44 protein-coding genes and 1 tRNA gene (1 of these 45 running past the window's edge) are annotated in these 57,671 nt (G+C 72.7%); 38 read left to right on the top strand and 7 right to left on the bottom strand.

All coding sequences use genetic code 11. The features are described from left to right. The 4 genes from ACFYM2_RS32975 to ACFYM2_RS32960 form a co-directional block, all read left to right on the top strand. Nucleotides 1-489 carry the 3' portion of a sigma-70 family RNA polymerase sigma factor gene (locus tag ACFYM2_RS32975; protein ID WP_388841303.1) on the top strand. 990 nt of this gene lie to the left of the window's left edge, so the window shows 489 of its 1,479 coding nt (coding positions 991-1,479); the start codon falls outside the window, past its left edge; the stop codon is at nt 487-489. Nucleotides 490-669: 180 nt separating this feature from the next. After that, the gene (locus ACFYM2_RS32970; protein WP_388841300.1) at nt 670-3,048 is read left to right on the top strand and encodes a non-reducing end alpha-L-arabinofuranosidase family hydrolase; all 2,379 of its coding nucleotides are present in this window, start codon (nt 670-672) and stop codon (nt 3,046-3,048) included. Between the two features lie 63 nt (nt 3,049-3,111). Further along, nucleotides 3,112-5,301: a WD40/YVTN/BNR-like repeat-containing protein gene (locus ACFYM2_RS32965; RefSeq protein WP_388841297.1), complete on the top strand. Its 2,190-nt coding sequence runs from the start codon at nt 3,112-3,114 to the stop codon at nt 5,299-5,301. Between the two features lie 201 nt (nt 5,302-5,502). Beyond that, nucleotides 5,503-5,576 (top strand) — tRNA-Met (locus ACFYM2_RS32960). Here the strand turns inward: ACFYM2_RS32960 and ACFYM2_RS32955 are convergent. After that, the gene (locus ACFYM2_RS32955; RefSeq protein ID WP_388841294.1) at nt 5,558-6,589 is read right to left on the bottom strand and encodes a helix-turn-helix domain-containing protein; all 1,032 of its coding nucleotides are present in this window, start codon (nt 6,587-6,589) and stop codon (nt 5,558-5,560) included. The genes ACFYM2_RS32960 and ACFYM2_RS32955 overlap by 19 nt on opposite strands. 151 nt (nt 6,590-6,740) lie before the next feature. On the opposite strand from ACFYM2_RS32955, the gene ACFYM2_RS32950 reads away from it, so the two are divergent. The 5 genes from ACFYM2_RS32950 (at nt 6,741) to ACFYM2_RS32930 (ending at nt 18,103) form a co-directional block, all read left to right on the top strand. Further along, nucleotides 6,741-7,574, top strand: a complete 834-nt coding sequence (locus tag ACFYM2_RS32950; RefSeq protein ID WP_388841309.1) for an alpha/beta fold hydrolase — start codon at nt 6,741-6,743, stop codon at nt 7,572-7,574. Between the two features lie 156 nt (nt 7,575-7,730). Next, entirely contained in the window at nt 7,731-8,264 is a 534-nt protein-coding gene (locus ACFYM2_RS32945) for a hypothetical protein (protein ID WP_388841291.1), read from the top strand. Between the two features lie 202 nt (nt 8,265-8,466). Further along, the gene (locus ACFYM2_RS32940; protein ID WP_388841288.1) at nt 8,467-10,830 is read left to right on the top strand and encodes a hypothetical protein; all 2,364 of its coding nucleotides are present in this window, start codon (nt 8,467-8,469) and stop codon (nt 10,828-10,830) included. An 86-nt stretch (nt 10,831-10,916) separates the two neighbouring features. After that, complete coding sequence (locus tag ACFYM2_RS32935) at nt 10,917-17,102, top strand: hypothetical protein (RefSeq protein ID WP_388841285.1); 6,186 nt, start codon at nt 10,917-10,919, stop codon at nt 17,100-17,102. Nucleotides 17,103-17,254: 152 nt separating this feature from the next. Beyond that, entirely contained in the window at nt 17,255-18,103 is an 849-nt protein-coding gene (locus tag ACFYM2_RS32930) for an SDR family NAD(P)-dependent oxidoreductase (RefSeq protein ID WP_388841283.1), read from the top strand. 55 nt (nt 18,104-18,158) lie between these two features. On the opposite strand, the gene ACFYM2_RS32925 is transcribed toward ACFYM2_RS32930, so the two are convergent. From ACFYM2_RS32925 to katG, 3 genes are all read right to left on the bottom strand, one after another. Continuing rightward, nucleotides 18,159-19,316 carry an MAB_1171c family putative transporter gene (locus tag ACFYM2_RS32925; RefSeq protein WP_388841280.1) on the bottom strand — a complete coding sequence of 386 codons (1,158 nt, stop codon included), beginning with the start codon at nt 19,314-19,316 and terminating at the stop codon, nt 18,159-18,161. Further along, complete coding sequence (locus ACFYM2_RS32920) at nt 19,306-19,827, bottom strand: regulator component (protein WP_359002882.1); 522 nt, start codon at nt 19,825-19,827, stop codon at nt 19,306-19,308. Before ACFYM2_RS32920 ends, ACFYM2_RS32925 begins: the two co-directional genes overlap by 11 nt. A gap of 424 nt (nt 19,828-20,251) precedes the next feature. Next, entirely contained in the window at nt 20,252-22,480 is a 2,229-nt protein-coding gene (katG, locus tag ACFYM2_RS32915) for a catalase/peroxidase HPI (protein ID WP_388841277.1), read from the bottom strand. Between the two features lie 497 nt (nt 22,481-22,977). Between katG and ACFYM2_RS32910 the strand changes: the two genes are divergently transcribed. The 5 genes from ACFYM2_RS32910 to ACFYM2_RS32890 all read left to right on the top strand — a co-directional run bounded on the left by ACFYM2_RS32910 (nt 22,978) and on the right by ACFYM2_RS32890 (nt 26,191). Next, nucleotides 22,978-23,388 carry a transcriptional repressor gene (locus tag ACFYM2_RS32910; protein ID WP_359002878.1) on the top strand — a complete coding sequence of 137 codons (411 nt, stop codon included), beginning with the start codon at nt 22,978-22,980 and terminating at the stop codon, nt 23,386-23,388. Between the two features lie 147 nt (nt 23,389-23,535). Beyond that, nucleotides 23,536-23,919 carry a cell division protein SepF gene (locus ACFYM2_RS32905; protein WP_350233166.1) on the top strand — a complete coding sequence of 128 codons (384 nt, stop codon included), beginning with the start codon at nt 23,536-23,538 and terminating at the stop codon, nt 23,917-23,919. A 126-nt stretch (nt 23,920-24,045) separates the two neighbouring features. Beyond that, complete coding sequence (locus ACFYM2_RS32900) at nt 24,046-25,200, top strand: AAA family ATPase (protein ID WP_388841275.1); 1,155 nt, start codon at nt 24,046-24,048, stop codon at nt 25,198-25,200. Continuing rightward, nucleotides 25,197-25,577, top strand: a complete 381-nt coding sequence (locus ACFYM2_RS32895) for a nucleotide pyrophosphohydrolase (RefSeq protein ID WP_359002874.1) — start codon at nt 25,197-25,199, stop codon at nt 25,575-25,577. Before ACFYM2_RS32900 ends, ACFYM2_RS32895 begins: the two co-directional genes overlap by 4 nt. Nucleotides 25,578-25,702: 125 nt before the next feature. Continuing rightward, nucleotides 25,703-26,191, top strand: a complete 489-nt coding sequence (locus ACFYM2_RS32890) for a DUF6099 family protein (protein ID WP_388841272.1) — start codon at nt 25,703-25,705, stop codon at nt 26,189-26,191. Nucleotides 26,192-26,262: 71 nt separating this feature from the next. On the opposite strand, the gene ACFYM2_RS32885 is transcribed toward ACFYM2_RS32890, so the two are convergent. After that, nucleotides 26,263-26,505 (bottom strand): hypothetical protein, encoded by a 243-nt coding sequence (locus tag ACFYM2_RS32885; protein WP_388460336.1) that lies wholly within the window; start codon nt 26,503-26,505, stop codon nt 26,263-26,265. A 250-nt stretch (nt 26,506-26,755) separates the two neighbouring features. Between ACFYM2_RS32885 and ACFYM2_RS32880 the strand changes: the two genes are divergently transcribed. The 10 genes from ACFYM2_RS32880 (at nt 26,756) to ACFYM2_RS32835 (ending at nt 41,143) form a co-directional block, all read left to right on the top strand. Further along, on the top strand, nt 26,756-27,685 hold the full coding sequence (locus ACFYM2_RS32880; RefSeq protein ID WP_350233171.1) for an LLM class F420-dependent oxidoreductase: 930 nt from the start codon (nt 26,756-26,758) through the stop codon (nt 27,683-27,685). 5 nt (nt 27,686-27,690) lie between these two features. Beyond that, nucleotides 27,691-28,746: a homocysteine S-methyltransferase gene (mmuM, locus tag ACFYM2_RS32875; protein WP_388841269.1), complete on the top strand. Its 1,056-nt coding sequence runs from the start codon at nt 27,691-27,693 to the stop codon at nt 28,744-28,746. 47 nt (nt 28,747-28,793) lie between these two features. Further along, nucleotides 28,794-30,326: a 3' terminal RNA ribose 2'-O-methyltransferase Hen1 gene (locus ACFYM2_RS32870; protein ID WP_359002864.1), complete on the top strand. Its 1,533-nt coding sequence runs from the start codon at nt 28,794-28,796 to the stop codon at nt 30,324-30,326. Further along, nucleotides 30,323-32,890, top strand: coding sequence for a polynucleotide kinase-phosphatase (locus ACFYM2_RS32865; protein WP_388841266.1), 2,568 nt, complete (start codon nt 30,323-30,325; stop codon nt 32,888-32,890). Before ACFYM2_RS32870 ends, ACFYM2_RS32865 begins: the two co-directional genes overlap by 4 nt. 93 nt (nt 32,891-32,983) lie before the next feature. After that, on the top strand, nt 32,984-34,216 hold the full coding sequence (locus ACFYM2_RS32860) for an arginine deiminase (RefSeq protein ID WP_359002860.1): 1,233 nt from the start codon (nt 32,984-32,986) through the stop codon (nt 34,214-34,216). Between the two features lie 79 nt (nt 34,217-34,295). Further along, complete coding sequence (gene argF / locus ACFYM2_RS32855; protein ID WP_388460345.1) at nt 34,296-35,330, top strand: ornithine carbamoyltransferase; 1,035 nt, start codon at nt 34,296-34,298, stop codon at nt 35,328-35,330. Nucleotides 35,331-35,473: 143 nt separating this feature from the next. Continuing rightward, nucleotides 35,474-36,916 carry an amino acid permease gene (locus ACFYM2_RS32850; protein ID WP_388841263.1) on the top strand — a complete coding sequence of 481 codons (1,443 nt, stop codon included), beginning with the start codon at nt 35,474-35,476 and terminating at the stop codon, nt 36,914-36,916. A 226-nt stretch (nt 36,917-37,142) separates the two neighbouring features. After that, nucleotides 37,143-37,970 carry an enoyl-CoA hydratase family protein gene (locus ACFYM2_RS32845; protein WP_359002854.1) on the top strand — a complete coding sequence of 276 codons (828 nt, stop codon included), beginning with the start codon at nt 37,143-37,145 and terminating at the stop codon, nt 37,968-37,970. Then, nucleotides 37,955-40,270, top strand: a complete 2,316-nt coding sequence (locus ACFYM2_RS32840) for a bifunctional salicylyl-CoA 5-hydroxylase/oxidoreductase (protein ID WP_388841260.1) — start codon at nt 37,955-37,957, stop codon at nt 40,268-40,270. Before ACFYM2_RS32845 ends, ACFYM2_RS32840 begins: the two co-directional genes overlap by 16 nt. A 30-nt stretch (nt 40,271-40,300) precedes the next feature. After that, nucleotides 40,301-41,143, top strand: coding sequence for an ATP-grasp domain-containing protein (locus ACFYM2_RS32835; protein WP_388841257.1), 843 nt, complete (start codon nt 40,301-40,303; stop codon nt 41,141-41,143). A 9-nt stretch (nt 41,144-41,152) separates the two neighbouring features. On the opposite strand, the gene ACFYM2_RS32830 is transcribed toward ACFYM2_RS32835, so the two are convergent. Together ACFYM2_RS32830 and ACFYM2_RS32825 are read right to left on the bottom strand one after the other, a co-directional pair. Beyond that, complete coding sequence (locus tag ACFYM2_RS32830) at nt 41,153-41,995, bottom strand: PaaX family transcriptional regulator C-terminal domain-containing protein (RefSeq protein ID WP_359002849.1); 843 nt, start codon at nt 41,993-41,995, stop codon at nt 41,153-41,155. A gap of 4 nt (nt 41,996-41,999) precedes the next feature. Continuing rightward, the gene (locus ACFYM2_RS32825; RefSeq protein WP_359002847.1) at nt 42,000-43,616 is read right to left on the bottom strand and encodes an AMP-binding protein; all 1,617 of its coding nucleotides are present in this window, start codon (nt 43,614-43,616) and stop codon (nt 42,000-42,002) included. A gap of 168 nt (nt 43,617-43,784) precedes the next feature. Between ACFYM2_RS32825 and ACFYM2_RS32820 the strand changes: the two genes are divergently transcribed. The 14 genes from ACFYM2_RS32820 (at nt 43,785) to ACFYM2_RS32755 (ending at nt 57,583) form a co-directional block, all read left to right on the top strand. Next, nucleotides 43,785-44,894: an acyl-CoA dehydrogenase family protein gene (locus ACFYM2_RS32820; RefSeq protein ID WP_359002845.1), complete on the top strand. Its 1,110-nt coding sequence runs from the start codon at nt 43,785-43,787 to the stop codon at nt 44,892-44,894. Further along, a complete protein-coding gene (locus tag ACFYM2_RS32815) occupies nt 44,891-45,289 on the top strand; it encodes a RidA family protein (protein WP_388841253.1) in 399 nt (132 codons plus the stop codon). The genes ACFYM2_RS32820 and ACFYM2_RS32815 overlap by 4 nt, the downstream gene beginning before the upstream one ends. A gap of 112 nt (nt 45,290-45,401) precedes the next feature. Beyond that, nucleotides 45,402-46,310, top strand: a complete 909-nt coding sequence (locus ACFYM2_RS32810) for a dihydrodipicolinate synthase family protein (protein ID WP_388841250.1) — start codon at nt 45,402-45,404, stop codon at nt 46,308-46,310. Nucleotides 46,311-46,329: 19 nt separating this feature from the next. After that, on the top strand, nt 46,330-47,331 hold the full coding sequence (locus tag ACFYM2_RS32805) for a proline racemase family protein (protein WP_388841247.1): 1,002 nt from the start codon (nt 46,330-46,332) through the stop codon (nt 47,329-47,331). Nucleotides 47,332-47,950: 619 nt separating this feature from the next. Further along, a complete protein-coding gene (gene ribA / locus ACFYM2_RS32800) occupies nt 47,951-48,598 on the top strand; it encodes a GTP cyclohydrolase II (RefSeq protein WP_388841244.1) in 648 nt (215 codons plus the stop codon). Nucleotide 48,599: 1 nt separating this feature from the next. Continuing rightward, the gene (locus ACFYM2_RS32795; RefSeq protein WP_388841240.1) at nt 48,600-50,303 is read left to right on the top strand and encodes a WD40 repeat domain-containing protein; all 1,704 of its coding nucleotides are present in this window, start codon (nt 48,600-48,602) and stop codon (nt 50,301-50,303) included. Next, nucleotides 50,300-51,271, top strand: a complete 972-nt coding sequence (locus tag ACFYM2_RS32790; RefSeq protein ID WP_388841237.1) for a formylglycine-generating enzyme family protein — start codon at nt 50,300-50,302, stop codon at nt 51,269-51,271. The genes ACFYM2_RS32795 and ACFYM2_RS32790 overlap by 4 nt, the downstream gene beginning before the upstream one ends. Further along, nucleotides 51,268-52,281 carry a PLP-dependent cysteine synthase family protein gene (locus tag ACFYM2_RS32785; protein ID WP_388841234.1) on the top strand — a complete coding sequence of 338 codons (1,014 nt, stop codon included), beginning with the start codon at nt 51,268-51,270 and terminating at the stop codon, nt 52,279-52,281. The genes ACFYM2_RS32790 and ACFYM2_RS32785 overlap by 4 nt, the downstream gene beginning before the upstream one ends. Then, the gene (locus ACFYM2_RS32780) at nt 52,263-52,922 is read left to right on the top strand and encodes a class I SAM-dependent methyltransferase (protein WP_359002829.1); all 660 of its coding nucleotides are present in this window, start codon (nt 52,263-52,265) and stop codon (nt 52,920-52,922) included. The genes ACFYM2_RS32785 and ACFYM2_RS32780 overlap by 19 nt, the downstream gene beginning before the upstream one ends. 1 nt (nt 52,923) lies before the next feature. Beyond that, a complete protein-coding gene (gene epsC / locus ACFYM2_RS32775) occupies nt 52,924-53,493 on the top strand; it encodes a serine O-acetyltransferase EpsC (protein ID WP_388841230.1) in 570 nt (189 codons plus the stop codon). Then, entirely contained in the window at nt 53,484-54,779 is a 1,296-nt protein-coding gene (locus ACFYM2_RS32770) for an ATP-grasp domain-containing protein (protein WP_388841227.1), read from the top strand. The genes epsC and ACFYM2_RS32770 overlap by 10 nt, the downstream gene beginning before the upstream one ends. Before the next feature lie 10 nt (nt 54,780-54,789). Next, nucleotides 54,790-55,353, top strand: coding sequence for an NADPH-dependent FMN reductase (locus ACFYM2_RS32765; RefSeq protein ID WP_388841224.1), 564 nt, complete (start codon nt 54,790-54,792; stop codon nt 55,351-55,353). Continuing rightward, nucleotides 55,350-56,630 (top strand): MFS transporter, encoded by a 1,281-nt coding sequence (locus tag ACFYM2_RS32760; RefSeq protein WP_388460374.1) that lies wholly within the window; start codon nt 55,350-55,352, stop codon nt 56,628-56,630. The genes ACFYM2_RS32765 and ACFYM2_RS32760 overlap by 4 nt, the downstream gene beginning before the upstream one ends. A 212-nt stretch (nt 56,631-56,842) precedes the next feature. After that, a complete protein-coding gene (locus ACFYM2_RS32755) occupies nt 56,843-57,583 on the top strand; it encodes a transglycosylase SLT domain-containing protein (protein ID WP_350233196.1) in 741 nt (246 codons plus the stop codon). Nucleotides 57,584-57,671: the final 88 nt, after the last annotated feature.

Genomic DNA, 57,671 nt, shown 5'->3' with positions numbered 1-57,671 from the left:
GCGCCGACGGCCGGTACGGCCACCCCGGTCCCGTCGGCCACCCCGGCTCCGCCGGCCACGCCGTCGCCGTCGGGTCCGGCCGTGGTTCCGCTGGGCCTGCGGTCCCTCGAGTCCGTGGAGCGGCCCGACCAATTCCTCACGTACGCCGGGGACTTCGCGACACTCGGCAGTGCTGCGGCCACCTTCACCGTCAGCAAGGGGCTCGCGGACAGCCGGTGTGTCACGTTCCGGGCGGCTGACGGCCGGTACCTGCGCCACTACTATCTGCGGCTGCGTCTGAGCGCCGACGACGGCAGCCGGCTGTTCCGGGAGGACGCCACCTTCTGCCCGCGCCCCGGGACGGCCGACGGATCGGTGACTCTGTACGCGCACAACTACCCGGGCTCCGCCCTGCGGCCCCGCGACGGATCGATCCGCCTCGACGGCTCCAACGGCACGCGTACCTTCACCGGCCAGGCCTCCTTCCTCGTCCGGGCGCCGCAGACGTGAGTGCCAGGCTCCGCTGACTTCGGCACCCCGGCCCGCATTACGTTTTCTGTTGCGAGAGTCGTCACTGTGCCCGCGCGCGCATTTTTCGTTACGCCGCCCCACCTTCCCCAGCCTCCTCTTCAGGGGCGCCGCTTCACCGGTGTTCCCCGCTGATCTGTCCCCTGAAGAAAGCCACCCCCCATGACCAGACACACCGACGAACCCCGCAAGGGCCTGCACCGGCTCCGTCGGCCCCGCCGGACGCTGACGATCGCCCTGGCAGCCTCGGCGCTGGTGGCCGGTGCCGCGACCTTGCTCCCCAACTCCGCAGGGGCCGCGAGCCTGGACACCGAGGCGTCCGCGTCGGGCCGGTACTTCGGCACCGCGATAGCCGCGGGGCGGCTGGGTGACCCGACGTACACGTCGATCGCCGACCGGGAGTTCAACATGATCACCCCGGAGAACGAGATGAAGTGGGACGCGGTCGAGCCGTCCCGCGGCGACTTCCGGTTCGCGGCTGCCGACAGGATCGTCAACCGGGCCCTGGAGCACGGCCAGCGGCTGCGCGGCCACACCACGGTATGGCACTCGCAGCTGCCGGACTGGGTGAAGGCGATCAACGACCCGAGCACGCTGCGCGACGTCACGAACAACCACATCAAGACCACGATCGGCCGCTACAAGGGCAAGATCTACGCCTGGGACGTCGTCAACGAGGCATTCGAGGACGGCCCCGGCGGCGCGGTGCGCGACTCGGTGTTCAAGAGGGTGCTCGGCGGCGGCTTCATCGAGGAGGCGTTCCGCACCGCCCGCGCGGCCGACCCGGCCGCGAAGCTCTGCTACAACGACTACAACATCGAGGACTGGTCGGCCGCCAAGACCCAGGGTGTGTACCGCCTGGTCAAGGACTTCGAGGCACGCGGTGTCCCCGTCGACTGCGTCGGATTCCAGAGCCACTTCGGGGCGGGCGGCCCGCCGGCCGGCTTCAAGACGACCCTCGCCAACTTCGCGGCCCTCGGCGTCGACGTACAGATCACCGAGTTGGACATCGCCCAGGCGTCCCCCGCGCACTACGCGAGTACGGTCAACGCCTGCCTCGCGGTGAAGCGTTGCACCGGCATCACGGTGTGGGGCGTCCGCGACAGCGACTCGTGGCGCGCGGACACGAAGCCGCTGCTCTTCGACGCGGCCGGCAGGGCGAAGCCCGCGTACGACGCCGTCAAGAAGGCGTTCGGCGGCGGGTCGGGTACGACTCCGGCCGGCCCGGGCGTCGGTACCGGCCAGATCAAGGGCCTGGCCGCGGGCCGCTGCGTCGACGTTCCGGGCCCCTCGACGGCCAACGGCACTCAGGTACAGCTGAGGGACTGCGACGGGCGGTCCAGCCAGAGCTGGACGTACACCGCCGCCAAGCAGCTGAAGGTGTTCGGCGACAAGTGCCTGGACGCGAAGGGCACGACGAACGGCACCGAGGTGGTCATCTCGGACTGCGACACCGCCACGAACCAGCAGTGGAACATCAACTCCGACGGCTCGATCAGCGGAGTGCGGTCCGGTAAGTGTCTCGACGCGATCGGCGCGGGCACCTCCAACGGCACCAAGATCCAGCTGTACACCTGCGCGGGCGTCGGCAACCAGAAGTGGTCCGCCCCCTCAGGACCGGCCGGTGGTGGTGCGTGCGCGCTGCCGTCCACGTACAAGTGGAGCTCGACCGGCCCCCTCGCGCAGCCCTCGGGCGGCGGGGCCTCGCTGAAGGACTTCACCCACGTCGTGTACAACGGCAAGCACCTCGTCTACGGGTCGATGTCGACGGGCACCTCCTACGGCTCCATGGCGTTCGCCCCCTTCACCGACTGGTCGGGCATGGGGACGGCCACGCAGACAAGGATGAGCCAGAACGCGGTCGCGCCCACCCTCTTCTACTTCGCGCCGAAGAAGATCTGGGTCCTCACCTACCAGTGGGGTGGCTCGCCCTTCAGCTACCGCACCTCCGCCGATCCGGCCGACCCCAACGACTGGTCCGCGCCACGGCCCCTGTTCACCGGCAGCCTGCCCGGCTCCGGGACCGGTCCGATCGACCAGACGCTGATCGGCGACGACCAGAACATGTACCTGTTCTTCGCCGGTGACAACGGCAAGATCTACCGGGCGTCCATGCCGATCGGGAACTTCCCCGGCAACTTCGGCTCGTCGTACACGACGGTCATGAGCGACACGGTCAAGAACCTCTTCGAGGCACCACAGGTCTACAAGGTCCAGGGCCAGAACCAGTACCTGATGATCGTCGAGGCGCGCGGCACCAACGAGAACCGCTACTTCCGCTCCTTCACGGCGACCAGCTTGGACGGTACCTGGACCCCGCAGGCCGCCACCGAGTCCAACCCCTTCGCGGGCAAGGCCAACAGCGGTGCGACCTGGACCAACGACATCAGCCACGGTGATCTGATCCGCTCCAGTCCGGACCAGACCATGACCGTCGACCCGTGCAACCTCCAGCTGCTCTACCAGGGCAAGGACCCGCGTTCGGACGCCCCTTACGACGCGCTGCCGTACCGGCCGGGGGTGCTGACCCTGCGGCGCTGAGCCGTTCCCGCGAACGCTCTCCGCCGCTTGTCCGCCAGCCATCCGCAAGGAGCACACCCCCTTATGAACACCTCTTCCTTCACCCGCACGGGCTCCCGGCGGCGCGGCCTGCACCGTCGCCGCCGGGGCGCCCTCGCCCTGCTGCTCGCGGTGCCCGCCGCAGCCGTGCCGTACCTGCTCCTCATGCAGGACGACTCCCAGGCCGCGAAGGCCACCCCGTCCGCGGCGGCACCGTACACGTGGAAGAACGCGCGGACCGTCGGCGGCGGTTACGTCCCGGGCCTCGTCTTCAACCAGCGTGAGAAGGGCCTGCTGTACGCCCGCACCGACATGGGCGGCGCGTACCGCTGGGACGCCCGCGCCGAGAAGTGGATCCCGCTCACCGACTGGCTCGGCGAGAAGGACTGGAACCTGCTCGGTATCGACTCCCTCGCCACCGACCCCGTCGACCCCGACCGCCTCTACCTCGGCGCGGGCACGTACACCAACGACTGGGCGGGCAACGGCGCGATCCTCCGCTCCACCGACCGCGGCCGCACCTTCCAGCGCACCGAACTGCCCTTCAAAATAGGCGGCAACGAGGACGGCCGAGGCGCCGGTGAACGCCTCGTCGTCGACCCGTCGAACAACGCGAACCTGCTTCTCGGCTCCCGCAAGAACGGGCTGTGGCGGTCCACCGACCACGGTGCGAGCTGGCGTCAGGTCGAGTCCTTCCCGGTCAAGGACGGGGCGAGCAGCGGTGCCGGCATCTCGTTCGTGACGTACGGGCCGAAGGGCAGCGGCGCCGTGTACGTCGGTGTCGCCGACAAGTCCACGTCCCTCTACCGGTCGGCCGACGGCGGCGCCACCTGGCAGGCGGTCACCGGGCAGCCGACCGGCCGGCTGCCGCAGCACGGTGTCGTCACGGGCGACGGCACGCTGTATCTGACGTACACCGACAACCTCGGGCCCAACGGCGTCACCGGCGGCTCGGTGTGGAAGTACGCGCCGAACGGCGGGAGTTGGAAGGACGTGTCGCCCTCGCACGGCTCGTACGGCTTCTCGGGGCTCGCCGTCGACCCGCGCAAGCCGTCCACGGTGATGGTCACGACGCTGGACCGCTGGTACCCCGGGGACGAGATCTACCGCACCACGGACGGCGGTTCGACCTGGAAGGCCCTCGCCGGCAGTTCCGTGCGGGACGCCTCCGGCGCGCCGTACGTCGGCACCGGCACCGGGCACTGGATGACGGCCCTCGCGATCGACCCGTTCGACTCCGGGCACGTGCTGTACGGCACCGGCAACGGCATCTGGCGGAGCAAGGACGCCGACGCCCCGACGAGCCACTGGACCGTGGGGGCCCAGGGACTCGAGGAGACGGCGATCCTCGACGCCATCGCTCCGCCCGGCGGCGCGACCGTCCTGACCGCCATGGGTGACCAGGGCGGATTTCGCCACACCGACCTGACGCGGGTGCCGCCCGGGCGGATGAAGAACCCGCTGATGAGCAACAGCACCGACATCGACTACGCCGAGCAGAAGCCGTCGGTGATGGCGCGGGTCGGTACGGGCGGCCAGCAGGACGGCGCCTACTCCACCGACGGCGGCGTCACCTGGCACGGCTTCGCCGCCGAACCGGTGGCCGGCGCCCACAGCGGCCGCATCGCCCTCGCGGCGGACGGCGCCACGCTGGTGTGGACCCAGGCCGGGCAGTCCCCGTACCGCTCGACGGACAACGGGGCGACCTGGACGAAGGTGCGAGGGCTCGGCACGGGGGCGGAGGTCGTCGCCGACCGCTCCTCGGCCCGCACCTTCTACTCGCTGACCGGCGGCACTCTCTACGCCGGCACCGACGGCGGGGCGACCTTCACCGCCCGCTCGACCGGCCTGCCCGCCGACGGCCGCCTCAAGGCCGTGCCGGGCCGGGCCGGCGACCTGTGGATCGCGGGCGGCGGCAAGGGCCTGTTCCACTCCACGGACGGCGGTGGCACGTTCACCCGGCTCACCTCGGTGACGTCCGCCTCGGCGATCGGTTTCGGCAAGGCGGCGCCGGGCGCCTCGTACCAGACGCTGTACCTGATCGGCACGGTCAAGGGCGTCACCGGCGTCTTCCGCTCCACCGACGAGGGCGCCACCTGGACCCGCGTCAACGACCAGGCCCACCAGTGGGGCGCCATCGGCAGCCAGGGCGTCATCACCGGCGACCCCGACACCTACGGGCGTGTCTACATCGGCACCAACGGCCGCGGCCTCCAGTACGGCGACCCGTCCTGATCCCCGCGCGTCACCCGTGACAGCGGGCCGCCCTCCTGGCCGGGGCGACAACAGGGCCAGGAGGGCGGCCGGCGGCCTGACGGGTTCGCCGTGTTGCGAGGGTGGGCGGGGGAGCGACTTGTGGGTTTGCCTGTGTGTCCTGTGCGTGGTGCGGGCGAGGTCTTCGAGGGTGCCGAGATGGCGTAGGGTTGGGTTCACCGACGCGGGGTGGAGCAGCTCGGTAGCTCGCTGGGCTCATAACCCAGAGGTCGCAGGTTCAAATCCTGTCCCCGCTACTGTTGAACAGGCCCCGATTCCATCCGGATCGGGGCCTGTTCGTCTGCGTCGAGGTCCCCGTGCGGTCCGCCCTCGATGAGTCGCTGCTCCCGGCCGACGTCGTGACACCCCGCGCGTCGTACGCGGCGCGCCACTCGGCCGGCGGTGTGGCGGCCTGGCGGCGGAAGAAGGTGGTGAAGTTCGCGGCGTCGCGGAATCCGAGGCGCCGGGCGCAGCCGGTGACCGGCAGATCGGTGTGGGCGAGCAGCCTTTTGGCTTCCAGCAGGACGCGCTGGTCGAGGAAGGCCTTGGCGCCCGTGCCGGTGGCCGCGCGGGTCGCCCGAGTGAGGGTGCGCACGTCGTAGCCGAGCGCCCGGGCGTAGTCGGCCACCTGATGCCACTCGCCGAAGTGGGCCTCCACTGCGGCCCGGTAGGCGCGGAACACGGCGATGGACCCGCTCGCGGCCCCTCCCGCGCCCCCACTTCCGGACCCGTCGTCCGCCGCCGTCTCGCGGTTCCGGTCGGGCGGCCCCGCCAGCACGCGCAGGACCAGCGCGGCCAGCAGGTGGGCCGGCAGCGCGGGGGACGCCAGGAGCGGGGTGGCTGTGGCCGCCTCGTACTCGCGGCGCAGATGGTCGGCCGCGAGCAGGGCCAGGCTCAGCCCCTGTGGGTCAAGGTGGCGGCACGCCGGGGCGCCGGCCTCCTCGGCGGTGAGGCCGGGCAGGAAACCCGGCCGGAACAGGATGAGCGGGCCCTCGCACGCGTCGATGTCGCTCCAGCGGTGCACCATGCCGGGCCGGATCCATACGGCGCTGCCCGGCCTCAGCCGGTAGGCGCGGAAGTCCGCTTCGTGGGCGCCGGTGCCGGAGGCGATCAGGGCCAGGACGTGGAAGTCGGGGTGTTGGGGCAGCACGCGCCGGCGCCGGGTGTCCATGGAGCGCAGCGCCGCGAAGTCCATGACCTCCACGCCGTGGGGCGAACCGACGGCGGGCGAGTAGCGCAGCTGACGCACCGCTTTCTGTCCGCTTTCCACAACTTCCCCGCTTCTTTCCACCAGCCGCCCAATAGGCCCTGTCCTACCGTCAGTTGTGTGCCTGGCGGCAGGTCAGAGTATCCGTTCGTGGCTGCGACCGCAGACGTCGACCGTCTCACGCAGCCGGAAGGAAGGCGCGACGATGAAGGAAATGACAAGGCGGGTCACGGTGCCCGGCGGCGCTCTGGAGGTACGGCTCAAGGGCGGTACCGGCCCTGCGCTCGTATGCGTCCACTATTGGGGCGGCTCCGCCGGCACATGGAGCGAGGTGATCGGTCACCTTCCGCCAGAGCAGGCCACGGTCCGCTTCGACCAGCGCGGCTGGGGCACCGCGCGCGCCCTGCCGGGGCCCTACCACCTCGACCGGCTCGCCGACGACCTCGCGCGGGTGGTGGAGGAGTGCGTACCGGGTCCGTACGTTCTCGTCGGCCACTCGATGGGTGGCAAGGTGGCCCAACTCCTCGCTGCGCGGCGTCCGTTGGGTCTCGCTGGCCTGTTTCTGCTCGCGCCCGCGCCGCCCGAGCCCCCGGCCGCCGTGACCGAGGAGTACCGGCGCGATCTGTCCCACGCCTACGACTCGCCCGAAGCCGCGCGGCACGCCCTGAACAACGTCCTGACCACCACGCCCCTGCCCGGGGCGATGCTGGCCGCCGCCGAACGCGACAGCCTCGCCGCAGGGCCCGAGGCCCGACAGGAGTGGCCGCTGCGCGGGATGGCGCGCGACATCTCCCGCGCCGTGCGTGACATCACCGTCCCGGTGGCCGTTCTGGCCGGTGAGAGGGACGTGGTCGAGCCATCACGCGTCCTGCGCGCGTGCCTCCTGCCGCACATCCCGCACGCGACCCTGCTCACCGTCCCCGGCGCCGGTCACCTCCTGCCTCTGGAGGCGCCGCGAGCCGTCGCGGTGGCGCTGGCGGACTTCGTCGAGCAGCTTCACGGGCGGGACGCGGGGCTCGGGAGGGGGTGGGTCACGCTCCCGTCGTAGGGGTTGATCCCCCGCCGAGCCGATCGGATCCTCCTGGAGGCGGAGGGCGGGCCGCCCGCGCGGGGGAGAGGTCGCGGACGTGCGGACGACGCCACCGCGTGCCGGGCGGTGACACCGTGGAGAGGTCGATCCGCGCCGCATGCCCGGGAGTTCATGATGTCGCGTCACTTCGCCCCGCCCGCGCGGGACGCCCGGATCGCCGCACCCCGATGGGCGGTGTGGGCGGCCCGGGCGACCGTGCTGTGCACCGTGCCCTCGTGTGTGTGGCGCCTGTCCCTCGGGTTCGGCGTGGACGTCGGGTTCACCGGACGGCTCGGGTCGCTCTACCGGGGGACCCCGATCATGGTCTACGTGCTGATCCTGTCGGTGCTCTCGCAGGCGGCCGCCTGCCTCACGCTCGGTCTTGTGCGGCCCTGGGGCGAGCAAGTGCCGCGCTGGGTACCGTGGTTGGGGGGCCGCCGCATCCCGCCGCCGGCGGTGATCGTACCCGCCGCGCTGGGCGCCGTCGCGGCGGCGGCCCTGTGCGCGGCGGTCACGCTGGTGCCCGGCGGCCCGCTGGCCAACCCCGACTTCCCGCAGGGAACAGCGGGCCTGATCATGGACGTCTGCTACGCCCCCATGCTGGCCTGGGGCCCGTTGGTCGCCGTCCTCACCATCGCCTACGCCCGGCGCCGGCGGCCGGTGAGCTGACGGGCGCCTGAACGTCCGCGCGAAGGCCACCGAGGGGCACGGCTCGAAGCGGTGCCGCGGCGCCCGCGAGGCGTCGGATCCCGGGCCCGCGCCGCCCGTCCGCGCAAAGTGCCGAAAGTGCCACAGGAACCCCGCTCGCGGGCATAGTCTGCGGGAATTACCGCAGGCGGGCCGGGGTGAGGCGTGGTGCGGCGGAGGTGTCATGGGCGGGGACCCGCAGAGGTCGACAACGGTTGACGAGCGCGTACGGGACGAGCGCGTACAGAACGAGCGCGCACGGGACGAGCGTGCACGGGACGAGCGCTTACAGGACGAGACGGCGGTGCCGGATCCCTACGGGGAACGGGCCCTGCTGACCCCGGCCATGACCGGGGGCCACGACGCCGTGCCCGGGCCGGACCGGGACCGGCTGCGGCGCTACCTGGAGGCGGTCGTCGCGGCCAGGACCGCGCCCGTGCACACCACCGTCGCCTTCAACGCCGTGTACTTCGGGTACGACCTCAGCGGCGATGGATACGGCGCGAGCCCGCTGCGCCCCGAGGACTTCCCCGTCATTGTCTTCGGCGAGCGAGCGCCCGTCCTCCCGGTCGGCGCGATGGTGTGCGTCGCCACCGGATCCGACCCGCTGTACGCCGAGATCGTCCACCGCGAGGGCGCTCACCCGCAGGCGGGTGCCCTCGGTGACACGCCGGCCTGGGTGTCGGGGGCGCCCGCGGGAGCGGTGGGCCCGGGCAGACCGGGGGAGGAGGCCGAGCCCCGGCGGCGCGAGCTCCTTGTCCCCGATCTCCACGCCTTCGGGCCGGCGCTGAGCCTGACCCCGGCGCAGCTCCACCGCCTGCGCTCGCGCCGGCGCTGGATCAATGAGGACGGGCACGTCGTCGTCGACGTCTGCTACCCCTCCCCGGCGGCGGCCCGGCGCGACGACCTGTCGGCCTACGCGCACCATCTTTTGACCACCGCGCGGGAACAACTGCTCAGCCCCTACGTTCCGGTGTCCCTCGCCGCGCTGGTGGCGAGCCGGCGCGAGGACGACCTGCGCGCGGGACTGCTGGGGATCCTGGACACGGTGCGCGGCGTCCTCAACTCCAGCGCCGAGTTACGGACTTGGGGACACTACGCCATGGACCGGGCCTCACTCGCCGCCTGCTGGCGGGACACCGGACCGCTCGGCGGCGACGACCTCAGGTCGCTGGCGGCGGCGGTGGAGAACGCGGCGACCCCGGGCAGGCGGCGCTACGGCCTCACCGCGCCGGTCACCGTGTACACGGCGGTCGGCCCCCGGCTCCGCGCGTTCCCCGGGGCGAAGGACCTGCTCACGGGAGTGGGCTACGCCGCCGCCGTGTGCCGGGCGAACGTGGCGCTGGCCGACGTCGTCCAGGGCGACAGCGACCAAGGCCTGTTCGCCGGCGGCTCCCGGGTCACGCTCGACGACGCCTTCGAGGGCGGAGGCGTATGGCGCTCCCACCACCCCGGCGACGCGGATCCGCCGGGCGACCCCCTGACCCCGGCCGGACGCGGCTGGGCGTCCACGCTGCCCGCGCCGCCCAGGAGCGCGCCGGACATGGAGCTCGACCCCGTCGACCTGCCCCTGGCCGACGGCGCCCTGCTCGGCGCCGGTGAGCTCCTGCGCCACGACGCGTACGGAACCGTCTGGCGCACCCCGCTGCGCCTGGCCGACCTCATCGGCGGCCGGCTCCCCCTGCACCCGTACGTCGTCGAGGACCTGCGCCGCTCCCACGGTGCGCGCCCAGCGGTGCGCCTCGAACTCACCCACGCGGGCGAGGAGTTGGAGGACGCGGAAGCCACGCAGGACGTCGTCGCCGGCCTCGGCGAGGAGGAGGGGCGGCTGACCGGCGTCGTGTGGCCCCCCGCCTTCTTCCCCGGCCTGGTGCTTGAGCTGCGCCACATCCGGGGCAGCGCCGTGATCCACCTCGCCACGACGCGGCTCCCGGAACGGGTGCGGGCCGGCGACCGCGAGAGCGGACACTGTTACGACCCTCGCGTTCTGACCCGGGAGGACGCGCCCGGCAGCGACCGCCGAGGGGACAGCGCGGCCGGGCTCGGGCCCCGGGAGCTGGTGATGCGCACGGTGCGCAGGTGCGGGCTTCTGACCCCGGACGGCCATGCCCTGATGGACCGGTCGGTGCTGCCGAGCGCCGCGTACGGGCGTCCACCGGCTCCAGCGCAGGCCGAGGCGCTGGCTGCCGCCTGCGCGGAACTGCTCGCCGAACGCGTCCTCGAACCGGCCACCGGCAGCAGGGACGCCTGGGGGCAGCCGCACTTCCCGGCGCGCGACCGGCAGCCCGTCATCCCCCTGATCGCCTACGTGCCGGTCCCACGCCGGGTGATACGGCCCTGGGGCGGCACGGACCCCGACCCGGACGGCGCGGCCCTCCTCGCGCTTCAGGTCGTCTCCGGCCACCTGCGCCGCCTGCGGCCCGGATGCGCGCCGAGCGAAGGCCAGCGCGCGGCCTTCCGGGAGCACTGCCGGGCGCTCGGCAAGGCGGACGGCTGGGAACTGCCCCGGGGCTACACCTTCGTCACCGAGCACACGCGCGGCCGCTGACCGCGCGCCGGGCTCCCGCTCCCTCCTCACATGCCCTACGAGCATCTTGGCCGGCAGAACCCACCAAAGAAACGGAGTACGTGTACATGCCCGACCGCTATCACGTCGTGACGGGGCCGCCGTTGTCCCCTTCGCAGTCCTCACCCGGGGAACTGGAGGAGCTGACGGATCTGGCCGCCGCCCTCAACGCCCTCACGTCCCCGGCCTCCTCCCTGGACGACCTGACCGTGGACATGGTGGAGCTCGCCTTCAACTCCCTGGCGCCCAGGGACCGCCAGCGGCTGCTGGGCCACCTGGGGATCCGGATGGCGGCCCCGCGCCGGGCCGGCGCGGCCCTGTGCCAGGACGTGCTGGCACGGATGCGGCGCGACGTCCGCCAGCACGCCTGTGGCAGCGGGGTCAGGGGCCTCACGCAGACCGTGATCGACCAGGTCGCCGCCTACGCCGTCACGCCGGACGGCGCGCCCCCTGCCGACCCGGTGTCGCGGTGGGGCGCGACGCTGGTCAGGGCCGCGGTGCTCGCGTGGTGCGACGCCTCCGTCGCGCACGCGGGCATCCTGGCCTGGGCGGCCGAACAGGACTGGTTCATCGCGACGGCCGACGAGGACGAGAAGGCGCGGCTCGCGGCGGTCGGCGACGCGGCACGGGCGGTCGTCGCGGCGCACCCGGGCTTCGTACCCGGGGCGCGGCAGGAGCGGGAGTCCGCGCCCATCGCGGTCCCGGGCGAGGCGACCGGCGCGCGGGCCGACGACGAGGGCCGGAGCGGTCGGCCGGGCCCGGCCCCCACGGCAAAGGAGCCGGAGGAGGCCTGCCGGGAGCTCGGGTCGGCCCTCACCCGCGCTCGCGGCGCGGCGCGGAACGTGACGGAGGCGGTCGCGGACGGATGCCCGCCCAACGCGGGGGACGTGGCCGTGCTGGCCTCTCTGGGCGCCGCGTTCGACAGCGCGGACGCGACGCTGCGCGCGGCCGGGATCGAAAGCGTGCCGCGCCGCCTCGACGACATGACGCGCGCCGCCGCCGCGCACCGGGCGGCGTACGAACACGACCTCAGGACGCGGGAGCCGCTGCGCGAACTGCTCGGTGTCACCGCCTGCCGTCCGGAGGGCCCCGCCGCCCCCGTCGCGGCGGCCGTTCGGGACGCGGCCCGCCGGCTGCTCGACCTGCCGGTGTGGGAACAGGCCCAGCGCGACGAGTGCGCCGCGCTCACCGCGCTGGCCCAGCTCATCCGGCTCGGCCGGCAACCGGACGCGGCGGTGGAGATCCTGGCCCTTCAGGCCCAGATCGTGCGGGGGATGCCCACGTGGGCCACGGCGGTGGTGATGGCCCCCGAACTGACCCTGGCGCAGGACCCGCCCGGACCGGCCACCGCGCCACAGGCCCCCGCACCGCCTTCCGCGCGGCCGGCGGACGCCGCACACGAGCCGGCGCGGGACGAGAAGTCGCGTGCCGCTGAGCCCGACCGCCTGACGGAGACTGCGGACCAGGTGTCCGTTCCCGCGGCCGAGCGCGAAGAACCGGCGCAGGCGGCGGCGACCAATCAACTCCCGGCGAGTGAGCCGGAGTTGGCGGACCAGGTGGAGCCGGAGCTCGTCCCGGCCGCCATGGCCGCCATCCTCGCGACCTCTCCCGACACGGCCCCCACCGTGAACGGACAGGCACCCCTCAGCGCCCCGGGCGGCCCCGCCGATCCCCCTGACGCCCCTGCCCCCACCCTCGACGGCTCCGCCCCCGGCGCCCCCGAGCCCGCCGTCGCACCGCGTGACCAGGGCAGCCAGCGCGACCGGGGCGACCGGCGCGCGTCCGCTCCCGGTGACCTTGCCGCGACCCCCGCGAGTGATGACGCTGTGACCGAGGTCGAGCGGGTCCTCGCGCGGCTCGTCGTCGAGCGGCGCTTCGGGCTCGCCCACCACCTGGCGCGGGCCGCCACCCACCCCGAGCCGCAGGTGGCGGCGCTCCGCCTGGCCGGCGCCGCGGCGCTGCTCACCTCCGGCGACAGCCAGGGCGCGCGGCTGACCACGAGCGTGCTGCAACAGTACGGCGGGCAGGCCGGCCGCGACGCCGAGGCCAGCGAACTCCTTTTGCTCCCCGCCCTGTTGCGTACCGCGCTGATCACCGGGGACCATCTGGCGGGTGCCCAGCTCAAGGCGCTGATGCCCCGGTTGCCCGAGCGGCTTGCCGAGGCCGCGACCGCCGTCGCCGACCGCGCGCTCAGCGGGGTGCTCATGATCGCCTCCCCGCTGGTCGTCATCGCCGACGTCTCCGAGACCGAGGCCAGGCTGCGCGAACTGGGGGAGCAGAGCAGCGCGTTGCTCGTGCCGCCGAGGCTCCGCTTCGCCCGTGCGACGGAGATCGCCAAGCGGTGGCTCGCCCCCGAGGGGGGCATGCTGGGCTCGCTCCTGACGACGGTGGTCCGCGACCGGCGCGACGCGGTGCCGGGGGTCGCCGAGCAGGTCGAACGCCTCTCGAAGCTGGCCGAGATCAACAACGAGATCGACCGCATGGACCGCAAGTACCGCTCCAGCGGCAAGCCTTTGCAGGGCGCCGGACGCCACGACCTGGTGCACCTGGTGGAGCGGGCCGTCGGTCTGGCCAAGGAGTGGTGCCTCGCGGTCGAGGGGATCCGCCGGGGCGACCGCGTGGACGGCAACCGGGCGATCAAGGAGATCTCCTCCCTGCGCCGCTCGCTCCTGGACGGCGAGGAGGCGCTGCTCGCCGAGCTCGAACTGCTCGCACGGCGCTCGGGCGCGCTCGCCGCGGCGACCGCCTGGGCGGCCCGCGACTCGATGAAGGAGCTGTTCGCCCTGTTGTCCGGCGCCGGTGCGCCCCCGCGCTCCGGCGGCTCACTCGCCCCCGAGACGGTGCTCGACGCGGAGCTTTTGAAGGTCTGTGACACCACCGCCGAGCAGCCCGGCCTCGACCTGCTCCTCACCGCCGTCGACCGCACCTGGCAGGACGCCCTCGACGAGCGGTTGTCCCGCGACGCGTTCACCGCGGCCCGTACGATCGCCGAACTGGCCGACCGCGGGCTGCTGCCCGGCGCGCCCGGCGGTGAGTTCACGGCGCCCGACCTCGCCGTGATCGACGAGCGGGAGGCCGCCCGCCGCGCCGGACTGCGCGGCCGGCACGACGAACTCGTCGCCGAGCTGCACCGCGCGCAGGCCGACGGCGCCGTCACCGACGACCAGGACCTGCGCCTCCAGGAACTGCTCGCCGACGCGCGTGACCGGCTCGACGGCAGCGCCACGCGCGATCTGCGGAAGGTGCGCCGCGCCCTGGACACCGTACGCGGTGACCTGCCCGAGTTCCGCAGGCAGGCGGCCGACCGCATCCGGGCGCGGCTCGACGCCCTCGACCTCACCGAGGACGGGCGCGCCCAGGTCCTGCGCCACTTGGACACCGGAGGCCTGGCCACCGCCGCCGACCTCGTCTACTTCCTGGAGATCGGCGAACCCGTACCGGAGATCGAGGGCAGTGAGCCCCATCTGACGGAGTTCTTCCCCGCGGTGTCCGCGGGCCTGCCCCGGGGCATCGACCGCGCCCTCGTGGACCTGGTGCGCTCGGGCGCCAAGCATCCGACGCTCCCCGTCCTCGACTACGGCGCCCTGTCCACCGACGAGGCCGCTCTGGCGGCCGATGCCCTCGACGGCTGGCGCGAGCTCGGCGCGACCGAACCCAAGGACCGTCTGGAGGTCTCGGGGCGACGCCAGCTGCCGCCGCTGCTCAAGCTCCTCGGCTACGACGCCAAGAGCGCGCGGCCGCTCGACGAGCGCTCGCCCAATCTGCGCCGGCGCGAGTACCGCTTCTTCGAGGCGACCGAGGTGGAGATCAACGGCCGGGCGAAGGCGCCCGCGTTCGGGTCACAGATCCGCGAACAGGGCGGCACCTTGCGGGTGTTGATGGTGTGGGGGCGCCCGCCGGCCAAGGTCGTCATGAGTCTCGCGGAGCGTGACACCAGCGGCGCGGCCCTCCTCGTCGCGTACTTCGGCACGCTGAGCCCCGAGGCGCGCGTGGAACTGGCCGTCGCCTCCGACCGGTTGCAGCCCCTGCTCGTCGTGGACGACGCCGCCCTGGCCTACCTCGCGGCCCAGGGCAACCGCCAGGTGAGCACCGCCACGCAGACCCTGCTGCCGTTCTCCGGTGTCAACCCGTACATCAGGGAGAAGCGCGGCCGGATCGGCGGCGAGATGTTCTACGGCCGTGACGCCGAACGCAAGTCCATCATCGACCCGCGCGGCACCCAGGTCATCTACGGCGGCCGGGGTCTTGGCAAGTCGGCCCTGCTCGCGGACGCGGGGGACAAGTTCGAGGAACAGCGCCCCGGCTACCACCAGGCGGTGTACGTGAACCTCGACCAGGAGAACATCGGCAAGGGCAGCTCGCTCGGCCCCGAAGCGCTCTGGAGCGTGCTCGACCGCAAGCTGACCGAGGCGGGCGTGCTGAGCCCGGCGCCCGGCCGCAGGTCCGCCAAGGACGTCGCCGACATGTCCGAGCGCGTGCGCGCGGGCATCCGGGCCTGGACCGACGCGGATTCGCGCCGCCGGCTGCTGATCCTGCTCGACGAGTGCGACCAGTTCTTCGAGGCGGACGCGCCCCGGTTCAACCAGACGAAGAAGCTCAAAGGTCTGGGGGACGACACCAAGGACCGGGCCAAGGTCGTCTTCGCCGGGCTGCACTCGGTGCAGCGCTTCGCCAAGCTCGCCAGCAACGGGCCGTTCGGCCATCTCGCGCAGACCCCGAAGGTGATCGGTCCGCTGGCCCCCCAGTTCGCCGCCGAGCTCCTGGTCGAGCCGATGCGCGCGCTCGGCTTCGAGTTCCAGGACATGGACCTGGTCAACCGGGTGCTCGGCTACTGCTCCTACCAGCCCTTCCTGCTCCAGATGTTCGGCCACCGGCTGGTGGAGCTGATGCACCGCAAGCGGGCACGGCGCGGCGCCGAAGGGCCGCCGTACCCGGTGGAGCTCGCCGACATCGAGGTCGTGGAGTCGGACGCCGGCCTGCGCGACAGCATCTCGGCGGCGTTCAAGGACACCCTCAGCCTCGACCACCGCTATGACGTGATCGCCAACGTGCTGGCCTACCACGCCCGCCACCGGGGTCTGGAAGTGCGGCTCAGCGACATCGAACTGCGCGAGGAGTGCGAGACGTACTGGCGCAAGGGGTTCGAACAGCTCGACACCGAGGGCTTTCGCGCCTACCTCTCCGAGATGGTCGGCCTCGGCGTCCTCGCGCCCAACCACGACGGCCTCGGCTGGCATCTGCGCGGTCCCAACGCCCTGCGCATGATCGGCACGTCGAACGAGGTGGAGGCCCGCCTGCTGAGGGCAGAGGAGGAGTGCGAGCTCCAGGAGAGCATCGTGCAGGAAGGCCGCCCCGAGCTGTCCGACGGCCGCCCCGCGCCGCTCACCAACACCCAGCTGGACGACCTCCTGGGCCGGCGCTCCAACCAGACCAGGGTCGTTCTCGGCAGCCCCGCCACCGGCGTGGGGGACGTCGCCCACACCCTGCGGACGCTGACCGCGGGCATCGCCGGCTGGACGCTGCCCCCGGTCGGCAAGCCGAGCGCCTACAAGCAGGAGCTCACCGGCGGACGGCCCCGGGAACGTCGCGTCGTCATCAGCGACTTCGTCAACTACCGGGATCCGGTGCGTCCCGAGACCTGCCGTGAGGCCGTCGACCTCGCCCAGACGCTGCTGCCCCTGACGCCGGGGGTGGCCCGGGCGGTGGTCCTGGTCACCGACACCACGCAACTGTCCCTGTGGCGGCCCCTGTTGACGGGTGACGAGGCCACGTCGGCCGTCCCGGTGGTACTGCGCCGCCACGACCGGCGCAGCCTGCGTGGATGGGCGCAGCGCGTCGACATGTTCCAGCGCGAGGACCGGCTCGACCGGCTGCGTGAGCTGTCGGGAGGCTGGCCGTGCCTGGTCGCCGAGGCCCACCGGTCGCACCGTGAACTGGGCGACCCCGACGAGGCGTTGCGCCGTCTGGCCGGCCTGCGCTCCGACCGGGCGCGCGCCCACGCCTTCGCCACGGACACGGGCCTGTACGCGGACCCGTCCCTCGCCAGCGGATACCGGGCGCTGGTGAAGGAGTACGAGGACGGATGGTTCGACTGGGAGAGCGGGATGACCGCGGTGGCGGTCGGGGGCGAGGTCGACGAGGAGGAGGCGCGGTGGATCGTGACCTGCCTGGACGCCCTCCAGGTCTTCGACCACGAAGGCGCCCAGCTGCGCCTCGAACCGCTGCTGCGCGCGTGCGTGGCGCTGCACGGCTGAGGGATACGGTGCGGATCGGCCGACCGAAGGCAACCGGCCCGGGAACGGGCCGGAACGAGCCACCCTGACTCAAGATCAACTACCGCTCGCGCCGCGCGATCTACGATGCGGACGGATGCGCCGTACGTACTCGAACAGAAGGCAGGACCGCGTTGAACGACAGGACCGCGAACGACAAGCGAGTAGTCATCGTGACCGGTGCGGGCTCCGGCATCGGGGAGGCGACCGCCCGCCTTCTCCGTGAGGGCGGGCACCCCGTGATCGCCGCCGGACGCCGCGACGAACCGCTGCGGCGCCTCGGAAGCGAGACCGGCGCCCTGGCGCACCCCTGCGACGTGGGCACGCCCGAGGCCGCCGAGGGCCTGGTGCGCGCCGCCCTCGACGCCCATGGGCGCATCGACGGCATCGTGCTCAACGCGGGCATCGGACGCGGCGGTACGGTCGGCGACCTGTCGATGGCGGACTGGGACGAGGTCATGCGGACCAACGTCACCGGCCCCCTGCTTCTGCTCCGCGCCGCGCTGCCGCACCTGCTGGAGTCCCGGGGCGCCGTGGTCTCCGTCGCGTCGGTCTCCGCGCTGCTCAACGGGCGTGGCAACGTGCCGTACGCCGTCTCCAAGTCCGCCCTGCTGCAACTGGCCCGTTCCGTCGCCGTCGACTACGGGCGCCAGGGGGTGCGCTCCAACATCGTGTGTCCCAGCTGGGTACGGAGCGAGATGGCCGACCGGCGCATGACGCGTTTCGCCCAGGAAGCGGGCCTGACGGGCGAGGGCGAGGACGGCGGCAGGGAGGCGGCCTACGCGCAGGCGACCAGTCTGCTGCCCCTGGGCCGGCCGGCCGACCCGAGGGAGGTCGCCGAGACGATCACCTGGCTGCTCTCGCCGGCGTCCTCCTTCGTGAACGGCGCGGTGCTCACCGTCGACGGCGGCGCCACCGCGCTGGACCCCGGCACCTTCGCGTTCGACTTCCAGATCACGCCCCGCGACGCGGCGGGACTCTGACCCCGGCCCGTGCGCCCGCCCAACTGGCCACGCTCCATGGGCCGTTGGGCCACGATCAGTGCCGCGCCGCCTCGACGCGGTCCGCAGAGCCGTGGGCGGACCGGGACACCGAGGGCCACAGCCGCGCGATCGCGAGCAACGTCACCGTGCTGCCGCGGTCCATGCCCGGCAGCGGGCACGGCGCGGACGGCTGCGCGCCGTCGAGCTTGGCCCGCCGCGCCTGGTCGAGGGCCCCGGCGAGCGCGGCCGCCGCGAGCCGGTCCTCGCGCGTCCCGGCGCGGCGGGCCCGGCACAGCGCCTGCTCATAGGCGTCGGGCCGGACGTACTGCTGGAGTTCCAGCATCGCGTCGTACGTCTCGATGGTCTGGCGGTGGGCCTGGAGCGCCAGGGGAGAGCGCGGCCACAGCACATCCTGGATCCGGCGGCGCTGCGGCTCGGTCAGCGTCACCTGGGGCACCGCGACGACCAGATCGCGCCACAGTGGCCACAGCCGCCATGTCGTGCGCAGCGACGACACCCAGCGCGCGAGCCCGCTCGCGGTCGGCACGAGCAGCGAGGCCGCGCGGAAGAGACCGTGGACGCTGATGACCAGGGACAGATAGGGGAGCGTACCGGGGGTGTGGAAGCACAGATTGAAGAGGTAGCCGCACCAGAACACGATGGCCAGGACGCTGCCGGCCGCGAAGAGCCGCAGCGACCACACGAGATCGCGGTCGTCCGCGCGCCGGCTGTAGTCCCAGCAGACGACGACGGCGACGGCGTCACCGAGCAGATGGGCCGCGACGAGAATCAGCCAGTACAGGGTCGAGGGGTCGGCGGGCCCCTGGAGGTCCATCTGCGAGCCCGACTGGTCGATGCCGAAACGGTCGAGCACGAGCAGCGAGCCCATCGCCGCCGCGAGCCCGACGATCACGGTGCCCCGCAGCCGCCGCGAGCGCGTGGTGTCGACGACGAAGAGCAGGACCAGGCCGGCGCTCAGCACGCCCAGCACATTGCGGGTCAGCGACACCGGATGGGCGCCGGCCCCGGCGGACATGAGCCACTGGTCGACCCTGGGCTGGAACAGCGTGATGGCGGTGGTCGCGGCGAAGACGGTGAGCCAGAGCCCGCGCTGGGCCGGGCGGCGCAGCGCGGGCGCCGCCCGCCAGATCAGGGCGGCCCACAGCACGAAGACCGAGCACAGGCCGACGGCCTCCTCCAGCTCATTCAGCACCGTCGACCGCCAGCCCGAGGAAAGCGCCGAGCCGGCCCATGGGCCCTGCCAGACGGCTGGGTTTGCCGGCGCTCTGGATCAGGCTGGCGATCATCTCCGCCTCCTGTTCCTCCTGGGTGCTGTAACTGCTCCGGGCCATGAGGCGTCTGACGAGCTGTGGCTGAAGATCGCCGGTCCCCGGGCCTGCCAGGTCACCGGCCTGGGCGGCCACGTCCCTGCGGTGATCGCACAGTACGTGGCCGATCTCGTGCAGGATGATGTGCTCCCGGTGCAGGGGCGCGGTCCTGGCCTCGTAGAAGATGTAATCGGCCGCGTCCGTGCCCAGCCAGAGCCCGCAGACCCCGCTCAGCGCGGCCTCCTCGGGCAGTTCCCTCAGCACCAGGGGTCGGCCCCTGAGTTCTTCCACCCGGGCGCGGACGGCGTCGAAGGGGAGGGACCGCTCCACGCCGAGATCACGCAGGATCGCGATGCACCTGCGTTGCAGCTCCTCGTATGCGCCGGTTGTCCGCACTTCTCCTCCGCCACCTTCCACGATCGCCGGGGACAGCACGCTGGAAGGGCGCTCTCCTCCTGCACAAACCAGTCACCGCCGGGCCTCCCGGCCGGCCGGGAGCGCGCGGGAGCGGCGGGCGCCGCGCCCTGGTGGCCCGCCGGGCGGGCAGGCCCGCGGACGCGTCCTGCCCCCGCGTGGAGCGGCATCGGACCGCCCCCAGACGCCCCGCTCCATGCCACCCCAGCCTAATGAGCCGTTCGCGCCACCGAACGTATGAGCCGTGTCCCGCGTGGTTGTTTGGCGCAAAGTCGCCGTCCGGTTCCGGGGCGCCGACGACGGTGCCCCGCCCCGGCCACCGGCGCGGAACCGGGCGGTCCGCACGCGCCGCCGCCCGCCCCCGGCTGTGGGCCGAAGGCGGGCGGCGGGCAGGCGGGTGGCGCGATCAGACGAGGTCGAACCGGTCCAGGTTCATGACCTTGTCCCACGCCTTGACGAAGTCCCGCACGAACTTCTCCTTCGCGTCGTCGCTCGCGTAGACCTCCGCGACCGCGCGCAGTTCGGAGTTGGAGCCGAAGACCAGGTCGGCGCGGGTGCCCGTCCACTTGACGTCGCCCGAGGCGTCACGGCCCTCGAACGTCGACTCGTCCGACGACGTCGACTTCCACGTCGTGCCCAGGTCGAGCAGGTTGACGAAGAAGTCATTGGTCAGCGAGCCCGGGTTCTCGGTGAAGACGCCGTGGCGCGACTGCTGGTGGTTGGCGCCGAGCACGCGCAGACCGCCGACGAGAACGGTCATCTCGGGGGCGCTGAGCGTCAGCAGGCTGGCGCGGTCGAGCAGCAGGTACTCGGCCGGCAGACGGTTGCCCTTGCCCAGGTAGTTGCGGAACCCGTCGGCGCTCGGCTCGAGCGCGGCGAAGGACTCCACGTCCGTCTGCTCCTGCGAGGCGTCCACGCGGCCCGGCGTGAAGGGGACCTCGATCGCGGTGCCGCCGTCCTTCGCGGCCTTCTCGACACCGGCCGCGCCGGCCAGCACGATCAGGTCGGCGAGGGAGATCTGCTTGCCGCCGCTCCGCGCGGAGTTGAACGAGGACTGGATGCCCTCGAGCGTCCGCAGGACCGTCGCGAGCTCGTCGGGCTCGTTGACCTCCCAGCCGAGCTGCGGCTGGAGGCGGATGCGGGCGCCGTTGGCGCCGCCGCGCTTGTCGCTGCCCCGGAACGACGACGCGGAGGCCCACGCCGTCGACACCAGCTGGGAGACCGTGAGGCCCGAGGCCAGCACCTGCTCCTTGAGGGAGGCGATGTCCTGGGCGTCGACGAGCTCGTACGTCCGCGCCGGCAGCGGGTCCTGCCAGATCAGTTCCTCGGACGGCACCTCGGGGCCGAGGTAGCGCACGACGGGGCCCATGTCGCGGTGGGTCAGCTTGAACCAGGCGCGGGCGAACGCGTCCGCGAACGCCGCCGGGTCCGCGAGGAAGCGCCGCGAGATCTGCTCGTACGCCGGGTCGAAGCGCAGCGAGAGGTCGGTGGTCAGCATCGTGGGGGCGTGCTTCTTGGCCGGGTCGAAGGCGTCCGGCACGGTGTCCGAGCCCGCGCCGTCCTTCGGCCGCCACTGGTGGGCGCCGGCGGGGCTCTTGAACAGCTCCCACTCGTAGCCGAAAAGGATCTCGAAGAAGCTGTTGTCCCAGGTGGTCGGCGTGTTGGTCCAGATGCCTTCGAGGCCGCTGGTGATCGCGTCCGGGCCGACACCGGTGCCGTGGGTGTTCTTCCAGCCGAGGCCCTGCTGCTCGAGCGAGGCGGCCTCGGGGTCGTTGCCCACCGACTCGGCGGGGCCCGCGCCGTGCGTCTTGCCGAAGGTGTGACCGCCCGCGATCAGGGCGACGGTCTCCTCGTCGTTCATCGCCATCCGGCGGAACGTCTCGCGGATGTCACGCGCGGCGGCGATGGGGTCGGGGTTGCCGTTGGGGCCCTCGGGGTTGACGTAGATGAGGCCCATCTGGACCGCGCCGAGCGGGTTCTCCAGCTCGCGGTCGCCGGTGTAGCGCTTGTCGTCGAGCCAGTTGGTCTCGGGACCCCAGTACACGTCCTCGTCGGGCTCCCAGACGTCCTCGCGGCCGCCGCCGAAGCCGAAGGTCTCAAAGCCCATCGTCTCCAGGGCGACATTGCCGGTGAGGACCAGCAGGTCGGCCCAGGAAAGGCTCTGGCCGTACTTCTTCTTCACCGGCCACAGCAGCCGGCGGGCCTTGTCGAGGCTCACGTTGTCCGGCCAGCTGTTGAGCGGGGCGAACCGCTGCTGGCCGGCGCCGGCGCCGCCGCGGCCGTCGCTGATGCGGTACGTGCCCGCGCTGTGCCAGGCCATACGGATCATGAGCGGGCCGTAGTTGCCGAAGTCGGCGGGCCACCAGTCCTGCGAGTCCGTGAGCAGCGCGGCGATGTCGCGCTTGACCGCGGGCAGGTCCAGGGACTTGAAGGCCTCGGCGTAGTCGAAGTCCTCACCGAGCGGGTTGGACACGGCGGTGTTCTTGGCGAGGATCTTCACATTGAGCCGCTCCGGCCACCACTGGCGGTTGCCGCCGCCCTGCGTCGGGTGCGGGGCGCGCTCGTGCGCGACCGGGCAGCCGCCTGTGCCCTCCGTCTTGGCATCGGTGACGATTGCATCGGGGTTCTCGGACATGGCAATCCTTCTTGGCTCGGTGGATCACATTGCTCAGGAACTGAGGGCGGTGAGAGGGCCGGGGCGCGGGGCGGCCGGGCCGGGCGGGGACGCCGCGTCGCGGACGGGGCGGTGGGCAGGCGGGGCGGCGTACACGGCTCGCGAAAGCGTACGGCCCACATGATCACGCGCCCGGAAAGGCGGCGCGGCGAGCGCGAGGAGACCGCCCGAGCGGGCAGCGCCCGGCGGGGCGCGGCGGACGGCACGCGGCCGGGAGCCGGTGCTCCGCGCCGTCGCGGCGACGATGCCCGATCACGAAGTCTCCAGATGGTGTGTCGCGTTGGTGCTGTGCTGCGTCCTTCTTGACCCTAGGCTAGCGCCGGTATCGATCCTACGATGGACCCAATCCAAGTCAAGAAGTCCACCAAGCCCATATTCCCTCGGGCCGCGCGCACCCGGCGCGTCCCTCGGGCCGCACCCCGAAACCCCCATCCCGACCCGTGGACAGGTGAACCTGCATGAGCGACCTGGTCGATCGGCTGCGAGGGCGCGGCTGGCGGATGACGTCCCAGCGCCGCGTCGTCGCGGAGGTCCTGAGCGGCGAGCACGTCCATCTGACGGCCGACGAGGTGCACGTCCGCGCCGCCCGGATCCTGCCCGAGATCTCCCGGGCGACCGTCTACAACACGCTGGGCGAGCTGGTCGTGCTGGGCGAGATCATGGAGGTCTCCACCGACGGCCGCGCCAAGCGCTACGACCCGAACGCCCACCGCCCCCACCAGCACCTGGTGTGCTCGGGCTGCGGAACCATCCGCGACGTCCACCCGACCGGTGACCCCCTGGCCGGTCTGCCCCCCGAGGAACGCTTCGGTTTCACCCTCTCGGGGGCCGACGTCACCTACCGGGGGCTGTGCCCGTCCTGCGCCTGACGGCGGCGTCCGCGCGGCACGGCCCGGCCGGGCCCCGGGCGAATGAGTCATGGCCGACACTCCCGCAGCCGTGTCGAAGTTGGGCTGAACGGGTGAGCGGCGTCATCATGGCCGGATGCAGATACAGCACGTGGGCGAGGTGGTCCGGTGAGCAGGTACGACGTCACCGACGAACAGTGGGAGGGCCTCGCCCAGGTCGTTCCCCTGCGCGGCCGCAACGAATGGCCGTCCAGAGTCGACCACCAGACCATCCCCGGGGACTACGCGACCGTCGAACAGCGGCGCTTCGTCGTCCTGCGGGTACAGATCTTCGCCGACGCCCGTGAAGTGGCCGAATACCTCATGGCCCAGATCCCTGTCCTGCTCGACCTGACCGGCGCCGACCCCGAAGTCGCCAAACGCATCCTCGACTTCAGCACGGGGGTCGTCTTCGGCCTCGGCAGCGCGATGCACCGCGTCGACCGCAACGTCTTCCTGCTCGCCCCGGCCGGCACGGAGGTCGAAGGCATCGCGGCGGCCGCCGTCCCCTAGGGGGCCCGGCCCCGTCTCCGCCGCCCCCCCAAGGACCGTCCCGCACCGCCGCGCCGTCCCTCATTCGTAGGAAGGCCGCCGAGGCGGAACGGTTCGTCAGTTTTCGGGCTGCGTACGGTCCCAGCCATGACCACCACCCGTGACGAAACCGGCCGCCCCGATCGACCCACCGTCACCGAGCTGCGGCTCTCGGCGTTCAGGACACACCGCGGCACGGCCATCGCGCTTGGCCCCCTCACCCTGGTCACCGGGCCGAGCGGCAGCGGCAAGTCCAGCGTCCTCGAAGCGTTCGAGGCCCTGGCCAGGCTCGGCTCGGGCGCGGCGCTCGGATCGGTCTTCCGCGACCCGGCCGGCTGTGTGCCCGAACGCGCCGGTGCCGACGCGCAGGGCCGCCGGGGCTTCCGCGTCGGCTGCACGGTGGACGGTCCGGCCGGACCCGTACGCCTCGACCTCGCCGTCCAGGCCGAACCCGAACTGCGCATCGTGGGCGAGCGGTTGACGAGCCGGGGGCAGACCCTCCTGAGCACCGCGCTGCGCGACCCGGGGCGCTCCACCGTCCAGGCGGCCTGGCACACCGCGGGCACGGTCCCGGTCACCCGCGCGCCCCTGCCCGACGACCGCCTCGGCACCGCGCTGCTGCCCCTGCGCGTCGCGGGCAAGACGGAGGGGCAGCGGCAGGTCCTGGCCGCCGCCGAGCAAGTCGTCCTCGCCCTGCGCTCGGTGTTCCCCTGCGACCCCCAGCCCCAGCACATACGCGAACCGGTGGCGCCCCTGCGGGGTGCCGACGGCGGCCGGCTCAGGCGCGGCTGCGACAACCTCGCCGAGGTCCTGCTGCGCACCCGTACCGAATGCGCCATCCGCCACGGCCGTCTTGTCGCCGCGGCCAGGGTGGGCTGCCAGGGTCCCGTCACCGGCCTGACCACCGAAGAGCTCGCCGACGGCACGTTACGAGCCGTCCTCGCGCGCGGCGCCCACCTGCACGGCACCCCCGTCGGGCGCCTCGGCGAGGGCGAACTGCGCTATCTCGCCCTCGCCCTGGTCCTGCTCACAGGTCCCGGCGTCCTCGCCGTGGACCCCGTCGCCGAAGTCCCCGGGGCCATGCAGACCCTGACCGTCCTCGCCGACGGCCTCGACCGGGCGCTCGACCCCCGGCAGGCCCGCGAACTGCTCACGCTGGCGGCCGAGATGTGCGCGCGGGGCCATCTGCGGCTGCTCGCCGCCGTCGGCGACGCGGCCGGTGCCCGTGAGGCCGGGGCGACAGTGGTAGACCTGCGACCGTGAACCGACTCGACCTGACGGCCCTGCAACGCAGGCTCGCCGCCTTCGCCGCCGCCCGTGACTGGGGGCCCTACCACACCCCGAAGAACCTGGCCGCCGCGCTCAGCGTCGAGGCCGCCGAACTGCTCGAAATCTTCCAATGGCTCACCCCCGAACAGTCGAAGGCGGTGATGAGGGACCCGGACACCGCCCACCGCGTCACCGACGAAGTCGCCGATGTCCTCGCCTATCTGCTCCAGTTCTGCGACGTCCTCGGCATCGATGTCCTCGCGGCGCTCGCCGCCAAGATCGACCGCAATGAACTCCGCTTCCCCGTCCCCGGAGCGGCCACCGCCCCGCCCAACCCCCCGTCGGATACGGAGAGTCACACTTTCGAGTGACCGGGATACTCACAATCGCCTTGCTGTGCACAGATTTCCGATTTCCTCTGGCTTTCTGGCTCACCGAAGCTCACTCTAGGTAGTGGACGCGGACGTCGGGTCCGTCGCGGAATCGGGGGCATGGCATGGATGCGGTGAGGCTCTTGAACGTCAGCAGGTACGCGCTGGCTCAGAGCGGGGCGGTGCTCGACGTCGTGGCCGAGGCCTGGCAGGCACAGGCGCTGGCCCAGGCGATCGGCGGGCACCTCGCGGCCACCGGCCCGCCGGAGCTGCGGGGCGAGGCCCGGGGCCTGAGCGAAGCGGGCGCCCGGGGCTGCGCGGTCCTGGACCACCCCGGCACGCGGCGCGCGGGCGTCCGCGCGGTCCAGCTGTCCGACGTGCCGGACGCGGCAACGGCGTTGACGTCCCTCGGGGCCCTGCTGGGTGACGTCGCCATGGCACTCGTCTCGGTGGCCTGCGCCACGGACGACGAGGGGCTGTACTGGCAGTGCATGGAAGCCATCGACGCCGCCGACGAATCCGGCGACCGCGTCCGTGGGATGCTGCGCCGCCTGACCCTGCGCCACCAGGAGAGATCGCCCGAGGCTGTACGCGATTCGACGGGGCCGCCATGACCGCGCGTCGACCGGCGCGTCGAACGGCCAAGGCCAAGGCCAAGGCCAAGGCCAAGGCCAAGCGCCCGGCTTCATGCGCCGCGCGGCTCGCTCCCGGGCGGGGACGGGGGCGGGGTGGCGTCGGTGGCGGGCTGGGTGGACTGATGGTCCGCGTCGAGCTGCGTCAGGTCCGCGCTCAGCGCCGCCATCAGCTCCTCCATCTGCCGCAACAGCCCCTTGGGCGCGCCTTTCTGCCCGGGCGCGGGCGACGGCGGCGACTGCTGGGGCACGCACTGTCGCGGTGCGCTCTGTTCCGGCCCGGCTTCCTGGGACATGGCGGCCTCCTCGGCCCGGGCCCTCCCGCGGGAGCGGGCAGGGCGGGGAATCGGTCGGCACACCGGCCACGGCCGCCGACACGCGGGCCGGGCGCTCCGGCTCCGCCCGAGCCAACGAACGCTGGGCGCCGACGTCACTGAGCACGAGGGCGGCGAACCATCACATCGCCACATATTCACCCGACCGGGCTTTCGTCGCGGGAGAGCGGCGAGCGCGGTTGACGGCGGTCCCACGGTGCAGGATGGAGGCATGGATCTGCGCATCTTCACCGAGCCCCAGCAGGGCGCGGGATACGACACCCTCCTGACCGTCGCCAAGGCCACCGAAGACCTGGGCTTCGACGCCTTCTTCCGGTCCGACCACTACTTGCGGATGGGCACCGCTGACGGGCTCCCGGGCCCGACGGACGCCTGGATCACGCTGGCCGGCCTCGCCCGCGAGACCAAGCGCATCCGTCTCGGCACCCTGATGACCGCCGGCACGTTCCGGCTGCCGGGGGTCTTGGCCATCCAGGTGGCCCAGGTGGACCAGATGTCGGGCGGCCGGGTCGAACTGGGCCTGGGCGCCGGCTGGTTCGAGGACGAGCACAAGGCGTACGGCATCCCCTTCCCCAAGGAGAAGTTCGCCAGGCTGGAGGAGCAGCTGGCCATCGTCACCGGCCTGTGGGCCACCGAAGTGGGCCGCACCTTCGACTACCGCGGCACGTACTACCAGCTCAGTGACTCGCCCGCGCTCCCCAAGCCCGCGCAGAGCAAGGTGCCCGTCCTGATCGGCGGCCACGGGGCGACCCGCACCCCGCGCCTGGCCGCGCGGTACGCCGACGAATTCAACATCCCGTTCGCCTCCGTCGAGGACAGCGAGCGGCAGTTCACCCGGGTCCGGGCGGCCGCCGAGGCCGCCGGGCGCAAGGCGGACGACCTCGTGTACTCCAACGCGCTGGTGGTCTGCGTGGGCAAGGACGACGCGGAGGTGGCCCGCCGGGCCGCCGCCATCGGAAGGGAGGTGGAAGAACTCAAGGCGAACGGACTCGCGGGCTCGCCCGCCGAGGTCGTCGAGAAGATCGGCAAGTACGAGGCGACCGGCTCCTCCCGCATCTATCTGCAACTGCTCGACCTCCACGACCTCGACCACCTCGAACTCATCTCCTCGCGGGTGCTGCCGCAGCTGACCGGAGCCTGAGCCACGTGCGTCCCGCCCGGAGCCTCGCGGCCGCCCTCGCGCACGGGACGGTGGTCCTCGACGGTGGCCTGGCCGGCCAACTGGAGGCTCAGGGCTGCGACTTGAGCGACGAGCTGTGGTCGGCCCGGCTGCTCGCGGACGACCCGGGGCAGATCCTGGCCGCCCACGCGGCGTACGTACGGGCGGGCGCCCAGGTCCTGACCACCGCCAGCTACCAGGCCACGTATGAAGGGTTCGCGCGGCGGGGGATGAGCCGCCGCGAGGCCGGGGAGCTGCTGGCCCGAAGCGTCCAACTGGCGCGCGCGGCAGGAGACTTGGGCGAAACCGTGCCCGGTTCCGGCGGCGCGTCCGGCCCGGGCGGCGCGTCGGGCCCGGGCGGCGAATCCGACCTTGGCGGCGCCCTCGGCCCCGGCGACGCTTCAGGACCCGGCGACGCCACCAGGGCCGAGGGTGTTGCCAGGGCGGCGCGGGAGGTCTGGGTGGCGGCCTCCGTCGGGCCCTATGGCGCCTTTCTGGCCGACGGGAGCGAGTACCGGGGGCGCTACGGGCTGAGCGTGCGCGAGCTCGAGCGGTTCCACCGTCCCCGGATCGAGGCGCTGGTGGCCGCGGGGCCGGACGTGCTGGCCCTGGAGACGGTGCCCGACATCGACGAGGCCGAGGCGCTGCTGCGGGTGATCGAGGGGTGCGGGGTGGCGGTCTGGCTCTCGTACAGCGTCGAGGGCGGGCGCACGCGGGCCGGGCAGGATCTGGCGTCGGCGTTCGCGCTCGCCAGGGGCCGCGAGGACGTGGTGGCGGTGGGGGTCAACTGCTGCGCGCCACAGGACGCCGACCGCGCGGTGCCACTTGCCGCGTCGGTCACCGGCAAGCCGGTCGTGGTCTATCCGAACAGCGGCGAGCGCTGGGACGCGGGGCGGCGCAGCTGGACGGGCGAGGCGACGTTCGACGCGGCGTCGCCCGGGGAGTGGACAACTGCGGGAGCACGCCTGATCGGTGGCTGCTGCCGGGTCGGACCGGAGCGGATCGCCGCGCTCGCGGCCCGCGTCCAGGGCCGCCATCCGTAGCGAAATCTTTTGGTGCAAGGGGCCCGGACCAGGTAATACTCGGACATGTGTTCCTGACCATCACCACCACCGGCACCCCTGACCGCCCCGCGACCGACCTCGGTTTTCTGCTGCACAAGCACCCTGACAACGCGCAGCGCTTCTCCACCTCCCACGGCACGGCGCACGTCTTCTACCCGGAGGCGAGCGCCGAGCGCTGCACGGCCGCGCTGCTCCTGGAGGTCGATCCCGTGGCGCTGGTGCGGCGTGGCGCGGGCAAGGGCCGGGGCGGCGCGCCCGACGCGGCGCTCGCGCAGTACGTCAACGACCGCCCCTACGCGGCCTCGTCGCTGATGTCCGTCGCCCTGTCCAGCGTCTTCAAGAGCGCCCTGCGCGGAGTGTGCGCGGCGCTGCCGGAGCGGGCGGCCACCGCGCTGCCCCTGCGCGTGGAGGTGCCCGCGCTGCCCGCGCGCGGCGGCGCCGATCTCGTACACAAGCTGTTCGGGCCGCTCGGCTGGGACACGGTGAGCGCGCGACCCGTCGCGCTGGACGAGCAGTTCCCGCAGTGGGGCGACTCGCGCTATGTGAGCCTCGTGCTCGAAGGGGAGCTGCGGCTGGCCGACGCGCTGCGGCAGCTGTATGTCCTGCTGCCCGTGCTCGACGACGCCAAGCACTACTGGGTCGCGCCCGACGAGGTGGACAAGCTGCTGCGGGCCGGCGACGGCTGGCTCGCGGGCCACCCCGAACAGGAGCTGATCACCAGCCGGTATCTGGCGCGGCGCCGGAGCCTGGCGCGCCAGGCGATGGAGCGCCTTGAACTGGTGCGCCTGGCCGAGGCCGACGGCCTGGACGTGGAAGAGGTCGACAATTCCGTCGACGAGAACAGCGACACGCCCCAGGGGCCCGTGCCGCTGGCCGCGCAGCGCCGGAGCGCGATCGTCGCCGCGCTCGTGTCGGCCGGGGCGGCCCGCGTGCTCGACCTCGGCTGCGGGCAGGGGCAGTTGGTGGGGGCCCTCCTCGCCGACCCGCGCTTCACCGAGGTCGTCGGCGTGGACGTGTCCATGCGGGCCCTCGCCGTCGCGGCGCGCCGCCTCGGGCTCGACCGGATGACCGAGCGGCAGGCGGCGCGGGTGAAGCTGACGCAGGGCTCCCTCGCGTACACCGACAAGCGGCTGGGCGGATACGACGCGGCGGTGCTCAGCGAGGTCATCGAGCATGTGGACCTGCCGAGGCTGCCGGCGCTGGAGTACGCGGTGTTCGGCTCGGCGCGGCCGCGCACGGTGATCGTGACGACGCCGAACGTGGAGTACAACGTCCGCTGGGAGACCCTGCCGGCCGGACACGTGCGCCACGGGGACCACCGCTTCGAATGGAGCCGGCCGCAATTCCAGGAGTGGGCGCGCGCGGTGGCCGAACACCATGGCTACGGCGTCGAGTTCGGGCCCGTCGGACCCGACGACCCCGAGGTGGGCCCGCCCACCCAGATGGCGGTGTTCACCCTGACGGGAGCCGGCGGATCCACCTCGCGCGAGGAGCGGTCCGCCTCGGGCGCCCTCGAATCCACCCCCCACCACACGCCGAAGGAGGCGACGGCGGCATGAGTACCGGCATCACCGAACCCACTGCGCACACCCCGGACGGCACCAGGACGCTGGCCGTCACCGACCTCTCGCTGGTCGTCCTGGTCGGCGCCTCCGGCTCGGGCAAGTCCACCTTCGCCCGCCGGCACTTCAAGGCGACCGAGGTCCTGTCCTCCGACTTCTGTCGCGGCCTGGTCGCCGACGACGAGAACGACCAGAGCGCGAGCGCCGACGCCTTCGACGTGCTCCACCACATCGCGGGCAAGCGGCTCGCGGCGGGACGGCTGACCGTCATCGACGCCACCAACGTGCAGGCCGAGAGCCGACGCCAGCTCATCCGCCTGGCCCGCGAGCACGACGTGCTCCCCATCGCGATCGTCCTGGACCTGCCGGAGGAGGTGTGCGCCGAGCGCAACGCGCGGCGTCCCGACCGGGCCTCGATGCCCCGCCATGTGATCACGCGCCACCGGCGTGAACTGCGGCGCTCCCTGCGCGGCCTGGAGCGTGAGGGCTTCCGCAAGGTGCATGTGCTGCGCTCGGTGGAGGAGGTGGAGAACGCCGTGATCACCATCGAACGGCGCTACAACGACCTCACCCACCTCACCGGCCCCTTCGACATCATCGGTGACATCCACGGCTGCCGCTCCGAACTGGAGACGCTGCTCGGCAAGCTCGGCTACGTGGACGGCGTCCACCCCGAGGGCCGCACCGCCGTCTTCGTCGGAGACCTCGTCGACCGGGGCCCCGACAGCCCCGGCGTGCTGCGCCGCGTCATGGGCATGGTCGCCGACGGCAACGCGCTGTGCGTGCCGGGGAACCACGAGAACAAGCTCGGGCGTTACCTGAAGGGACGCGACGTCCAGCACACCCACGGTCTGGCCGAGACCATCGAGCAGCTGGAGAAGGAGGACGACAGCTTCAAGGAGCGGGTGCGGGAGTTCATCGACGGCCTGGTCAGCCACTATGTGCTCGACGGCGGCAACCTCGTCGTGTGTCACGCCGGGCTGCCGGAGAAGTACCACGGCCGCACCTCGGGCCGGGTGCGCTCGCACGCGCTGTACGGGGACACGACCGGCGAGACCGACGAGTTCGGCCTGCCGGTGCGCTACCCGTGGGCCGAGGACTACCGGGGCCGGGCCGCCGTCGTCTACGGACACACCCCCGTGCCGAACACCTCCTGGATCAACAACACCATCTGCCTGGACACGGGCGCCGTGTTCGGGGGCAGGATGACCGCCCTGCGCTGGCCCGAGCGCGAGCTGGTCGACGTGCCGGCGGAGCGGGTCTGGTACCAGCCGGCCAAGCCGTTGGCCACCGAGGCGCCGGGCGGCCACGAGGGCCGGCCGCTCGACCTCGCCGATGTGCGCGGGCGCCGGATCCTGGACACCCGGCTCATGGGCAACGTCGCCGTGCGCGAGGAGAACGCGGCGGCGGCGCTGGAGGTCATGAGCCGGTTCGCCGTCGACCCGAGGCTGCTCACCTATCTGCCTCCGACCATGTCCCCGACCGCGACCTCGCGGCAGGACGGCTTCCTGGAGCACCCGGCCGAGGCGTTCGAGCAGTACCGCAAGGACGGCGTCGGGCGGGTCGTGTGCGAGGAGAAGCACATGGGCTCGCGGGCGGTGGCGCTGGTGTGCCGCGACGAGGAGGCGGCCCACGCGCGGTTCGGGGTGCGGGGTGTGAGCGGCGCGCTGCACACCCGTACCGGACGGCCCTTCTTCGACGACGCGGCCGTCACCGAGGAGATCCTGCGGCGGCTGCGGTCGGCCGTGACCGAAGCCGGCCTTTGGGACGAACTCGCCAGTGACTGGCTCGTGTTGGACGCCGAGCTGATGCCGTGGTCGCTGAAGGCGTCGGGCCTGCTGCGCTCCCAGTACGCGGCGGTGGGCGCCGCGTCGGGAGCGGTGTTCCCGCCCGCCCTCCAGGCGCTCACGGCCGCGTCGGAGCGGGGCGTGGAGGTGGCGGACCTGCTCGGCCGCCAGCGCGAGCGGGCCGTCGACGCCGCCGCGTTCACCGACGCCTACCGGCGCTACTGCTGGAGCACCGAGGGCCTGGACGGGGTGCGAATCGCGCCGTTCCAGATCCTGGCCGGGCAGGGCCGCAGCCTGGCCGGCGTGCCGCACGACGAGCAGTTGGCCTGGCTCGACCGGCTCGTCGAGCACGACCCGACCGGGCTGCTCCAGCGCACCCGGCGGGTGATCGTGGACACCGGCGACGAGGCCGAGGTGCGCGCCGGTGTCGAGTGGTGGCTCGACCTGACCGGCGCGGGCGGCGAGGGCATGGTCGTCAAGCCGCTCCAGGCCCTGGCCAGGGACGGCAGGGGACGGCTCGTCCAGCCCGGGATCAAGGTGCGCGGCCGCGAGTACCTGCGGATCATCTACGGACCCGAGTACACGCGCCCGGACCACCTGGAGCGGCTGCGGCAGCGCTCCCTGGGACACAAGCGGTCGCTCGCGCTGCGCGAGTACGCGCTCGGAGTCGAGGCGCTGGAACGGCTCGCGGGCGGTGAGCCGCTGTGGCGGGTCCACGAGGCGGTCTTCGCCGTCCTCGCCCTGGAGTCGGAACCGGTCGACCCCCGCCTGTGACGCACGGCCCGGCGAGCGCTCCCGTCGCCCGCCGGGCCGCGCCGCGGGCGAGTTCGCCGGGTGAGCGGCGCCCTCGCGGGACAGGATGGGGGCATGGGATTCCAAGTCGATTCCGAGACCGGGCGGCTGCGCCGCGTCATACTCCACCGGCCAGATCTGGAGCTGAAGCGGCTCACGCCCAGCAACAAGGACGCGCTGCTCTTCGACGACGTGCTCTGGGTGCGCCGGGCCAGACAGGAGCACGACGGATTCGCGGACGTGCTCCGCGACCGGGGCGTGGAGGTGCACCTCTTCGGGGACCTGCTGCGCGAGACGCTGGCGATCGAGGCGGCCCGCGCGCTCGTGCTCGACCGGGTCTTCGACGAGAAGGAGTACGGGCCGCTCGCGACCGGTCATCTGCGGGCGGTCTTCGACGACCTGCCGGACGCGGACCTCGCGGAGGCGCTGGTCGGCGGGATGACCAAGCGTGAGTTCCTTGCGGGGCACCCTGAGCCGACGTCGGTGCGCTTCCACGCGATGGACCTGGACGACTTCCTGCTCGGCCCGCTGCCCAACCACCTCTTCACCCGCGACACCTCCGCGTGGATCTACGACGGCGTATCGATCAACGCCATGCGCTGGCCGGCCCGCCAGCGCGAGACCGTGCACTTCGAGGCGATCTACGGTCATCACCCGCTGTTCAAGGGCGCGCAGGCCGGCCCGTTCAACATCTGGTCCCAGGGCCAGCGCGACTATCCCTCGACCATCGAGGGCGGCGACGTCCTGGTGATCGGGAACGGCGCCGTGCTGATCGGGATGAGCGAGCGGACCACCCCGCAGGCCGTGGAGATGCTGGCCCGCGGCCTGTTCGCGGCGGGCTCGGCGCGCACCATCGTGGCCCTCGACATGCCCAAGCGGCGGGCGTTCATGCACCTGGACACGGTGATGACGATGGTCGACGGAGAAACCTTTACTCAGTACGCGGGACTTGGCATGCTCCGCTCCTACACCATCGAGCCGGGCGCCGGCGAGCAGGAGCTGAAGGTCACCGACCACCCCCCGGAGCACATGCACCGGGCGATCGCGGCGGCGCTCGGCCTCGACCGGATCCGGGTGCTCACCGCCACCCAGGACGTGCACTCCGCCGAACGTGAGCAGTGGGACGACGGCTGCAATGTCCTCGCGGTCGAGCCCGGGGTGGTCGTCGCGTACGAGCGCAACGTCACCACCAACACGCATCTGCGCAAGGAGGGCATCGAGGTGATCGAGATCCGGGGCAACGAGCTCGGCCGGGGAAGGGGAGGCCCGCGCTGCATGAGCTGCCCGGTCGAACGCGATGCCGTATAGTGATGCGCTCGAACGTATAGAATTCCAACGGGGTCCGCATCCGGACGCCGCCCACCTACCCGCCCCGGGAGCAGCCACCATGGCGATAGACCTCGCAGGCCGCCACGTCCTCAAGGAGCTGGACTTCACGGCCGAGGAGTTCCTCGGACTGGTCGCGCTCGCCGCCGAACTGAAGGCCGCCAAGAAGGCGGGCACCGAGGTCCAGCGCCTGCGCGGGCGCAACATCGCCCTGATCTTCGAGAAGTCCTCGACCCGCACCCGCTGCTCCTTCGAGGTGGCCGCCGCCGACCAGGGGGCGTCCACCACCTACATCGACCCGGCCGGCTCGCACATCGGCAAGAAGGAGTCCCCGCGCGACACCGCCCGGGTGCTGGGGCGGATGTTCGACGCGATCGAGTTCCGGGGCGACGCGCAGGAGACCGTCGAGATCCTGGCCGCGAACGCGGGTGTGCCGGTCTACAACGGCCTGACCGACGACTGGCACCCCACCCAGATGCTCGCCGACGTGCTCACCGTCACCGAGCACACCGACAAGCCCCTGAGCGAGGTCGTCTTCGCCTATCTGGGTGACGCCCGCTTCAACATGGGCAACTCCTACCTGGTCACCGGCGCCCTGCTCGGCATGGACATCCGGATCGTGGCGCCCCGGGCGTACTGGCCGGCCGAGGAGATCGTCGCCCAGGCGCGCGAGGCGGCCGCCGTCAGCGGCGCCCGCGTCACCCTCACCGAGTCCGTCGAGGAGGGCGTGGCCGGCGCGGACTTCGTCGCCACCGACGTCTGGGTCTCGATGGGGGAGCCGCAGGAGGTCTGGGCCGAGCGGATCAAGGCGCTCGTGCCCTACGCGGTGACCATGGACGTGCTGCGCGCCACCGGCAACCCGGGCGTCAAGTTCCTGCACTGCCTGCCCGCCTTCCACGACCTCGCCACCCAGGTCGGCCGGGACATCTTCGAGCGGTACGGACTGACCGAGCTCGAAGTGAGCGACGAGGTCTTCGAGTCCGCGCACTCGGTCGTCTTCGACGAGGCGGAGAACCGGCTGCACACCATCAAGGCCATCATGGTCGCCACGCTCGGGGACCGGCCCACGGCCCAGGATGCCGATGGCGCCGAATAGAAATGCGCCCGATTGGGTGCACATGCGGCACAGTGGTTACCATGTCGCTTCTTGGTGGGGTCCGAGCTCGCACGCTCGGGCCCCGCTTTCTTTTGTGCGCGGCCCCTGCCCGGCCGCGGTGTACGACCAGGAATGAGACCCCCATGCGGCGCCCCCACCCCGCTTCCCCTCCCGCCACCGGCCCCCGGATCAAATCCCCGCGCCTGCTCATCGCCGAATCCGGCGCGGACCTCGAAGGGCACGGACTGCGCCGCACGATGGGGCTCTTCCAGCTCGTGTGTTTCGGCGTCGGCGCGATCGTGGGCACCGGCATCTTCGTCGGGCTCTCCGACAGCGTGGCCAAGGCCGGTCCCGCCGTGGTCCTCTCCTTCGTGCTGGCCGCGATCACCTGCGTGTTCACGGCGTTCGCCTTCGCCGAGCTCGGCGGCGCGATCCCGGTCTCGGGCTCCTCGTACTCCTTCGCGTACGCCACGCTCGGCGAGCGCACCGCCTTCCTGGTCGGCTGGTGCCTGCTCCTGGAGTACGGCGTCTCGGTCTCCGCGGTCGCGGTCGGCTGGAGCCAGTACCTCAATGAACTCCTGGACGGCCTCATCGGCCGGCAGCTGCCCGCCGCACTGTCGGCGGGGCCCGGCGACGGCGGGGTGATCAACCTTCCGGCCGTCGTCGTCATCCTGCTCGCCGCGACGCTCCTGGTGCGCGGTGTCCGCGAGAGCGCGCGGGCGACCGCCGCGATGGCCGTCCTCAAGATCGGGATCCTGCTGCTGTTCCTGGCGATCGCGTTCACGGCGTTCAAGGCGGGCCACCTCACGCCGTTCGCGACCCATGGCGCCGCCGGGGTCACCGCCGGAGCCTCGCTCGCGTTCTTCTCGTACATCGGCTTCGACGCGATCACCACGGCCGGTGAGGAAGTGAGGAATCCGCGCAAGAACATCCCCGTCGCGATCATGATCTGCATCGGTGTGGCCACCCTGCTGTACTGCGCGGTCGCCTTGGCCGCCATCGGCGGGCTCGGCGCGGACGCGGTCGGCGACAAGCCCGCCGCGCTGTCGCTGATCGTCAACCAGGTCACCGGGTCGACGTTCGGCGGCGACGTCATCGCGTTCGGCGCGGTCGTGGCCATCGCCTCCGTCGTACTGGCCGTGATGTACGGCCAGACCCGCATCCTGATGTCGATGTCCCGCGACGGGCTCGTGCCCAGGGTCTTCGAACGGGTCTCACCGAAAACCGCGACCCCGGCCGCCAACACCTGGATCGTCGCACTGGTCTTCGCCGTACCGGCCGCGTTCGCCTCGCTCGACGCGGTGGTGAACCTGACCACCATCGGCACGCTCGCCGTGATGGCCGTCGTGAACGTGGCGGTGGTCGCGCTGCGCCGGAGCGACCCGGACCTGAAGCGCTCGTTCCGGGTGCCGCTGTATCCCGTGAGCCCGATCCTGGGCGTCGGCTTCTGCCTCTATCTGATGTACGGGACAGGCTGGGCGACCTGGTTGCAGTTCGCCCTGTTCCTCGCGGCCGGCGCGCTGGTGTACGCCTGCTACGGGCGAGCCAGGTCGCGCCTGGCCGGCGGGGGTGGGGCGGCGGTGTGACCTGTACCGCCCTGCGTGCGTGGTGGGGCGGTGGCCGCGGGACGGCGACGCGCGGGGGTCTCCCGGCGCCGGCGGTGAGCGGTCGCGCGGCCTCCGCGCCCGCCGCCGCGCGGGCGTATCGCGTGCTCGTGACGACGGTCACATACGGGTGATACCTTCGGGAGGAGCAGGCAGCAGACGCAGTGGCGGCCCACGGCCGTCCCGCCGAAGGAGGCCGCAGCCCCCGATGAGCCCCTTTCTCAGCTCCGCTTCCCCTACCGAGGACTGGCGCCACCTGCGGCTCTCGGTGGACGACGGGGTCGCGACCGTCACCCTCGCCCGGCCCGACAAGCTCAACGCGCTGACCTTCGGCGCCTACGCCGACCTGCGCGACCTGCTGGCCGAGCTGTCGAGGGAGCGTTCGGTGCGCGCCCTGGTCCTGGCCGGCCAGGGGCGCGGCTTCTGCTCGGGCGGCGACGTGGACGACATCATCGGCGCCACCCTGTCCATGAACACCGCCGAACTCCTCGACTTCAACCGCATGACCGGCCAGGTCGTCCGCGCGATCCGCGAGTGCCCCTTCCCCGTGATCGCCGCCCTGCACGGCGTCGCCGCGGGCGCGGGCGCGGTGCTCGCCCTCGCCGCCGACTTCCGCGTCGCCGACCCCACCGCGCGCTTCGCGTTCCTCTTCACCAGGGTGGGCCTCTCGGGCGGCGACATGGGCGCCGCCTATCTACTGCCCCGCGTCGTCGGCCTCGGCCACGCCACACGGCTGCTCATGCTCGGCGAGCCGGTGCGCGCCGACGAGGCCGAACGCATCGGCCTGCTCAGCGAGTTGACCGAGGAGGGCCGCGCCGACGAACGCGCCGGTGAGCTCGCGCGCCGCCTCGCGAACGGCCCCGCCCTCGCCCACGCCCAGACCAAGGCGCTGCTCACCGCCGAACTCGACATGCCGCTCGCGGCCTCCGTCGAGCTGGACGCCGCCACCCAGGCCCTCTTGATGAACGGCGAGGACTACGCCGAGTTCCACGCCGCCTTCACCGAGAAGCGGCCCCCGAAATGGCAGGGCCGCTAGCGATGGCAGGCGCCGGAGCCGGGGGCGCCCCGCCGCGGATCGCCGTCATCGGGGGCGGCCCGGGCGGTCTGTACGCCGCCGCCCTGCTCAAGCGGCTCGACGCGTCCCGCGAGATCACCCTGTGGGAGCGCAACGCGCCCGACGACACCTTCGGCTTCGGCGTCGTCCTGTCGGACGAGACCCTGGGCGGCATCGAACACGCCGACCCGGCCGTCCACCGGGCACTGCGCGCCGAGTTCGTCCGGTGGGACGACATCGACATCGTGCACCGGGGCAGGAGGCTCACCTCCGGCGGCCACGGCTTCGTGGCCCTCGGGCGGCGCAGGCTCCTGGAGATCCTGCACGAGCGCTGCCGCGGACTCGGCGTCGACCTGCGCTTTCGCGCCGAGGCGCCGCCGGCCAGGGAACTCGCCGCCACCCACGACCTGGTGATCGCCGCCGACGGGGTGCACAGCCCGACCCGCGCGGCGCACGCGGACCACTTCGCGCCCCGCGTCACCCGCCACCGCTGCCGCTACATCTGGCTGGCCGCCGACTTCGCCTTCGACGCCTTCCGCTTCGAGATCGCCGAGACCCCGCACGGCGTGATGCAACTGCACGCCTACCCCTACTCCGCCGCCGCCTCCACGGTCATCGTCGAGATGCGCGAAGAGGTGTGGGCGGCCGCCGGGTTCGACGCCCTCGACGAGAAGGCCTCCGCCGACCTCTGCGCCAAGATCTTCTCCGACGCCCTCGGCGGGCGGCCCCTGCGCGGCAACAACTCCTCCTGGACCGCGTTTCGCACCGTGGTCAACGAGCGCTGGGCGTACGGCAACACGGTGCTGCTCGGCGACGCGGCGCACACCGCCCACTTCTCCATCGGCTCCGGCACCAAGCTCGCCGTCGAGGACGCGCTGGCGCTTGCCGCGTGCGTCCAGGAGCAGCCCGATCTGCCCACGGCGCTCGCGGCGTACGAGAGCGAGCGCCGGCCCGTCGTGGAGTCGACGCAGCGCGCGGCCGCGGCCAGCCTGCGCTGGTTCGAGGACCTGGCCCTTCATGTCGGCCAACCCGCGCGGCAGTTCGCCTTCAACCTCCTCACCCGCAGCCGCCGCGTCACCCACGGCAACCTGCGCCTGCGCGACAGCGGCTTCACCGACGCTGTGGAGCGGGACTTCGGCTGCCCGCCGGGCACCCCGCCCATGTTCACCCCCTTCCGGCTGCGCGGCCTCGAGCTGAAGAACCGCGTGGTCGTCTCGCCCATGGACATGTACTCGGCCGTGGACGGCGTCCCCGGCGACTTCCACCTGGTGCACCTGGGCGCCCGCGCGCTCGGCGGCGCGGGCCTGGTCATGACCGAGATGGTGTGCGTCAGCCCCGAGGGCCGCATCACCCCCGGCTGCGGCGGCCTCTACACCCCCGAACAGGCCGCGGCCTGGCGCCGGATCGTCGACTTCGTCCACGCCCAGGCGCCGGGCACCGCCCTCGGCGCCCAGCTCGGCCACTCCGGGCGCAAGGGGTCGAGCAAGCTGATGTGGGACGGCATGGACCAGCCCCTCGACAGCGGCAACTGGCCCCTGGCCGCCGCCTCGCCCATCCCCTACCGCCCCGGCGTCAACCAGGTCCCGTACGCCCTGGACCGCGCCGGACTCACCGCCGTACGCGACCAGTTCACGGCAGCGGCCCGCCGCGCCGCCGACTGCGGATTCGACCTCCTCGAACTGCACTGCGCCCACGGCTACTTGCTCTCCGGATTCCTCTCCCCTCTCACCAACCAACGCACCGACGCCTACGGTGGTTCCCCGGCCGCCCGGCTCCGCTTCCCCCTGGAAGTCTTCGACGCGGTCCGCGCCGTCTGGCCCGCGGAGCGGCCGATGACGGTACGGATCTCCGCCACCGACTGGGCCGAGGGCGGCACCACCGCCGAGGACGCCGTGGAGATCGCCCGCGCCTTCACCGAGCACGGCGCCGACGCCATCGACGTCTCCACCGGCCAGGTCGTCCCCGACGAGCGCCCCGAATTCGGCCGCTCCTACCAGACCCCCTACGCCGACCGGATCCGCGCCGAGCTCGGCGTCCCCGTCATCGCGGTCGGCGCCATCTCCTCCTGGGACGACGTCAACTCCCTGCTCCTGGCGGGCCGGGCCGACCTGTGCGCCCTGGCCCGCCCCCACCTGTACGACCCCCACTGGACCCTGCACGCCGCCGCCGAACAGTCCTACACCGGCCCCGGCGCGTCCTGGCCACTTCCCTACCGGGCGGGCAGCCGCACCCCACCGACGGGCCGCACCGACGCACCCCGCCCCCGCCTCGCACTGAACTGACCCCGTGCGTCCGTGACATCGTCGGTGTCCATGACGAACAGCGACTTCCTTGCGGTGGCGCCGCAGTACACCACGACACGCGAACTTCTCGCGGCCTCGGCTCGGCGGCGGGGCATGGAGGTGGAGGTGCTGGCGGCGGGCGACGGCGCGAGCCTTCTGCGCGGCAGGCGGGGCGGCCACTACTACGGCGGGCCCGCCTACGCCGCGGGCACCGCCGACGACCTCGGCGTGGCGCTCCTGGAGCCGACGGACGACTGGCTCACCACCCTGCCCCGCGACTTCACCCGGCGGCGCGTCACCACGACCACCCTCGAACAGGCGCGTGACCTGACCGGTCCGGCGTTCGTCAAACCGCCCAGCGACAAGAGCTTCCCGGCCGCCGTCTACGCCGACGGCGGCCGGCTCCCGAGCGCCCCTGACTTCCCCGACCTGCCGCCGGATCTGCCGGTTCAGGTCAGTGACGTGGTGACCTGGGCGATGGAATTCCGCCTCTTCGTGCTCGACGGCGCGGTCCACACGGGTGCGCAGTACGCCACCTTCGGCCGGCTCGACGCCGCTCCCCTGGAAGGACACCGGCGCCGGGGCGCCGTGCTGGAATTCGCCGGCGCCCTCCTGGCCGCCCGCGGACACACGCTGCCCAGCGCGGTGGTGGTGGACATCGGACTCCTGGCCGCGCCCGGGCACGACGCCGATCCCTGGGCGGTGGTCGAGGCGAACATGGCCTGGTTCAGCAACTGTTACGCCGCCGATCCCGACCGGGCCCTGGACGTCGTCCTGCGCGCGGCCGGCCCGCGGGACCGGGTGGCCGAGCGGGACCTCCCGTTCTGCCGGGACCGGGGTCGGCGCCTGGGCCGGGACCCGGGCCGCGTCTGAGGGCCCGCCTCAGCCGCGCGGACTCGGCAGCGCCCCGCGCACGAACCCGGCCCCGGCATCCCGCAGCAGCGCGTGCAGGCCGGTGAAGACGTCGGCGGAGCGGGCGCCGGGCCAGGCCGGGGGCAGCAGGCCGGCGGGCAGGCCCGGGTCGGCGTAGGGCAGGCGGCGCCAGGAGTCCAGGGCGAGCAGGTAGTCGCGGTAGGCGGCTTCCGGCTCGGGGCCCGGGGGACCGGCGGGGGACCGGGCCTGCCAGGCGCGCAGCACCGGCTCGTGCCGGTCAAGGAACTCCTCGTGCTGCTGGGCGATGGCGGGCAGGTCCCACCAGCGGGCGACGGCCTCGGCGGTGGGGGCGAAGCCGAGGTGGTCGCCCTTGAACAGGTCCACGTACGGGGTGAGGCGCAGGCGTTCCAGGGTGTGCCGCGCCTCGTCGTACAGGCGGCCCGGGGCCAGCCACACGCCGGGCGCCGCCGTGCCGAAACCGAGCCCGGCCAGACGGGAGCGCAGGAGGTGGCGCCTGCTGCGCTCCGTCTCGGGCACGGAGAACACCGCCAGGACCCAGCCTTCGTCCTCGCGGGGCGCGGGGTGGGCGTAGATGCGCCGGTCGCCGTCGTCCAGGAGCTGGCGCGCGTCCTCGGACAGGGCGTAGCCGGCCGCACCGAGGGGGGTGGGCCGCGCCACCAGCAGTCCGCGCCTTTTCAGCCGGGACACCGAGGAGCGCACGGACGGCGCGTCGACGCCGACCGCCGCGAGCAGCCGGATGAGTTCGGCGACCGCCAGGGAGCCGGAGATCTCGCGCCCGTAGGCGCCGTACAGGGTCACGATCAGAGATCGGGGAGTGTGCTGCTCGGCCACGTGATCACTGTAGTTCCCGCAGCCGGAAGCGCTGGAGCTTGCCCGTGGGGGTGCGGGGCAGGGCGTCCAGGAAGACGATCTCGCGCGGGCACTTGTAGGGGACCAGTTCGCTCTTCACGTGCTCACGCAGGCGCGCGGCCGTCTCCTCGCCGCGCGCGACACCGGGCCTGAGCACGCAGTAGGCGACGACGACGTGACCGCGGCGCTCGTCGGGGCGTCCCACCACCGCGGCCTCGGTGACATCGTGGTGGCGCAGCAGCGCGTCCTCGACCTCGGGGCCCGCGATGTTGAACCCGGCGGAGATGATCATGTCGTCGGCACGGGCCACGTACCGGAAGTAGCCGTCGCTGTCGCGTACGCAGGTGTCGCCCGTGATGTTCCAGCCGTGCCGCACATAGACGCGCTGGCGTTCATCGGCGAGGTAGCGGCAGCCGACGGGGCCGCGCACCGCGAGGAGGCCGGGTTCGCCGTCGGGGACCGGGTCTCCCTCCGCGTCGATGACGCACGCCTGCCAGCCCGGCACGGGTCTGCCGATGGTTCCGGGTCTGATGTCGTCGTCGGCCGCCGAGAGGAAGATGTGCAGCAGTTCCGTCGCGCCGATCCCGTTGATGACGCGCAGACCGGTGCGCTCGTGCCAGGCCCGCCAGGTCGCCGCCGGCAGGTTCTCACCCGCCGATACGCAGCGGCGCAGGGCGCTGATGTCGTACCCGTCCAGTTCGTCGAGCATCGCGCGGTAGGCGGTCGGCGCGGTGAACAGGACGGAGACGCGGTGTTCGGCGAGCGCGGGCAACAGCTGCTTGGGGCCCGCCTGTTCGAGCAGCAGCGCCGATGCGCCGGCCCGCAGCGGGAAGACGAGGAGACCGCCGAGCCCGAAGGTGAAGCCGAGCGGTGGGGTGCCGGCGAAGACGTCGTCGGGTCTCGGCTTGAGGATGTGCCGCGCGAAGGTGTCGGCGATGGCCAGCACATCGCGGTGCAGGTGCATACAGCCCTTGGGGCGCCCGGTCGTGCCGGAGGTGAAGGCGATCAGGGCCACGTCGTCCGCCGAGGTGTCCACGGCACTGAACCGTCCGGCGGGCGCGCGCTTGACCAGGTTCAGCAGGTCGTGGGGCTCATCGCCGCCGTACGCCGTGATGCGAAGCCCCGGCGCGTCGGCCCGCGCCAGGTCGGCAAGACAGCGGGCGTCGCACAGCGCGTGGCTGATCCGCGCGATGGAGCACATGACACCCAGCTCGTGGGCGCGCTGCTGGGCGAGGACCGTGACGGCGACCGCGCCCGCCTTCATCACCGCGAGCCAGCAGGCGGCGAGCCACGGCGTGGTCGGCCCGCGCAGCAGCACCCGGTTGCCCGGCACCACGCCGAGCTCGCCGGTCAGGACGTGGGCGATCCCGTCGACCCGGTCGCGCAGCTCACCGTACGTCCAGACGTCGCCCGCGCCGGTGCGAAAGACGGGCCGGCCGGGGCCGAAGCGGGCGATCGTCGCGTCCAGGAGCTCCGCGCCGCAGTTGACCCGCTCGGGGCGGCCGGGGCCCGGCGATCCCAGCAGCAGACGGGGCCACTGATCGGCGGGCGGCAGGTGGTCGCGGGGAAAGGTGTCGGCGTGCGCTGAGGTCTTCGGCTTCATACGGGATCGCCCCCTTGTCGCCTCTGGAGCGTATCGTTTGGGTGACGGCAGTCAACAGTTCGCGATAGAGGGCCGGCGCCGGGTGGTTGCGCGGCGCGGCCGGTGTCGGTCGGCGCCGTCGTGCGCGCCGAGTGGGACAGTCGGAGCCCGAGTGGGAAAGGGGTGGTCATGCCCGCCTTCGCGCTGGAGCCGGACCAGGTGGAATGGTGCGGGGAACTGCGGGAGCTCGCCGGGGCGCGGCTGCGCCCCCTTGCCGACAAGGGTGAGCCGGGCCGGGTCAACCGGCCACTCGTCGAAGCGCTCGGGGAGCTCGGCCTGCTGGCCCGTCTCTTCGATTCCGGCGCCCTGGACCTGTGCCTGATGCGTGAGTCGCTGGCGTACGCGTGCACCGGGGCGGAGACCGCGCTCGCCCTCCAGGGCCTCGGCGCGCACCCGGTCGCCGCCCACGGGACGCCGGCCCAGCGCGAGCGCTGGCTGCCCGAGGTGAGCGCGGGCCGCGCCGTGGCCGCCTTCGCGCTCAGCGAGCCGGACGCGGGTTCGGACGCCGCCGCGCTCAGCCTCAAAGCCGAGCCCCAGCAAGGGGGTTGGCGCCTGACGGGGGAGAAGTGCTGGATCTCCAACGCCCCCGAAGCCGACTTCTACACCGTCTTCGCCCGTACGACGCCGGGCGCGGGAGCCCGGGGCGTGACCGCGTTCCTGGTCCCCGCCGACCGGCCGGGACTGAGCGGCGCCCCGCTGGACCTGCTCTCCCCGCACGCCATCGGCTCCCTCACCTTTGACGGCGTGCCCGTGGACACGGGCGACGTCCTGGGCGAGCGGGACGGCGGCTTCCGCGTCGCGATGAACACGCTCAATCTGTTCCGCCCCAGCGTCGGCGCGTTCGCCGTCGGCATGGCGCAGGCGGCGCTGGACGCCACGCTCGCGCACACCGCCACCCGCACCGCGTTCGGCGGCCCGCTCAAGGACCTCCAGGCCGTCGCCCACCAGGTCGCCGAGATGGCCACCCGCACCGAGGCCGCGCGGCTGTTGGTGTACGCGGCGGCCGCCGCGCACGAGCGGGGCGAGCAGGGCATCGCGCGCGGCTCGGCCATGGCGAAGCTGTTCGCCACCGAGACCGCGCAGTACGTCGTGGACGCGGCGGTGCAGCTGCACGGCGCCCGCGCGCTGCGACGCGGGCATCTGCTCGAACACCTCTACCGTGACGTGCGCGCCCCCCGCATCTACGAAGGAGCCAGTGAAGTGCAGCGCACGATCATCGCGAAGGAGCTGTACCGGTGAGCCTGGAGCGGGTCAACCCCGCCGGCCTGTCCCCGGCGACCGGTTTCAGCCATGCCGTCGTCGCCACCGGGTCGCGCCTGGTCTTCCTCGCCGGGCAGACCGCGCTCGCCGCGGACGGCACGGTGGTGGGCGCCACCCTGCCCGAGCAGTTCCGCACCGCGCTGAGCAACCTGCTCGCGGCGCTGGCGGCGGCGGGAGGCACCCCGGGCGACCTCGCGCGGGTCACCGTGTACGCGACGGACGTCGCCGACTACCGGTCCCGCGCGGGTGAACTGGGCGAGATCTGGCGGGAGTTGGCGGGCCGCGACTATCCGGCGATGGCCGTGATCGGCACGGTCCGGCTCTGGGACAGCGAGGCCCTGGTCGAACTGGACGGATTCGCCGTCCTCGGCTGAGCGGGACCGGACCGCCGGTGCGCGGTGGCGTCCCACGCTCGTGCGGCGGACCTCTTGTGGCTCCCCTGTGGCGGACAGTAAAATGTCACACACCACACTAGGGAGTCCGTTCATGACAGCTTCAGCACCCCCGCGCCCGCGTCCCTGGCACGGCATCCTCGTCGCCACCGCGCTGCCCCTGCGCCCCGACCTCTCCATCGACTACACCGCCTACGCCGAGCACGTCCGCTGGCTGATCGCCAACGGCAGCGACGGCGTCGTGCCGAACGGGTCGCTCGGCGAGTACCAGACGCTCACCGACGAGGAGCGCGAACGCGTCGTGCGCACGGCCATCGAGGCGGCCGGTGACGGCGACCGCGTCATGGTGGGCGTCGCCGCCTACGGCAGCGCCGCGTCGCGCCGCTGGGTCGAGCACGCGGCCGCCGAGGGCGCGGGCTCCGTCCTGCTGCTGCCGCCCAACGCCTACCGCGCGGATGAGCGTTCGGTGCGGGCCCACTACGCCGAGGTGGCCAAGGCGGGCCTGCCCGTGGTCGCCTACAACAACCCCTTCGACACCAAGGTCGACCTGACGCCCGCCCTGCTGGCCCAACTGCACGCCGACGGCAGCATCGTCGCCGTCAAGGAGTTCAGCGGCGATGTGCGCAGGGCCTACGAGATCGCCGAACTCGCCCCGGAACTCGACCTGCTGGCCGGCGCCGACGACGTCCTGCTCGAACTGGCCACAGCCGGGGCCGTGGGCTGGATCGCCGGCTACCCCAACGCGCTGCCCGCCTCCTGCGCCCAGCTCTACCACGCGGCGGTCAAGGGCGACCTGGCCACCGCGCTGCCCCTCTACCGCGCGCTGCACCCGCTGCTGCGCTGGGACTCCAAGACCGAGTTCGTCCAGGCCATCAAGGTGTCCATGGACCTGGCGGGCCGCCCCGGCGGGCCCACCAGGCCGCCGAGGCAGCCGCTGACGGCGGAGCAGGACGTGCTGGTGCGCGCCGCCACCGAGAAGGCCCTCGCCGAAGGCCACCACTAGAGCCCAAAGGGGGCCAACCATGCGAACCCGACACGTCTACCACGCGGTCGACTCGCACACCGAGGGCATGCCGACCCGCGTCATCACCGGCGGCCTAGGCGTCGTGCCGGGCGCCACGATGGCCGAGCGGCGGCGGTACTTCATGGAGCATCTGGACCACATCCGTACGCTCCTGATGTACGAGCCGCGCGGCCACGCGGCGATGAGCGGGGCGATCCTCCAGCCGCCCACCCGCTCCGACGCGGACTTCGGTGTCCTGTACATCGAGGTGTCAGGACTGCTGCCGATGTGCGGCCACGGCACCATCGGGGTGGCCACCGTGCTGGTGGAGACCGGCATGGTCCCGGTCACCGAGCCCGTCACCACCGTCCGGCTCGACACCCCGGCCGGCCTGGTGAGCGTGGACGTACGGGTGGAGGACGGCGCGGCGAAGTCCGTCACGCTGACCAACGTCCCCGCGTTCTGCGCGGCCCTGGACCGCAAGGTGGAGGTCCCCGGGCTCGGCACGGTCACCTACGACCTCGCCTACGGGGGCAACTTCTACGCCTTCGTCGAACTCGACGCGCTCGGTCTGCCCTTCGACCGCTCCCACAAGGGCGAACTGCTCGCCGCCGGACTCGACATCATGGCCGCCATCAACGCCGCCTACGCGCCCGTCCACCCCGAGAACCCGGAGATCATCGGGGTCAAGCACGTCTACCTGGCGGCGCCCGGGTCGGACGCGACGCGCTCGCGGCACGCCATGGCCATCCACCCGGGCTGGTTCGACCGCTCCCCGTGCGGCACCGGAACCTCCGCCCGGATGGCCCAGCTGCACGCCCGGGGCGCCCTCCCGCTCCACCGCGACTTCACCAATGAGTCCTTCATCGGTACGGAGTTCACCGGACGGCTGGTGGACCGGGCCGCGGTCGGCCCCTACCCCGCCGTCGTGCCGCAGGTCACCGGCCGGGCCTGGATCACCGGGACCGCGCAGTACTTCCTGGACCCGGACGACCCCTTCCCGGCGGGCTTCCTCCTCTAGGCCGTGTCCTCGAAGTCCCGTCTGGCCGGCGGCGAGGAGCCCGGCGAGGCCGGCGTCGCGACACCACCGCCCGGGCGGGCCGGTGGCCGCGCCGCCGGCCTTGTCGCGCGTCGGCGAAAGGGAGGTGTTTCGGTCGTATCACGGGTGATCGACACGACCGCGCAGGCCGCGCGGAGCCGTCCGCGCCCCCGCGTCACGCAGCATCGATGCCGTCAACCCCCTTGCCCGCGCGGCATGTTGAGTTTTGGCCAGACGCGGTGACCGGCGTCTGGAGACCTTTTCGATTGCGTCGATAGTTGTTAGGTTCGCGCAGTCGTATGCCCCAGCTCGGTCAAGAGTGAGCGGAGAAGGTGCATCCTGCGCAAGGAACGGCAAGACAAAGACCCCCGATGTCAGGGAGCTGAAACCCTCCGGCCTGTCGGGCACCGCGTCTTCTCGGAAGGACCCGGGAGGCGCGACGCGGCCGGGACGCCTCGCTTCTCCGCTGTCCAGCCGGCCGGCTGGACATGGGGCAGTTCTCGCGGCGGGCGCCGCGAAGTGGCGGCGAGCGGCGAAGGCCCGGTCCCGGTCTCCCACCCATAGATCACGCGTGGTCGTCGCGGTTCGATGAGAGGTGATGATGGAAGAGCGCTTGGACGCCGGCCCACGGGCGGAATCCTCCCCCAGAATCCGGGAGCGGGTCGAGATCGCCCTGAACATCGGCCCGCGGGCCCCCCTGAACGCGGAGATGATCAGTTTTCAAGGGCTCGCCGACGACGGCGAGCACCTGGCCATCAAGCTGGGAGAGCCCGGCGGCGGGGTGCCGCTCGTGCGTCTGCACTCGGAGTGCCTGACCGGAGACGTGTTCGGTTCGGTGCGCTGCGACTGCGGGCCCCAGCTGCACGAGGCCCTGACCAAGATCGCGAGCCGGGGCGGCTATCTGCTCTATCTGCGCCAGGAGGGCCGGGGCATCGGCCTGTACAACAAGCTGGACGCCTACCGGCTCCAGGACCAGGGGTACGACACCTACGCGGCCAACCGCATGCTGGGCCGCAGCGGCGACGAACGCGACTACACCGTGGCCGCCCAGATCCTGCGCTGCCTCGGCGTCGAGAAGATCGACTTGCTCACCAACAACCCCGACAAGGTCGAGCAACTGCGCCGCAACGGCGTGCTGTTGCGCGCCGTGGAATCCACCGATGTGCATTCCAATCCCAGTAACGCCCGCTATCTCGAAGCCAAGGTCAACGTGGCGCAGCACGCCATCGAGCTCGGGAGTACGTACTGAGATGATCCAGCACCGAGGACCGATCAGTGGCGTCGCCGCCCACAAGGACACCTTCGTGGCGACCGCCGGCTACGACAACCAGGTCATTCTGTGGCGGGCGGACGACAAGACCCCGCTGGCCCGGGCCACCCACGACCATCTGGCCAACCAAGTGGTGTTCAGCCCGGACGGCCGGCACCTGCTCACCTCGTCGAGCGACTACACCGCGCGCCTGTGGTCCGTGCCGGACCTCAAGCTCCTCGCGGTCTTCTCCGACCACGACGACGACGTGGAGATGGCCGTCTTCCACCCCACCGAACCCCTCGTGGCGACCGCGTCGCGCGACCACCGCGTCCGGGTGTACGGCTTCGACGGACGGCTGCGCCACGTGTTCGCGGGACACACCGCCGACGTCATCTCGGTGGCCTGGTCCCACCCCGGTCCTGGCGGGAGCGAGGCGGAGCTGGTCTCCTCAAGCGACGACGGCACCATCCGCAGGTGGTCCCCGGCCACCGGTGGCGCGGTCGGCGAGATCGACCTGGGCGGCGTTGAGACGGACACCGTGGCCCTGGCCGCCGACGGCACCACCTACGCCGGAAACGACGAGGGCCAGATCATCGTCATCGACGAACACGGCACCCATCTCCACCCGGCGCACGAGGCCGGCATCAAACGGCTGGTCCTCCAGAGCGCCAACGGCCTTCTGGTGAGTCTGAGTTACGACCGTACGCTGCGGGTGTGGGACACCGCCGACGGGCTGCGGCCCATCGCCTCCGCCGCGCTGCCCAGCGAGGTGTGGCCGCGGTCGTGTGCGTTTCTGGGCGACTCGACGCTGGTCTTCGCGACCTTCGGATCGAGCTATGCCACCTACCGCATCGATCAGGAGAGCTGGGACCTCCACGGGGTCGAGCCCACCGGCGGCGTCAACGCCGTCATCCAGCGGGGCGGGGCCACCTTGACCATCGGCGACGCGGGCATCCTGCGCGAGGACGGCCAGGAGCGCACGCGTCTTGGCAGTCTGTGCAACTTCCTCGTCCAGGTGGGGGAGCGGGTGCTGACCGGCGGCCAGATGGGTGTCCTGTTCGACGCGCTCACCGGGGAAACGCTCTACCAGCACCGCTCGCCGCTCAACTGCGGCGCCGCGTTCACCCGCGAGGGCCGCCCGCACGTGGTGATCGGGGCGTACACCGGCGAAGGCCTCGTGTTCTCGCTGGGTGACGACGGCAAGCTCGCCTTCGAGCGGACACTTCCGCTGCACGCCAACGCCGTCAAGGACGTCGCGGTCTTCGACGACGTCATCTTCTCCGTGTGCGCCGACACCGGCGCCGCCTGGTTCTCCACCGCCGACTTCACCGAGACGGCGCGCCTGGACACCGCGCACGACCGCATCGCCAACGGCTGCGCGGCGCTCGGCCCCGGCTGCTTCGCCAGCATCAGCCGCGACCTGAGACTGCGGATCTGGAACGGGATCTCGGCCCACACCGTGACGACGCCGCACGACCACTCGGTGAAGTGCGTCGCGGCGTCCAGCGACGGCCGGCTGATCGCCACCGCCGCCTACAACGGTCTGGTGGCCGTCTACGACCGCGACAGCGACCGCTGGCCCGTCGTGGTGCGCCCGACCACCGCGGGCATCTCCTCCCTGCACTTTGACGCGGACCGCCGGCGCTGGCTGGCCGGCTCCTACGACGGATCGGTCTACGAGATACCCGTGGCGGCCGGATGAGCGCCCGGGCCAACCCCAACACGCTCGGCGACCGCGAGGCCATGGGTCTGCCCGAGACGTTCGTGCACCGCCCCTGGCTCTCGCCCGCCGCCTGCCGCCACCTGTACGGCAAGGCGCCGGACGAACTGGTCGCCGCCCTGGAGGACGCGGCGCTGCCCCTGGCGGAGCGCTGCGCGGCCGGCGCGCTGCTCGCCCTGCTCGGCGACCCGAGGATCGACCCGCTGGCGCCCGCCATGGTCGAGGTGCCCGGCGCCCGGGTGACGCTCGGCCTGCCCAGCGAGCGGGTCGAGGAGGTGGCCGCCGCGTGGAGCCACGTCGGGGTGCTGGCGGAGTGGATCGCGAAGGAGACCCCCGCGCACGAGGTGGAGATCGCGGGCTTTTCGCTGGCCCGGTACCCGGTGACCAACCTGGAGTACCGCCACTTCGCCGAGGAGACCAACACCCGCTGGCTGCCGACCAGTTGGCAGTTCGGGATCTACCCGGCCCACCTCGCCAACCACCCCGTGTGGACCGTGCCGCCCGAGGCCGCCGACGCCTACGCCCAGTGGCTCGGGGAGCGGACCGGGCGCCGCTTCAGGCTGCCCACGGAGGCCGAGTGGGAGTACGCGGCCGGCGGCGGGGACGGACGGGAGTACCCCTGGGGCGAGCACTGGGATCCGCACCTGGCCAACACCGCCGAGGCCGGGCCGCTGGGCACCACACCCGTCGGCGTCCACGGACCGGGCCGGAGCCCCTTCGGCGCCGACGACCTCGCGGGCAACGTCGAGGAGTACGTGGCCGACGACTACCGGCCCTACCCCGGCGGACCGCACATCGCCGACGACCTTCTGCGCGAGCGGGGCGGCTACCGGATCGCGCGCGGCGGCAGCTTCACCCGCTTCGGGGACCTGGCCCGCTGCCGCCGCCGGCACGGCCGGTACGGCAAGGCGATCTACGCCATGGGATTTCGACTCGCGGAGACGCCATGAAACACATCGAAGCGCTGGACGCGCCCTACGAGTTCACCCCCGACGACCCGGTGGACCACGCCGCGCTCCAAGCCGCCCACCCCGCGTTCGCGGACTTCGCGGCCAAGCTCGGCAACACCTCCCTCATCGCCGTGCCGGGACCGCCGGGCGGCGCGCAGGTGCTCGCCAAGTGCGAGTGGGAGAACCCGTCCGGATCCGTCAAGGACCGCGTCGCCTACGCGATGCTCGCGCGCGCCGTCCACGAACACGGCGACCTGCCCCTGACGCGGTTGAGCGTCCTTGAGTACTCCGGCGGGACGCTCGCCCGCTCCCTGGCCCGGCTGTGCGCCGGGCTCGGCGTGCGCGCGCGGTTCGTGCTGTCCTCCGCGAGCCCGCGCAGCCTCCTGGACGACCTGGCCGCCGACGGCGCGAGCGTGGTCCTCGTCGACAAGGACGCCGGCTTCATCGCGGTGATCCGTACCGCGCTCGACCTCGCCGCGCGCGATCCCGGCGTCCGGCTGCTCTACCAGCACCGCAACCCCGCCAACCTGGCGATGCACCAGCGCACCACGGGCGCCGAACTGCTCGGCCAGCTCGCCGGGCGCGCCCCGGCCGCCTGGGTCGCCTCGATCGGCACGGGCGGCACCCTGATCGGCACGCTCCGCGCGCTGCGCGAGCGCCACCCGGACGTGCGCGCCATCGGCGTCACCCCCGACGAGCTGCCCTACGGCAGCCCCGAGCCACCCAACGGCCTGCCCAAATACGCCGGTTCCGGAGGGTTCGGGGACGGCGTCCGTCAGCCGTTCGTCACCCTGCACGAGCACGAGGTGGAACACCACACCGTCTCCTACCCCCAGAGCCTGACCGCGATGGCCGACTTCCACGAGCGCACCGGCCTGCGCATCGGCAGCTCCGCCGCCGCCAACTGGCTCATCAGCTGCCGGATCGCGGCCGGCCTCACCCCGGCCGAGACGGTCGTCACGGTCTTCCCGGACGCCGGCACCCCGGAGGAATGGAGGCGGATCTCCTGATGGCCGACCGCGACGACTACGGGGCGGTGCTGCGCCACGCCTTCCAGGTCATCTACGACGACGGCCGGGACTCCTGGACGGCCGAGCCCGAGATGCGGCAACTGACCGAGCTGCTGCACCAGTGGATCGAGCCCGACAGCCGCGTCCTGGACGTGGGCGCCGGACGCGGCCTCGACACCCGGCGCCTGCTGGACCTCGGCCACCGGGTGGTCGGCGTCGACCTCATCGATCTGCCCGAGTGGAAGGAGCTCGCCGGACAGTGGGGGGAGCGGGTCTCGTTCGTGCTCGGTGACGTCACCGCCGTCAGTGACCCCGAGGGCTTCCACGCCGTCATGGACAACGGCGCCCTGCACCACCAGCACCCGGCGGACTACCAGAAGTATCTGGAGCGGCTGCGCGAGGCCCTGCGGCCCGGCGGTGTCCTCGCCATCAGTCTCTTCGTGCGCCCGCCGGAGGAGCCCCAGGGGCTGCTGCGCGAGAGCCCCAACGGGCGCCTGGCCCGCGAGTTCACCCGGGCGGAGGCCGTGGAGCTCCTGGACGACGCCGGATTCGCCGTGGTCGCCGAGCGCCGCGTGCCCCGCAGCAGCCGGCCCGACTGGGCGTATCTCCTGCTGATCGCCCGGGCCCGCGAGAGCGGCTGAGATGGGGTCGCTCGTGGAGGACCTGCGCGTGGTCAGGGAGCGGGACGCGGCCGTACGGTCGTGGGGCGAGGCGCTGCTCGCTCCCCACCTGCCCGCCCTCTGGCTGCACCGCGTCGCGCACCGGATCCATCGGCGCGGGCACCGCTTCACGGCCCGGCTGCTGACCCTGGCGGGCCGGGTCGTCTCCGGCGGCGTGGACATCCACCCCGGCGCCCGGATCGGACGGCGCCTGTTCATCGATCACGGCTTCGCCGTCGTCATCGGTGAACAGGCCGTGATCGGCGACGATGTGACGCTCTATCAGCAAGTCACCATCGGCGCCGTCGGCTGGCGGCGGGACAAGCGCAGGGCGCCGGGCGAGCGGCGCCATCCCGTCATCGGTGACCGCGTGGTCATCGGCGTCAGCGCCTCCGTGCTCGGCCCGGTGGAGGTGGGTGACGACTGTGTGATCGGCGCCCACGCCCTCGTCCTGAGCGACGTCCCGCCCAAGAGCCGTGTCAAGGCGCCCGGTTCGCGAGTGAGCGCACGCGAACCCGCCCTGCCCTGGGAAAGGAGTTCCGGATGCGCGTAGCCGTCGTCGAGCACCAGACCGTCCGGCCGTTCGAACTGGTCCGCCAGGCCGTGGCGGCCGGGCACGAGGTCACCTTCGTCACCTGCGACCTCGACCTCTACCTCAAGGGCAGCGCGGTGGCCGACACCGATCTGCGGCTCGCGGCGCGGGTGGTGACCCCGTCGTCCACGGCGGACCCCGCCCGGCTGGTCGAGGCCCTTGCGCCGGTGGCCGCCGCGTCCGGTCTCGACGCGGTGATCACCGTCAGCGAGCAGCACACCCTCGCCGTCGCCGAGGCCGGCGCCCGGCTCGGCCTGCCGCACACGGCGCTCGACGCCGTCCGGCTCACCCGGGACAAGTTCGGCGCCCGGCGCCGGCTCGCCGAGGCCGGCATTCCCCAGCCCGGATACCGGCTGGCCGCCACCGTCCAGGAGGCCGTCGCCGCGGCGCGGGAGCTGCGCTGCCCGGTCGTCGTCAAACCCGTCGACGGCTCGGCGTCGGTGAACGTCGGCGTCGCCGAGGACCTGGCCCAGGCCGCCGAGTACGCCGAGAAGATCCTCGCGGTCGACGGATACGGCCGCTCCGCGCCCGCCGCCCGGCGCGTCCTGATCGAGGAGTACATGAGCGGCCCCGTGGTCAGCTGCGAGACCCTGAGCGCCGAAGGACACCACCTCGTCCTCGGCATCACCGACCGCGAACTGACCGCGCTGCCCCACCAGGTGGAGCTCGGCGGCTGCTTCCCGGCCCCGGTCGCCGAGGCCGAGCAGGTCGCCGCCGTGTGCCGGGCGGCGCTCGACGCCATCGGATTCGACCTGGGCGCCGCCCACACGGAACTCGTCCTGACCCCCGACGGCCCCCGCATCGTGGAGATCAACGGCCGTCTGGCGGGCGGCCTCATGCCGTTCGTCTTCGGCGCCGCGCTCGGCCGTTCCCTCTACGCCGACCTGGTGGACGTGATCACCACCCGGACCCTGCCGCGCCTCGCGCCGACCGGCCTGGTCGCGGGCATCCGCTCCCTGGTGGCCGAGCGCGCCGGGCGCCTGGCGGCCATCGAACCGAGCCCGCTGCGCGAGCGGCCCGGGGTGGTCGACTACGAGATCCGGCGCAAGGTCGGCGACCACGTCCACCCGCCGCGCAACAACCGCGACCGGTGCGGATCGGTGATCACCGTGGCGCCCACCGCGCGGGAGGCCAGGGCGCTGGCCCACGAGGTGGCCGCCACCACCCGCCTCGTCATCACCCCGGCCGCCCCCGGCCAGGCCCCCTCGGCCGCCCGGTCCACGACGTCATCCACCGTACGAAACTGAGGAGTTGAGCGTGAAGGCGATCTGTGTCGCCGGCAGCCCCAACCACCTGGCGTGGAGCCGCCGGCTGCTGAGGGAGGTGACGGACGGGCTGGCCGAGCGGGGCTGGGACACCGACGTGCTCGACCTGCGCGACCTCAAACTGCCGCTGCTCGACGTGCAGAGCTACCAGTCCCTCGACCCCTACCCCGATCCGGTGGTCCAGGACTGGCGCAACCGCGTCGCGGCGGCCGACGCGGTCGTCCTTTCGACGCCCGTCCACCACGCCAGCTACTCGGGCTTGCTCAAATGCGCCCTCGACTTCCTGGTGGCCGACGCTTTCGCCGGCCGGGCGGTCGGGCTGCTCTCCAACGGCGGGGCGGCCCGGGGCGCCACGCTCGGCTGCGAACACCTCAGGTCGGTGGTGAAGGCGCTCGGCGGCTGGCCCGTGCCCACCCAGGTCGCCACCTGCGCCCAGGACTTCGACGCCGAGACCCGCACGCTCAGCAACCGGGCCCTGATCCGCAGATGCGGCGCACTCTGCGACGAACTGACCCAGTTCACGCGCGCCATGCGCCCGCCGCGGACCGACGCATGACCCAGTCCGCCGGACCCGGCGAGCGGACCGAACCCGGACCGCCCCGGCCCCCGGGCCGGCTGGCGCGGACCGTGCGGGTGCTGCGGGTCTCGCCCAACTTCCGGCGCTACTGGCTGGGCCAGACGGCCTCCCTGATCGGTACGTGGATGCAGTTCACCGGCCAGATCTGGCTGGTGGTCAAGGTGTTGGCGCCCGGCGACGGAACCATGCTCGGCATCACCGCGGCCCTTCAGTCCGCGCCGATCGTGCTCACCCTGTTCGGCGGCTCGCTCGCCGACGGCCGCGACAAGCGCAAGCTGCTCATGGTGACCCAGGCGGCCTCCGGGCTGCTCGCCCTCGTCCTTGGCCTCGCCACCCTGACCGGGCACGTCGGCCTGCCGCTCGTGTGGTGCTGCGCGGCCGGGCTCGGGCTCGTCAACGCGGCGGACGCGCCGGCCCGGCAGGCGATCGTGCCCGAACTGGTCGACGAGGACGACGTGGCGAACGCGATCGCCCTCAACAGCGCCAGCTACCAGGCGATGCGCGCGGTGGGCGTCGCGCTGGCCCCCTTGAGCGTCGCCTGGTGGGGGCTTTCGGCGCCGTTCCTCTTCAACGCCGCCTCCTTCGGCTGTGTGGTGCTCGCGCTCGCCACCCTGGACCGCGAGCGCATGCGGCCGGTCGTCCGCAAGAGCAAGGGCCGCCCCCGGGTGCGCGAGGGTCTGGCCGCGATCGCTGCCGACCGGGGTCTGCTCGCGCCCATAGCGGCGCTGACCCTGGTCGCCGTATTCGCCCTCAACTTCAATGTGACGCTGCCGTTCCTGGCCACCGACTCCATCGGCGGCGGGCTCGGCCTGGTGGGTTCGCTGTACATGGTCAGCTCGATCGGCGCCGTGGTGGCCGCGCTCGGCATCGCGGGCTCCTCCCGGCCCGGCGACCGCCTGGTGATCGGCTCGACCGTGACGCTGGCGGTGACGATGACCGCGCTCGCCTTCTCCCGTTCCCCCTGGCTGGCATGCGCGGTGATGCTGCCGCTCGGCGCCTCGATCGCGGCGACCACGGCCACGATCAACACCCTGCTCCAGCGGCGTTGCGAGCCCGAGGTGCGCGGCCGGGTGATGGCGGTGTACGGCCTGATCATGCAGGGTTCGTCCCTCATCGGGGGCCCGTTGACCGGCGCCGTGTCCGACCCCTCCCGCTGGGGCGCCCCGGGCGGTCTTTTGATCGGCGCGGCCGCGACGTTGACGGCGGCCGGGGTGCTGGCCGGGCTCGCGCGGGGGCGGAAGGGGCGGGGGAGTTGAGGTACCTCTGGTGTCGCCGGTGTGACCAGGTACTCTCGGTGCACTCAACCCCATAGCTGAGCCGTATGCCGCCCGTGCCACAAGTGACGCTCCCCGCAGGGGAGTTGCCCAGCGGGTCGTTCCTCCCGCGACGCAGTGGTCGGGAGGGGCGAGCCAGGGCGACGATCGCGTCCGCGAGGTCAGCCGTGCGGATGCTGCTGGAAGGAAAGCGCGTGAGCCGGATATCGGCCCGAGGATTCGCGGTGGCGTCCGCCACCGCCGTGACCACCGTCGGCGCGGTCGTGGGTGTCGCCGCGGGCGGCCCCGCGGCCGCTTCGAGCGACGCGGAGGCGACCGCCGCCGGCACGACGCTGCTGGCCGACCTCCCCGCGGGCCAGCAGGCCCAAGTGGGGTCGGTGTCCCTGGCTCGCCAGGCGGAGGTCCAGTCGGCGCAGGCCGACGCGGCGGCGAAGAAGTCGGCCCAGGAGGCCGCCCGCCTCAAGGCCGCCCAGGACGCCAAGGCCAAGAAGGACGCCGCCGACAAGGCCAAGGCCGACAAGGAGAAGGCGGACAAGGAGAAGGCCGACAAGGCGGACAAGGACGCCCAGGACGCCAAGGACCGCGACCTGGAGACCCAGGCCGCCAGCCGCGCGTCGAGCCGCACCACCTTCCAGGTCAAGAGCTCCTACTCGGTATCCGACGTCCAGGCGATCGCCCGCCAGATCGTCCCCGCGGGCCAGTTCCAGTGCTTCAGCTCCATCGTGAACAACGAGTCGAGCTGGAACTACACCGCCACCAACGGCTCGGCCTACGGCCTGGTCCAGGCGCTGCCGGGTTCCAAGATGAGTTCGGCCGGCTCCGACTGGCAGACCAACCCGGCCACCCAGATCAAGTGGGGCCTCAACTACATGAACCAGCGCTACGGCAGCCCGTGCGGCGCCTGGACGTACTGGCAGTCCCACCAGTCGTACTAGGGGGTGTCTGGTGGACCATGGCCGGGGGCGCGGCGTCTGGCACGGCACCTCGCGGCGTTGCCGAATCGCCCCGATAGCTCCGCTATCG

The organism is Streptomyces sp. NPDC006711, assembly GCF_042869775.1.
Taxonomy (GTDB): Bacteria; Actinomycetota; Actinomycetes; order Streptomycetales; family Streptomycetaceae; genus Streptomyces.
The sequence above is the reverse complement of the archived record's forward strand: the minus strand, read 5'-3'. Positions and strand labels throughout refer to the sequence as shown.

What these genes read in the sequence shown, in the direction of transcription:
- ACFYM2_RS32970 (WP_388841300.1), top strand. Translation starts at nt 670, where the DNA reads ATGACCAGACACACCGACGAACCCCGCAAGGGCCTGCACCGGCTCCGT.
- ACFYM2_RS32965 (WP_388841297.1), top strand. Translation starts at nt 3,112, where the DNA reads ATGAACACCTCTTCCTTCACCCGCACGGGCTCCCGGCGGCGCGGCCTG.
- ACFYM2_RS32950 (WP_388841309.1), top strand. Translation starts at nt 6,741, where the DNA reads ATGACAAGGCGGGTCACGGTGCCCGGCGGCGCTCTGGAGGTACGGCTC.
- ACFYM2_RS32945 (WP_388841291.1), top strand. Translation starts at nt 7,731, where the DNA reads ATGTCGCGTCACTTCGCCCCGCCCGCGCGGGACGCCCGGATCGCCGCA.
- ACFYM2_RS32940 (WP_388841288.1), top strand. Translation starts at nt 8,467, where the DNA reads ATGGGCGGGGACCCGCAGAGGTCGACAACGGTTGACGAGCGCGTACGG.
- ACFYM2_RS32935 (WP_388841285.1), top strand. Translation starts at nt 10,917, where the DNA reads ATGCCCGACCGCTATCACGTCGTGACGGGGCCGCCGTTGTCCCCTTCG.
- katG (WP_388841277.1), bottom strand. Translation starts at nt 22,480, where the DNA reads ATGTCCGAGAACCCCGATGCAATCGTCACCGATGCCAAGACGGAGGGC.
- ACFYM2_RS32910 (WP_359002878.1), top strand. Translation starts at nt 22,978, where the DNA reads ATGAGCGACCTGGTCGATCGGCTGCGAGGGCGCGGCTGGCGGATGACG.
- ACFYM2_RS32900 (WP_388841275.1), top strand. Translation starts at nt 24,046, where the DNA reads ATGACCACCACCCGTGACGAAACCGGCCGCCCCGATCGACCCACCGTC.
- ACFYM2_RS32890 (WP_388841272.1), top strand. Translation starts at nt 25,703, where the DNA reads ATGGATGCGGTGAGGCTCTTGAACGTCAGCAGGTACGCGCTGGCTCAG.
- ACFYM2_RS32885 (WP_388460336.1), bottom strand. Translation starts at nt 26,505, where the DNA reads ATGTCCCAGGAAGCCGGGCCGGAACAGAGCGCACCGCGACAGTGCGTG.
- ACFYM2_RS32880 (WP_350233171.1), top strand. Translation starts at nt 26,756, where the DNA reads ATGGATCTGCGCATCTTCACCGAGCCCCAGCAGGGCGCGGGATACGAC.
- ACFYM2_RS32865 (WP_388841266.1), top strand. Translation starts at nt 30,323, where the DNA reads ATGAGTACCGGCATCACCGAACCCACTGCGCACACCCCGGACGGCACC.
- ACFYM2_RS32860 (WP_359002860.1), top strand. Translation starts at nt 32,984, where the DNA reads ATGGGATTCCAAGTCGATTCCGAGACCGGGCGGCTGCGCCGCGTCATA.
- argF (WP_388460345.1), top strand. Translation starts at nt 34,296, where the DNA reads ATGGCGATAGACCTCGCAGGCCGCCACGTCCTCAAGGAGCTGGACTTC.
- ACFYM2_RS32850 (WP_388841263.1), top strand. Translation starts at nt 35,474, where the DNA reads ATGCGGCGCCCCCACCCCGCTTCCCCTCCCGCCACCGGCCCCCGGATC.
- ACFYM2_RS32845 (WP_359002854.1), top strand. Translation starts at nt 37,143, where the DNA reads ATGAGCCCCTTTCTCAGCTCCGCTTCCCCTACCGAGGACTGGCGCCAC.
- ACFYM2_RS32840 (WP_388841260.1), top strand. Translation starts at nt 37,955, where the DNA reads ATGGCAGGGCCGCTAGCGATGGCAGGCGCCGGAGCCGGGGGCGCCCCG.
- ACFYM2_RS32835 (WP_388841257.1), top strand. Translation starts at nt 40,301, where the DNA reads ATGACGAACAGCGACTTCCTTGCGGTGGCGCCGCAGTACACCACGACA.
- ACFYM2_RS32825 (WP_359002847.1), bottom strand. Translation starts at nt 43,616, where the DNA reads ATGAAGCCGAAGACCTCAGCGCACGCCGACACCTTTCCCCGCGACCAC.
- ACFYM2_RS32820 (WP_359002845.1), top strand. Translation starts at nt 43,785, where the DNA reads ATGCCCGCCTTCGCGCTGGAGCCGGACCAGGTGGAATGGTGCGGGGAA.
- ACFYM2_RS32810 (WP_388841250.1), top strand. Translation starts at nt 45,402, where the DNA reads ATGACAGCTTCAGCACCCCCGCGCCCGCGTCCCTGGCACGGCATCCTC.
- ACFYM2_RS32805 (WP_388841247.1), top strand. Translation starts at nt 46,330, where the DNA reads ATGCGAACCCGACACGTCTACCACGCGGTCGACTCGCACACCGAGGGC.
- ribA (WP_388841244.1), top strand. Translation starts at nt 47,951, where the DNA reads ATGGAAGAGCGCTTGGACGCCGGCCCACGGGCGGAATCCTCCCCCAGA.
- ACFYM2_RS32795 (WP_388841240.1), top strand. Translation starts at nt 48,600, where the DNA reads ATGATCCAGCACCGAGGACCGATCAGTGGCGTCGCCGCCCACAAGGAC.
- ACFYM2_RS32790 (WP_388841237.1), top strand. Translation starts at nt 50,300, where the DNA reads ATGAGCGCCCGGGCCAACCCCAACACGCTCGGCGACCGCGAGGCCATG.
- ACFYM2_RS32785 (WP_388841234.1), top strand. Translation starts at nt 51,268, where the DNA reads ATGAAACACATCGAAGCGCTGGACGCGCCCTACGAGTTCACCCCCGAC.
- ACFYM2_RS32780 (WP_359002829.1), top strand. Translation starts at nt 52,263, where the DNA reads ATGGAGGCGGATCTCCTGATGGCCGACCGCGACGACTACGGGGCGGTG.
- epsC (WP_388841230.1), top strand. Translation starts at nt 52,924, where the DNA reads ATGGGGTCGCTCGTGGAGGACCTGCGCGTGGTCAGGGAGCGGGACGCG.
- ACFYM2_RS32770 (WP_388841227.1), top strand. Translation starts at nt 53,484, where the DNA reads ATGCGCGTAGCCGTCGTCGAGCACCAGACCGTCCGGCCGTTCGAACTG.
- ACFYM2_RS32760 (WP_388460374.1), top strand. Translation starts at nt 55,350, where the DNA reads ATGACCCAGTCCGCCGGACCCGGCGAGCGGACCGAACCCGGACCGCCC.